At 62.4% G+C, this 56,262-nt stretch carries 51 protein-coding genes, 2 tRNA genes and 1 pseudogene (1 of these 54 only partly in view); 30 read left to right on the top strand and 24 right to left on the bottom strand.

Annotated features, from left to right (window positions below; genetic code table 11):
• The 3 genes in view from Q0T48_RS09985 to apaG are tightly spaced (at most 43 nt apart) and all read right to left on the bottom strand, a layout consistent with a single transcriptional unit that may run on beyond the window.
• On the bottom strand, nt 1-271 hold the 5' portion of the coding sequence (locus Q0T48_RS09985; protein WP_295955805.1) for a CoA-binding protein. It extends 152 nt beyond the left edge of the window; only the first 271 of its 423 coding nucleotides appear in the window; the start codon lies at nt 269-271; its stop codon lies off the left edge, out of view.
• Between the two features lie 43 nt (nt 272-314).
• On the bottom strand, nt 315-1,298 hold the full coding sequence (gene thiL / locus Q0T48_RS09980; RefSeq protein WP_295955802.1) for a thiamine-phosphate kinase: 984 nt from the start codon (nt 1,296-1,298) through the stop codon (nt 315-317).
• Between the two features lies 1 nt (nt 1,299).
• Nucleotides 1,300-1,698 (bottom strand): Co2+/Mg2+ efflux protein ApaG, encoded by a 399-nt coding sequence (gene apaG / locus Q0T48_RS09975; RefSeq protein ID WP_295955799.1) that lies wholly within the window; start codon nt 1,696-1,698, stop codon nt 1,300-1,302.
• 49 nt (nt 1,699-1,747) lie between these two features.
• Between apaG and rpe the strand changes: the two genes are divergently transcribed.
• Both rpe and Q0T48_RS09965 read left to right on the top strand, forming a co-directional pair.
• A complete protein-coding gene (gene rpe / locus Q0T48_RS09970) occupies nt 1,748-2,431 on the top strand; it encodes a ribulose-phosphate 3-epimerase (protein ID WP_295955797.1) in 684 nt (227 codons plus the stop codon).
• Nucleotides 2,432-2,465: 34 nt separating this feature from the next.
• Nucleotides 2,466-2,732, top strand: a complete 267-nt coding sequence (locus tag Q0T48_RS09965; RefSeq protein WP_295955795.1) for a YfhL family 4Fe-4S dicluster ferredoxin — start codon at nt 2,466-2,468, stop codon at nt 2,730-2,732.
• On the opposite strand, the gene pth is transcribed toward Q0T48_RS09965, so the two are convergent.
• The 7 genes from pth to Q0T48_RS09930 form a co-directional block, all read right to left on the bottom strand.
• Nucleotides 2,729-3,340, bottom strand: coding sequence for an aminoacyl-tRNA hydrolase (gene pth / locus Q0T48_RS09960; RefSeq protein WP_295955792.1), 612 nt, complete (start codon nt 3,338-3,340; stop codon nt 2,729-2,731). The two genes, Q0T48_RS09965 and pth, sit on opposite strands and share 4 nt — an antisense overlap.
• 73 nt (nt 3,341-3,413) lie before the next feature.
• The gene (locus Q0T48_RS09955) at nt 3,414-4,067 is read right to left on the bottom strand and encodes a 50S ribosomal protein L25/general stress protein Ctc (RefSeq protein ID WP_295955789.1); all 654 of its coding nucleotides are present in this window, start codon (nt 4,065-4,067) and stop codon (nt 3,414-3,416) included.
• Nucleotides 4,068-4,164: 97 nt separating this feature from the next.
• Nucleotides 4,165-5,139, bottom strand: coding sequence for a ribose-phosphate pyrophosphokinase (locus tag Q0T48_RS09950; protein ID WP_295955882.1), 975 nt, complete (start codon nt 5,137-5,139; stop codon nt 4,165-4,167).
• Between the two features lie 78 nt (nt 5,140-5,217).
• Nucleotides 5,218-5,294 (bottom strand) — tRNA-Gln (locus Q0T48_RS09945).
• Between the two features lie 32 nt (nt 5,295-5,326).
• Entirely contained in the window at nt 5,327-6,181 is an 855-nt protein-coding gene (gene ispE / locus Q0T48_RS09940; protein ID WP_295955786.1) for a 4-(cytidine 5'-diphospho)-2-C-methyl-D-erythritol kinase, read from the bottom strand.
• Between the two features lie 2 nt (nt 6,182-6,183).
• Entirely contained in the window at nt 6,184-6,675 is a 492-nt protein-coding gene (locus Q0T48_RS09935; protein WP_295955784.1) for an outer membrane lipoprotein LolB, read from the bottom strand.
• Nucleotides 6,672-8,399 (bottom strand): tetratricopeptide repeat protein, encoded by a 1,728-nt coding sequence (locus tag Q0T48_RS09930; protein WP_366887947.1) that lies wholly within the window; start codon nt 8,397-8,399, stop codon nt 6,672-6,674. Before Q0T48_RS09930 ends, Q0T48_RS09935 begins: the two co-directional genes overlap by 4 nt.
• A 127-nt stretch (nt 8,400-8,526) precedes the next feature.
• Here Q0T48_RS09930 and mutM point away from each other — a divergent pair, with 127 nt between their 5' ends.
• The 3 genes from mutM to mutY are packed head-to-tail and all read left to right on the top strand — an operon-like array spanning nt 8,527 to nt 12,403.
• Nucleotides 8,527-9,342, top strand: coding sequence for a bifunctional DNA-formamidopyrimidine glycosylase/DNA-(apurinic or apyrimidinic site) lyase (mutM, locus tag Q0T48_RS09925; RefSeq protein WP_295955781.1), 816 nt, complete (start codon nt 8,527-8,529; stop codon nt 9,340-9,342).
• 45 nt (nt 9,343-9,387) lie between these two features.
• On the top strand, nt 9,388-11,328 hold the full coding sequence (locus Q0T48_RS09920) for a dynamin family protein (protein ID WP_295955779.1): 1,941 nt from the start codon (nt 9,388-9,390) through the stop codon (nt 11,326-11,328).
• 7 nt (nt 11,329-11,335) lie between these two features.
• The gene (mutY, locus tag Q0T48_RS09915) at nt 11,336-12,403 is read left to right on the top strand and encodes an A/G-specific adenine glycosylase (protein WP_295955776.1); all 1,068 of its coding nucleotides are present in this window, start codon (nt 11,336-11,338) and stop codon (nt 12,401-12,403) included.
• A 48-nt stretch (nt 12,404-12,451) separates the two neighbouring features.
• Here the strand turns inward: mutY and rapZ are convergent, their stop codons facing one another.
• From rapZ to Q0T48_RS09900, 3 genes are read right to left on the bottom strand one after another with little or no spacing between them, the layout of a single operon-like run.
• Nucleotides 12,452-13,354, bottom strand: coding sequence for an RNase adapter RapZ (gene rapZ, locus Q0T48_RS09910; RefSeq protein ID WP_295955774.1), 903 nt, complete (start codon nt 13,352-13,354; stop codon nt 12,452-12,454).
• Complete coding sequence (recN, locus tag Q0T48_RS09905; protein ID WP_295955771.1) at nt 13,351-14,997, bottom strand: DNA repair protein RecN; 1,647 nt, start codon at nt 14,995-14,997, stop codon at nt 13,351-13,353. Before recN ends, rapZ begins: the two co-directional genes overlap by 4 nt.
• An 18-nt stretch (nt 14,998-15,015) precedes the next feature.
• Nucleotides 15,016-15,909, bottom strand: coding sequence for an NAD kinase (locus Q0T48_RS09900; RefSeq protein ID WP_295955768.1), 894 nt, complete (start codon nt 15,907-15,909; stop codon nt 15,016-15,018).
• Nucleotides 15,910-15,937: 28 nt separating this feature from the next.
• Here Q0T48_RS09900 and hrcA point away from each other — a divergent pair, with 28 nt between their 5' ends.
• Both hrcA and Q0T48_RS09890 read left to right on the top strand, forming a co-directional pair.
• Nucleotides 15,938-16,942 carry a heat-inducible transcriptional repressor HrcA gene (gene hrcA / locus Q0T48_RS09895; RefSeq protein WP_295955764.1) on the top strand — a complete coding sequence of 335 codons (1,005 nt, stop codon included), beginning with the start codon at nt 15,938-15,940 and terminating at the stop codon, nt 16,940-16,942.
• Nucleotides 16,943-16,976: 34 nt separating this feature from the next.
• Nucleotides 16,977-17,053, top strand: a tRNA-Ile gene (locus Q0T48_RS09890).
• Nucleotides 17,054-17,163: 110 nt separating this feature from the next.
• On the opposite strand, the pseudogene Q0T48_RS09885 reads toward Q0T48_RS09890, so the two are convergent.
• Nucleotides 17,164-18,341, bottom strand: a pseudogene (locus Q0T48_RS09885) (metallophosphoesterase).
• 228 nt (nt 18,342-18,569) lie between these two features.
• On the opposite strand from Q0T48_RS09885, the gene Q0T48_RS09880 reads away from it, so the two are divergent.
• The 3 genes from Q0T48_RS09880 (at nt 18,570) to galE (ending at nt 22,656) form a co-directional block, all read left to right on the top strand.
• Nucleotides 18,570-21,314 carry a transglycosylase domain-containing protein gene (locus Q0T48_RS09880; RefSeq protein WP_366887946.1) on the top strand — a complete coding sequence of 915 codons (2,745 nt, stop codon included), beginning with the start codon at nt 18,570-18,572 and terminating at the stop codon, nt 21,312-21,314.
• Nucleotides 21,247-21,561, top strand: a complete 315-nt coding sequence (locus Q0T48_RS22050) for a hypothetical protein (RefSeq protein WP_366887945.1) — start codon at nt 21,247-21,249, stop codon at nt 21,559-21,561. The genes Q0T48_RS09880 and Q0T48_RS22050 overlap by 68 nt, the downstream gene beginning before the upstream one ends.
• 78 nt (nt 21,562-21,639) lie before the next feature.
• Entirely contained in the window at nt 21,640-22,656 is a 1,017-nt protein-coding gene (gene galE / locus Q0T48_RS09875) for a UDP-glucose 4-epimerase GalE (RefSeq protein WP_295955761.1), read from the top strand.
• A 139-nt stretch (nt 22,657-22,795) separates the two neighbouring features.
• On the opposite strand, the gene Q0T48_RS09870 is transcribed toward galE, so the two are convergent.
• Nucleotides 22,796-24,019 (bottom strand): multidrug effflux MFS transporter, encoded by a 1,224-nt coding sequence (locus tag Q0T48_RS09870; protein WP_295955758.1) that lies wholly within the window; start codon nt 24,017-24,019, stop codon nt 22,796-22,798.
• A 147-nt stretch (nt 24,020-24,166) separates the two neighbouring features.
• Complete coding sequence (gene metK, locus Q0T48_RS09865; RefSeq protein WP_295955755.1) at nt 24,167-25,354, bottom strand: methionine adenosyltransferase; 1,188 nt, start codon at nt 25,352-25,354, stop codon at nt 24,167-24,169.
• A gap of 136 nt (nt 25,355-25,490) precedes the next feature.
• Between metK and Q0T48_RS09860 the strand changes: the two genes are divergently transcribed.
• Complete coding sequence (locus Q0T48_RS09860; RefSeq protein WP_295955753.1) at nt 25,491-26,339, top strand: lysophospholipid acyltransferase family protein; 849 nt, start codon at nt 25,491-25,493, stop codon at nt 26,337-26,339.
• Nucleotides 26,340-26,382: 43 nt separating this feature from the next.
• On the top strand, nt 26,383-27,249 hold the full coding sequence (locus Q0T48_RS09855) for a lipid A biosynthesis acyltransferase (RefSeq protein ID WP_295955750.1): 867 nt from the start codon (nt 26,383-26,385) through the stop codon (nt 27,247-27,249).
• Between the two features lie 64 nt (nt 27,250-27,313).
• Here Q0T48_RS09855 and yihA read toward each other — a convergent pair whose 3' ends face one another.
• Nucleotides 27,314-27,997, bottom strand: a complete 684-nt coding sequence (yihA, locus tag Q0T48_RS09850) for a ribosome biogenesis GTP-binding protein YihA/YsxC (protein ID WP_295955878.1) — start codon at nt 27,995-27,997, stop codon at nt 27,314-27,316.
• Between the two features lie 248 nt (nt 27,998-28,245).
• On the opposite strand from yihA, the gene Q0T48_RS09845 reads away from it, so the two are divergent.
• The 5 genes from Q0T48_RS09845 (at nt 28,246) to Q0T48_RS09825 (ending at nt 34,155) form a co-directional block, all read left to right on the top strand.
• Nucleotides 28,246-28,884, top strand: coding sequence for a c-type cytochrome (locus tag Q0T48_RS09845; RefSeq protein ID WP_295955747.1), 639 nt, complete (start codon nt 28,246-28,248; stop codon nt 28,882-28,884).
• A gap of 117 nt (nt 28,885-29,001) precedes the next feature.
• Nucleotides 29,002-31,110: a cytochrome c biogenesis protein ResB gene (locus Q0T48_RS09840; RefSeq protein ID WP_295955744.1), complete on the top strand. Its 2,109-nt coding sequence runs from the start codon at nt 29,002-29,004 to the stop codon at nt 31,108-31,110.
• A gap of 1 nt (nt 31,111) precedes the next feature.
• Nucleotides 31,112-32,455, top strand: a complete 1,344-nt coding sequence (ccsB, locus tag Q0T48_RS09835; RefSeq protein ID WP_295955742.1) for a c-type cytochrome biogenesis protein CcsB — start codon at nt 31,112-31,114, stop codon at nt 32,453-32,455.
• Nucleotides 32,456-32,504: 49 nt separating this feature from the next.
• Nucleotides 32,505-33,494, top strand: coding sequence for a protein-methionine-sulfoxide reductase catalytic subunit MsrP (msrP, locus tag Q0T48_RS09830; protein ID WP_295955740.1), 990 nt, complete (start codon nt 32,505-32,507; stop codon nt 33,492-33,494).
• 7 nt (nt 33,495-33,501) lie between these two features.
• Nucleotides 33,502-34,155, top strand: a complete 654-nt coding sequence (locus Q0T48_RS09825) for a protein-methionine-sulfoxide reductase heme-binding subunit MsrQ (protein WP_295955738.1) — start codon at nt 33,502-33,504, stop codon at nt 34,153-34,155.
• A gap of 3 nt (nt 34,156-34,158) precedes the next feature.
• Here Q0T48_RS09825 and Q0T48_RS09820 read toward each other — a convergent pair whose 3' ends face one another.
• On the bottom strand, nt 34,159-35,421 hold the full coding sequence (locus Q0T48_RS09820; protein WP_295955735.1) for an alanine racemase: 1,263 nt from the start codon (nt 35,419-35,421) through the stop codon (nt 34,159-34,161).
• Between the two features lie 155 nt (nt 35,422-35,576).
• Between Q0T48_RS09820 and Q0T48_RS09815 the strand changes: the two genes are divergently transcribed.
• Both Q0T48_RS09815 and Q0T48_RS09810 read left to right on the top strand, forming a co-directional pair.
• The gene (locus Q0T48_RS09815; RefSeq protein ID WP_295955732.1) at nt 35,577-37,685 is read left to right on the top strand and encodes a TonB-dependent receptor; all 2,109 of its coding nucleotides are present in this window, start codon (nt 35,577-35,579) and stop codon (nt 37,683-37,685) included.
• A complete protein-coding gene (locus Q0T48_RS09810; RefSeq protein WP_295955730.1) occupies nt 37,685-39,982 on the top strand; it encodes a CHAT domain-containing protein in 2,298 nt (765 codons plus the stop codon). Before Q0T48_RS09815 ends, Q0T48_RS09810 begins: the two co-directional genes overlap by 1 nt.
• Nucleotides 39,983-40,051: 69 nt before the next feature.
• On the opposite strand, the gene Q0T48_RS09805 is transcribed toward Q0T48_RS09810, so the two are convergent.
• From Q0T48_RS09805 to Q0T48_RS09795, 3 genes are read right to left on the bottom strand one after another with little or no spacing between them, the layout of a single operon-like run.
• Complete coding sequence (locus Q0T48_RS09805) at nt 40,052-41,452, bottom strand: caspase family protein (protein WP_295955727.1); 1,401 nt, start codon at nt 41,450-41,452, stop codon at nt 40,052-40,054.
• Complete coding sequence (locus Q0T48_RS09800) at nt 41,449-41,982, bottom strand: hypothetical protein (protein ID WP_295955725.1); 534 nt, start codon at nt 41,980-41,982, stop codon at nt 41,449-41,451. Before Q0T48_RS09800 ends, Q0T48_RS09805 begins: the two co-directional genes overlap by 4 nt.
• The gene (locus Q0T48_RS09795; protein WP_295955722.1) at nt 41,972-42,568 is read right to left on the bottom strand and encodes an RNA polymerase sigma factor; all 597 of its coding nucleotides are present in this window, start codon (nt 42,566-42,568) and stop codon (nt 41,972-41,974) included. The genes Q0T48_RS09800 and Q0T48_RS09795 overlap by 11 nt, the downstream gene beginning before the upstream one ends.
• A 116-nt stretch (nt 42,569-42,684) precedes the next feature.
• Between Q0T48_RS09795 and Q0T48_RS09790 the strand changes: the two genes are divergently transcribed.
• From Q0T48_RS09790 to Q0T48_RS09780, 3 genes are all read left to right on the top strand, one after another.
• Entirely contained in the window at nt 42,685-42,849 is a 165-nt protein-coding gene (locus Q0T48_RS09790; protein ID WP_295955719.1) for a hypothetical protein, read from the top strand.
• Nucleotides 42,850-42,881: 32 nt separating this feature from the next.
• The gene (locus Q0T48_RS09785) at nt 42,882-44,054 is read left to right on the top strand and encodes a hypothetical protein (RefSeq protein WP_295955717.1); all 1,173 of its coding nucleotides are present in this window, start codon (nt 42,882-42,884) and stop codon (nt 44,052-44,054) included.
• 105 nt (nt 44,055-44,159) lie between these two features.
• Entirely contained in the window at nt 44,160-44,360 is a 201-nt protein-coding gene (locus Q0T48_RS09780; RefSeq protein ID WP_295955714.1) for a hypothetical protein, read from the top strand.
• Between the two features lie 12 nt (nt 44,361-44,372).
• Here the strand turns inward: Q0T48_RS09780 and lysA are convergent, their stop codons facing one another.
• A complete protein-coding gene (lysA, locus tag Q0T48_RS09775; protein WP_295955712.1) occupies nt 44,373-45,659 on the bottom strand; it encodes a diaminopimelate decarboxylase in 1,287 nt (428 codons plus the stop codon).
• A gap of 135 nt (nt 45,660-45,794) precedes the next feature.
• A complete protein-coding gene (locus tag Q0T48_RS09770) occupies nt 45,795-45,995 on the bottom strand; it encodes a lipoprotein (protein ID WP_295955710.1) in 201 nt (66 codons plus the stop codon).
• A gap of 11 nt (nt 45,996-46,006) precedes the next feature.
• Here Q0T48_RS09770 and cyaY point away from each other — a divergent pair, with 11 nt between their 5' ends.
• Complete coding sequence (gene cyaY / locus Q0T48_RS09765; protein WP_295955706.1) at nt 46,007-46,336, top strand: iron donor protein CyaY; 330 nt, start codon at nt 46,007-46,009, stop codon at nt 46,334-46,336.
• An 11-nt stretch (nt 46,337-46,347) separates the two neighbouring features.
• On the opposite strand, the gene Q0T48_RS09760 is transcribed toward cyaY, so the two are convergent.
• Nucleotides 46,348-48,741, bottom strand: coding sequence for a penicillin-binding protein 1A (locus Q0T48_RS09760; RefSeq protein WP_295955703.1), 2,394 nt, complete (start codon nt 48,739-48,741; stop codon nt 46,348-46,350).
• Between the two features lie 222 nt (nt 48,742-48,963).
• Here Q0T48_RS09760 and Q0T48_RS09755 point away from each other — a divergent pair, with 222 nt between their 5' ends.
• From Q0T48_RS09755 to Q0T48_RS09725, 7 genes are all read left to right on the top strand, one after another.
• Nucleotides 48,964-50,043, top strand: a complete 1,080-nt coding sequence (locus tag Q0T48_RS09755; RefSeq protein ID WP_295955700.1) for a pilus assembly protein PilM — start codon at nt 48,964-48,966, stop codon at nt 50,041-50,043.
• Entirely contained in the window at nt 50,040-50,654 is a 615-nt protein-coding gene (locus Q0T48_RS09750) for a PilN domain-containing protein (protein ID WP_295955697.1), read from the top strand. Before Q0T48_RS09755 ends, Q0T48_RS09750 begins: the two co-directional genes overlap by 4 nt.
• A gap of 10 nt (nt 50,655-50,664) precedes the next feature.
• The gene (locus Q0T48_RS09745) at nt 50,665-51,339 is read left to right on the top strand and encodes a type 4a pilus biogenesis protein PilO (RefSeq protein ID WP_295955694.1); all 675 of its coding nucleotides are present in this window, start codon (nt 50,665-50,667) and stop codon (nt 51,337-51,339) included.
• Nucleotides 51,336-51,881 carry a pilus assembly protein PilP gene (locus Q0T48_RS09740; protein WP_295955691.1) on the top strand — a complete coding sequence of 182 codons (546 nt, stop codon included), beginning with the start codon at nt 51,336-51,338 and terminating at the stop codon, nt 51,879-51,881. Before Q0T48_RS09745 ends, Q0T48_RS09740 begins: the two co-directional genes overlap by 4 nt.
• 26 nt (nt 51,882-51,907) lie before the next feature.
• The gene (locus Q0T48_RS09735) at nt 51,908-54,019 is read left to right on the top strand and encodes a type IV pilus secretin PilQ (RefSeq protein ID WP_295955876.1); all 2,112 of its coding nucleotides are present in this window, start codon (nt 51,908-51,910) and stop codon (nt 54,017-54,019) included.
• A gap of 27 nt (nt 54,020-54,046) precedes the next feature.
• Entirely contained in the window at nt 54,047-55,993 is a 1,947-nt protein-coding gene (locus Q0T48_RS09730) for a hypothetical protein (protein ID WP_295955688.1), read from the top strand.
• Nucleotides 55,990-56,262 (top strand): shikimate kinase (locus Q0T48_RS09725; protein ID WP_295955686.1); only part of this gene is annotated, 273 nt, incomplete at its 3' end. The genes Q0T48_RS09730 and Q0T48_RS09725, both read left to right, overlap by 4 nt.

Genomic DNA, 56,262 nt, shown 5'->3' with positions numbered 1-56,262 from the left:
CTTCATCAACGATGGGCGGAATGTCCTTGCTGCGCCGGAAGCAGTTGACCACTTCGATCACGTGGTGCTGGGCCGCTTCGGTGAGGCTGGGATAGGCCGTTTCGCCCAGGATCTCGGTGGCGTTCGGGTTGATGGGGATGATGCGGTAGCCATGCAACTGCAGGCTGCGTGCCACCTGGTAGCTGGGGCGGCTGGGGTCGGGGGACAGGCCCACCACCGCGATGGTGCGGGCGTGCGTCAGGATTTGGCGGATGGCGTCGACTTCACTCATGGTTAGCTAGTTTACGCAAGCATTGGGGCAATGCATATTTCAATCAAGCAAAGTGGTCGAACCCGGCAAAGGTGCGCAAGATGGGGCTGCCTTGGGCATCGACCAAGCGGATGGGGACCTGGGCTACGCGGTCCTCGATCTGGCCGATGCGCGCCACCGGGGTGCTCGCCTGGGCGGCGGCCGCCGCCACAGCTTCGCGGGCCGAGGGCGGGGCGGTGAACACCAGTTCGTAGTCGTCGCCACCGGCCAGCACGTAGGCCAGGCGGTTTTCAGCATCAAATAAGCCGTTAGCGTATGTAATGTCTACACAAGTAGCTATTAAAGTAATAGCGATAGAGGTGTCTATGACCGCCCCCACCCCCGAGGCCCGCAGAATGTGCCCCAGGTCGCCCAGCAGCCCATCGCTGATGTCGGCTGCCGCCGTAGCCACGCCGCGCAGCGCCATCCCTAGCGCGACGCGGGGCATGGGCCGTTCCAGCCGGTCGCGGGCCTGGGCAAAGGCGGCTTCGGGCACCGATACCGTGCCGCGAAACACCTCCAGCGCCAGCCGCGCATCGCCTAGCGTGCCGCTCACATACAGGTCGTCGCCCACTTGCGCGCCCGAGCGCAGCAGCGCCTGGCCGGGCGGCACTTCGCCGAAGACGGTGATGCAGATGTTCAACGGGCCCTGGGTGGTGTCGCCGCCCACCAACTCACAGCCGTGGGCATCGGCCAGGGCCAGCAGGCCTTGGGAAAACGGCTCCAGCCAGGCGGCATCGGCACGCGGCAGGGCCAGCGCCAGGGTGAAGGCCAGCGGCTGCGCACCACAGGCGGCCAGGTCGCTCAGGTTGACCGCCAGCGCCTTGTGGCCCAGCGCGGCGGGGGACACGGTGCTGAGAAAGTGGCGGCCTTCGACCAGCATGTCGCTGGAGATGGCCAGTTGCATGCCGGGGCGGGGCTGCAGCAGAGCGCAGTCGTCGCCCACGCCTAGCACGGCGCGCGGCGTGGGGCGGGTGAAGTAGCGGCGGATCAGGTCGAACTCGCCCATGTCAATGCAGGGTGTGGTTGGCCGGGGGCAGGTGGTTGCCGGTGGCATCCAGTACAAAGGTGGGGATGGGGGCTTCAAAGCGCTCGCCGTCTTCGGCCACGCAAAAATAGCTGCCGCGCATGGCACCGGTGCCGGTACGCAGGCGGCAGCCGCTGCTGTACTGGAACGAGTCGCCCGGCTTCAGCAAGGGCTGGTGGCCGACCACACCCAGGCCTTTGACTTCTTCGATGTGGCCATTGGCATCGCTGATGGTCCAGTGGCGGGCAATCAGCTGGGCGGTGGTGTCGCCGGTGTTCTGGACGGTGACCGTGTAGGCAAAGCTGTACACGGCTTGGGTGGGGTCGGATTGCTCGGGCAGGTACTGCGGCAAGACTTCGACGGTGAACTGGTATTTGGGCATGGGCAGGATCGTACCGTGCTTGCATACAGCGTCTGCGAAAATACGGCCCATGAAAAATTACCGCATTGCTCCCTCGATCCTCGCTGCCGACTTTGCCCGCCTGGGCGACGAAGTCAAAAACGTCATTGCCGCCGGTGCCGACTGGATCCACTTTGATGTGATGGACAACCACTACGTGCCCAACCTGACTTTCGGCCCCATGGTGTGCAGCGCCTTGAAGCCGTATGCCAAAAAGCCCGACGGCACGCCCGTACCCATCGACGTGCACCTGATGGTGCAGCCGGTGGACGCGCTGGCGGCCTCGTTTGCCGATGCAGGCGCGTCGCTGATCAGCTTCCACCCCGAGGGCACGGGCCATGTGCACCGCAGCGTGCAGGCCATCAAGTCCAAGGGCTGCCAAGCCGGGCTGGTGTTCAACCCGGCCACGCCGCTGGACGTGCTGGACTGGGTGATTGACGACATTGACCTGATTTTGATCATGAGCGTCAACCCCGGCTTTGGTGGCCAGAGCTTCATCGACTCGGCCCTGCGCAAGGTGGAGCAGGCGCGCAAGCGCATTGAGGCTTCGGGCAAAGATATCCGCCTGGAAGTGGACGGCGGCATCAAGACCGACAACATTGCCCGCGTGGCATCGGCCGGGGCGGACACCTTTGTGGCGGGCAGCGCGATTTTCGGCAACCCTGATTACAAGGCGGTGATCGACGCGATGCGCAGCGCCCTGGCTGCAGTGTGACCTACCATCAGGCTATGACTTCCCGGAGCGCGCCATGGCATTGATCATCACCGACGAGTGCATCAACTGCGATGTGTGCGAGCCCGAGTGCCCGAACGATGCGATTTACCTGGGCGTGCAGATCTACGAGATCGACCCGCACAAGTGCACCGAGTGCGTCGGCCATTTCGATGAGCCGCAGTGCGTGCAGGTCTGCCCGGTGTCGTGCATTCCGGTGAACCCGGAGCATGTAGAAGATAACGAAAGCCTATGGGCCAAGTACCGTCGCCTGCAGGCAGAGATCGTGAAACCGGCGGTTTAAACCGGCTCGGACGGCCGTACCGGCTTGGGCCTGGGCGGCTTGGTGGTGTGGATGGCCATGGTGGCCTTGTCCATATCGCCGGCCATCAGCGCGGGCACAGCCAGAATCGCCCGGGTCATGCTGTCGTCGATGGCCGTGCGGTGGTCGGCAGACGGCTTTTTCAGCACCCAGTTCAGCACCTCATCGCGCGCACCCGGATGGCCGATGCCGATGCGCAGCCGCCAATAGTCGGGGCTGCCCAGTTGTGCATGGATGTCACGCAGGCCGTTGTGCCCCGCGTGGCTGCCACCCAGCTTGAGCTTGGCTTGGCTGGGGATGATGTCGAGCTCGTCGTGCACCACCAGAATTTCGCTGGGCTGGATTTTGAAGAACCGGGCCAGCGCGCCCACCGATTTGCCCGACAGGTTCATGAAGGTTTGCGGTTTGAGCAGCCAGCGCGGCTCGCCATCCACCGCCACGCGGGCCACCAGGCCGTAGTAGCTTTTGTCGGGCTGCAGGCTGGTTTTGAGCTCGTGCGCCAGCGCGTCTATCCACCAGAACCCGGCGTTGTGGCGGGTGGCTTCGTACTCGGGGCCGGGGTTGCCCAGGCCAACAAACAGTTTGATCATGGCTGTGATTATCTAAAAACAAAAAAGGCCCACCGAAGTGGGCCTTTTCAGGGCTGAACCGGACTGAAAAGAATTACTTCTTGGCAGCAGGCTTGGCAGCGGCGGGGGCCTTGGCACCGGCTTTGCCCTTGGCGGGTGCAGCAGCCGCTGGATCAACAGCAACTTCTTCGGCCAAAGCAATCACGGAGACCAGTGCGGGGTTTTCTTTACCCTTGGTGACAACCGACACGCCCTTTGGCAAAACCAGGTCTTTGGCGTGCAAAGACGAGCCTTTGGTCAGCCCGCTCAGGTCCACCGCGATGAATTCGGGCAGGTCTGCAGGCAGGCAGGAAATTTGCACTTCGGTCGCCACAGGGGTAACCATGCAGTTTTCCGTCTTGACGGCGGGGCACACGTCCTGGCCGCTGTAGTGCAGAGGCACCTTCATGGTCAGCTTGGTGTTGGCTTCAACGCGCTGGAAGTCAGCGTGCAAAATCAGTTGGCGAAAGGGGTGCATTTGCACATTGCGCAACAGCACTTTGCTTTCCTTGCCAGCCAGTTCCATGTCCAGAATGGTGGAGTGGAAGGTTTCTTTTTTCAGAGCGTGCCACAGAGCGTTGTGGTCAATTTCGATCTGGGTTGCAGGTGTTTCACCACCGTAAACGATGCCGGGGGTACGGCCAGTAATGCGGAGACGGCGGCTCGCACCCGTGCCCTGCTTTGCGCGCTCAAAAGCGACGAATTTCATAATCAACTCCTGTAAGAGTGCACCGCGACCAGTGTCACTCCGATTTAAAAAGGCCCGCGCGCAGTATGCGCACGGGCCTGCTTTTTTGTTCTCTGCCCTAGAAAAGGTTTTCTTGGTCCGAGAACAAACTCATGACCGACTCACCGTTGGCAATCCGCTGTATCGTTTCGGCGATCAGAGGGGCCACGGTGAGTTGGCGAATTTTGGGGCATGCCAGCGCCGCAGCGCTGAGCGGAATGGTGTTGGTCACTACGACTTCGTCCAGGGCCGAACCGTTCGCAATGCGTTCGATGGCCGGGCCGGAGAAGATGGGGTGGGTGCAATACGCATACACTTTTTTCGCACCGCGCTCTTTCAAAACTTCGGCAGCTTTGACCAGCGTGCCTGCGGTGTCGATCATGTCGTCCATGACCACGCAGTTGCGGCCATCGATTTCACCGATCACGTGCATTACTTCGCTGACATTGGCCTTGGGGCGGCGCTTGTCGATGATGGCCATGTCGCAACCGAGTTGCTTGGCCAGCGCACGGGCACGCACCACGCCACCCACATCGGGCGACACCACGATAAGGTCTTCGTAGTTCTTTTGGCGCAAATCACCGAGCAGCACGGGCGAAGCGTAAATATTGTCCACCGGGATATCAAAGAACCCCTGGATCTGGTCGGCATGCAGGTCCATGGTCAGCACGCGGTCCACGCCCACGGCTTGCAGCATGTTGGCCACCACCTTGGCGGTGATAGGCACACGGGCAGAGCGGGGACGGCGGTCTTGGCGGGCATAGCCAAAGTAGGGGATCACGGCGCTGATGCGTTCAGCGGAAGCGCGCTTGAGCGCATCCACCATGATCAGCAGTTCCATCAGGTTTTCGTTGGTGGGTGCGCAAGTGCTTTGCACCACAAACACGTCGCGGGCGCGCACGTTCTGGTTGATTTCGACGGTGACTTCGCCATCGGAGAAGCGGCCCACGCGGGCGGAGCCCAATGAAATGCCAAGGTGTTTGGCAATGTCAGCGGCCATGCCCGGATTGGCATTGCCCGTGAAAATCATGAAATCAGTGTGGTGGGGCTGCATGAGCATCTCGGCGATGTAGTAACTGGCGATGAAATAACTGTGTGTGAATATTCTGAATATCAGCGTATTCAGAATATTTGGCAGGGGAAGAAGGACTCGAACCTTCGCATGCTGGAATCAAAATCCAGTGCCTTAACCAACTTGGCGACTCCCCTACACGGGTCCACAGCATGAAGCTGCAAACCGATTAACCATCGCTGGAGGCCCAACCTTTGAGAGGATGAACGTCCATATTGTTGCATTTGCGAACCTGCCACGCCCCATGTTGACTGGGTACATCTGACAAATCTACATCGCTCAGCATTTGCGCAAACACCGCGCTACCTGAGCCAGTCATTCTAGCATTTAAACCTTTGCCTCCAAGCCACTCAAGGACTTGGTTTACAGCAGGGCAGAGGTTTTTTGCAACTGGCTGCAAGTCATTAGTACCGAAGTAATAAGGCTGTACAGCAAAGCCTGCGAGTATAGCACTACCTGAATCGCGTTTTAAATCTGGCGATGAAAAAATCAACTTGGTGTCCAGCCCCTCGGGCGGTTTGATCACCACAAAGCGGGCCGGAGGCAGCGAAATCGGGGTGATTTTTTCGCCAATGCCTTCGACCCAGGCGTTGCTGCCACGCAGGAAAAACGGCACATCGGCCCCCAGCTGCAGGCCAATGGTTAGCAGTTGCTCCAGCGACAGATTTAATTTCCATAGGCGGTTCAGCGCCAGCAGGGTGGATGCCGCATCGGACGAGCCACCGCCCATGCCGGCCTGTGCCGGAATGCTTTTGAGTACGCCGATGTGCGCACCCAGAGCGGTGCCGGTGGCAGTTTGCAGCGCACGGGCGGCGCGCAGCACCAGGTCGTCGGGCGGCAGCGGGGTGCTGAGGTCTTCGCGACTGAGCTGGCCGTCGGAGCGCAATTCAAAGTGCAAGGTGTCACACCAGTCAATCAGCATGAAAACCGATTGCAGCAGGTGGTAGCCGTCGGCGCGGCGACCGGTGATGTGCAAAAAAAGATTCAGCTTGGCCGGGGCGGCCACGTTGTACAAGGCTTGCATGTCTATTTATCGAGGACGAGGCGCAGGGTGGCCGTGGGTTCTGGCTGGCTGCGTACTGCTGTAATCCGGCCATCCTCCAGGCGTGCTAAATCGGCTTGCCAGCCCGGCACCTGGGTGTTGCTACCGTGCAACCAGTCGAACAGCGCCGCCAACGGCAGCGGGGCTCCAGTGGCTTGTGCCACCAGGGCTTCCAGTGAATCGAAGGGCTGGACGTCGCCATTGGCGTGCAGCGTCGCGGATCCGGGTTGCCACACCAAGCGTGCAAGCGTGCCACCCAGCGGGTTGAAGAGAATGAGCTCGCCCGTTTCTGCCGAGCCCTTGAGCTCAAAGCTGGCTGCGAAAGACTGCAATGCCGATCCATCGACCTGCAAGGCCAGCCGACCGCTCCAGAAGGCGGACGGGTCGGCGTTCTGGCGACCACTGTTCAGGTACGCGCACCCGGCCAGCAACAATGCGCACACCATCAGCGCCCACCCGCGGGCCAGGGCGGTCACAGCTTGACTTGCAGGCGTTTCAGCGTGGCCAGCAGGGTTTCGTTGTCGCTATTGATCTGCAGGCCTTCTTTCCAGATGCTGGTGGCGCGGTCGCGCTGGCCCAGGGTCCACAGCACCTCGCCCAGATGGGCGGCGATTTCGGCATCGGGCTTGGCCTTGAAGGCCCCGTCGAGCACGCGCAGGGCTTCGTCGTTGTTGCCCATGCGGAACTCGACCCAACCCAGGCTGTCGGCGATGAAGGGGTCGTTGGGCACAAATTCCAGGGCTTTGCGGATCAGGTCGCGGGCTTCGGGCAGGCGCACATTGCGCTCGGCCAGCGAATAGCCCAGGGCGTTGTAGGCGTGGTGGTAGTCGGGTTTGATGGCGATCAGCTTGCGCAGCAGGCGCTCCATGTCGTCCATTTTGTCGAGCTTTTCAGCCAACATGGCCTGGTCATACAGCAGGTCGGCATCTTCGGGGTGTTCGGCCACAGCTTTGGCCATCAGGTCATAGGCGGTTTGGTATTGCTTGTTGTCGCGCAGCAACTGCACTTCGGCGGTCAACTTCATGCGGACTTCTGCCGGGTTGCGTTCAGGCAGGGCTTGCAGCAGGGCGCGGCCTTCTGCCAGTTTGCCTTGTTTGGCCAGCAGCGAGGCCCGGCGGGTTTGCACGTTCAGCAGTTCCTCGGCGTTATCGATTTTTTGCAACCAAACCGCTGCCGCAGGGAAGTCTTTGCGGTTTTCGGCCACTTGCGACAAGGCCATGTACGCTGCCGACAAGCCCCGTGTGCGCCCTTCGCCAGGAGGCAGCGGCTCGGCCAGAGTGATGAAACGTTTGAGCGAGCTCTCGGCCGCGTTGAGCTGGTTTTCCTGCACTTGCAGACTGCCTTGCACCAGCCAGGCATCGGGGAAATCAGGGGTTTGGCTGGTCAGCAGGCTGAGTTGCTGCATGGCTTCGCCGTAGCGCTGGATTTCTAGCAGCACCCGGACATAGCCCATGCGCAGCTCGGGCAGTGGCTGACCGCCCAGGTAATGCAGTACCAGGGGTTCGGCCAGCGGGACTTTGGGGCCCATCATTTCCAGGGCCAACTGCACCGGGCCGGGCGCGGCGATAGACAGGGCTTGGCCGCTGCGGGCCGCTTCCAGCGCACCAGACGTGTCACCCGCGGCCAGTCGCATACGGCCCACCGTGGTCCAGGCTGCCGGGCCATTCAATGGATCCGCCAGGTAGCTGCCCAGCACCTGCTCGACCACCATGGCGGCCAGTTTCTTGTCGGAAATTTGCCCATAGGCGGGCGGAATCGCGTTGATGGCTGCTGAGCGGTCGGTCTCCGGGGCCATCCCCAGCTCGGTCTTGAGCGGCTCGGCGGTGTCGGCCACGCGGTTCAGCGCCAGCAAAATTTGCAGCACGTAGCGGTTGGCATCACGCGATGTGGGCTCGGCCTTGCTCCAGGCGCGGGCGGCTTGCAGCGCGGCCTCGCCGGAGCGTGATTGCAAGGCGATCTCTACGGCACGCCGGTACAGGCCGGGGTCGTTGGCCTTGCGGGCACCTTCCAGGTACAGCTGGTAGGCAATGCCGGGCTCACCACCGGCAGCGTTTAATTCACCCAGCAGCACGATGTAGAACAGCTCGCCATTCATGGCGGACTGCTCGGGCGCGGCTTCTAACGCGCTGGGGGCCGCGGTCTCGGGTGCCGTCTGCGCAAATGCGTGCAGGCCGCCCATGGCCAAAGCCAAAGTTGCCAATCCGTGGGTAGCCAGTCTGATATATCGCTTCATCGGCTCATAATAATCCAAGCCTATTCACATGCCGTGTTCGGGGGGTAAAGCTCCCTGGCAAGGCTCTATTTTTCTCCCTAACTAGCCACGTGCCATGCCCGAGTTACCCGAGGTTGAAGTCACCCGCCTGAGTTTTGCCGACCGGATCCAGGGCGCGCGCATCAGCAGCGTGCGCATGGGCAAGCCGCTGCGCTGGCCGCTGGGCTACGACCCCGCCCTGCTGGCGGGCCGCACCGTGCTGCAGGTGCGTCGCCGGGGCAAGTATTTGCTGTTGGACCTGGATGCCGGCTTGCTGCTGCTGCACCTGGGCATGTCGGGCAGCCTGCATTTCGCGCCCCAGCAGCCAGAGCCGGGCGCGCACGACCATTGCGATGTGGTCACCCATCTGGGCATCTTGCGCCTGCACGACCCGCGCCGGTTTGGGGCGGTGGTGTATGCCGACAGCCAGGACGCGCCCGAGGCCGCCAAGCTGCTGGGCCATCTGGGCATGGAGCCGCTGGACGACGGGTTTTCTTTACCGGCTTTTTACGCGGGGCTACAAGCACGCAAAACCGCCATCAAGCAGGTGCTATTGGCGGGCGAGGTGGTGGTGGGGGTGGGCAATATTTATGCGTCTGAGGCGTTGTTCATCGCCGGTATCCGCCCTACGGTGCGTGCCAACAGCATCAGCAAGCCGCGCGCCGCCAAGCTGCATGCGGCCGTGCGTAGCGTGCTGGCCCGGGCGGTATTGAAGGGCGGCAGCACCCTGCGGGACTTTTCCAACGCCCACGGCGAGAGCGGCTACTTCCAGCTCGAAGCCATGGTCTACGACCGCCAGGGCCTGCCGTGCCGGGTCTGCGGCACGCCCATCCAGCAAATACGCCAGGGCCAGCGCTCAACCTACTTCTGCCCCGTCTGCCAAAAGCGCTGAGTGCTATATTGATTTTTTGTATTCTTATTACCTCACTATCCCTCTGTGGCGACCTCCTTCAATGACCAACTAGGCCAGCATGGCGCGTGGCGGCGTGAGCTGGCGCTGCGTCTAAAGCTGCTGTCTGCGTGGATGAAAGAGCACGCGCTGATGGATGCCGGGGTCGAGGCCCGGCTGCGTCGGCTGGAAGACCAGATGCGCAGCGACAAGGTGATGGTCGCCTTTGTGGCTGAGTTCTCGCGCGGCAAGTCGGAGCTGATCAACGCCGTATTCTTTGCTGGCTACGGCCGCCGCATCATGCCCGCCAGCGCCGGCCGCACCACCATGTGCCCGACCGAGCTGGGCTATGACGCGGGGGTGCCGCCCAGCCTGCGGCTGCTGCCCATCGAGTCACGCCTGCACCCCCAGTCGCTGGCCGAATGGCGGCAAGCCCCGGAGCAATGGACCCATATCGGCCTGGACGTGAACGACGCGGCCCAGTTGGCCCAGACCATGGAGAAGGTCACCGAAGTCCGCCGCGTCACCCAGGACGAAGCCCGTGCGCTGGGTTTCTGGCACGACCAGGAGCCCGACGACAACCCGCCGCTGGATGCCGAAGGCCGGGTCGAGGTGCCCCGCTGGCGGCATGCGCTGGTCAACATGGCGCACCCGCTGCTGCTGCAGGGCCTGGTGATTCTTGACACGCCGGGGCTGAACGCCATTGGCGCCGAACCCGAGCTGACCGTCAACCTGATCCCCCAGGCGCACGCGGTGCTCTTCATATTAGGTGCCGACACCGGGGTCACCAAGTCCGACTTGGCCGTTTGGCGCGACCACCTCAGCCCCGCTGCCGACGGTATGGACGCGCGCCTGGTAGTGCTCAACAAAGTCGACACCCTGTGGGACGCGCTGAGCACGCCCGCGCAGGTGCAGGCGCAAGTTGACCGCCAGCGGGTCGCCTCGGCGGCGCTGCTGGGGGTGCCTGCGCAGCAGGTGCTGGCGGTATCGGCACAAAAAGGCCTGGTGGCCAAGATCACCGGCGACGCAGCGCTGCTGCAAGCCAGCGGCCTGCCAGAGCTGGAGGCAGCGCTGGGCCAGGGCATTCTGGGCCAGCGGCAAGAAATTTTGCGCTCTGCCGTGGCCCGTGGCATCACCGACTTGCGCACCGAGACCAGCCGCGTGCTGCACGTGCGCCGCCGCGACCTGGCCGAGCAAAAAATGGAGCTACAGGGCCTGGGCGGCAAGAACTTGACCGTGGTGAAGAACATGCGCCAGCGCATCGAGCAGGAAAAGCACGAGTTCGACATGGGCAATGCCAAGATCCATGCGGTGCGCGCCATCCAGCTCAAACTGCTGGGCGAGGTCTACACGCTGCTCGGCAGCCGCACCCTGAAAGCCGAAATGACCCTGCTGGCCGAGGCTTTGCGCCAACCCGGCTGGAAGCGCGGTGTCAAAGGCGTGTACGCCGACACTTTCGCCCGGCTGCGCGACAACCTGGCCAAGGCCCAGGCCGTGAGTGCGGAAATTCACAGCATGCTGGCCGCCACCTTTGACCAGCTCAATGCCGAGTTCGGCTTCTCGCTGCTGCTGGCGGGCACGCCGGATGTGCAGCGCTACCAGGCCGAGCTGGCCGAAATCGAGGCCAGCCATGTGCAGTACCTGAGCCTGCGCAACGCCCTCAAATTGGCCCAGCCCGAGTTTGCCGAACGCCTGGTGCGGGCGCTGCGCTCGCGGCTGCGCGGGGTCAACCAGTCGGCCTTTGACGACGTGGAGCTGTGGAGCAAATCTGCCGCTGCCCAGTTGGAAGACCAGCTCAAAGAGCGGCGTAAAAGCTTCACCCGGCGCATCGAGGGCATTGACCGCATGCAAACTGCGGCCGGGGGGCTGGACGCGCAGGTGGCCGAGATCGAAGGCCAAGAGGCCGTGCTGGGCCAGTTTGAAACCCGTTTACAGCTGCTGACCTCGTATTTTTTGACCACCGCCGGACCCCGGCCTACTTTGGAATGACTTCGGCATGACGGCAGTTTTAGAAGCGGTGTTTACCGCTCCGCAAGCGGTGGCCACCGCCTTCGCATCCCAGGTGATCCAGTGGCAAAAGACCCATGGCCGCAACAGCCTGCCCTGGCAAAACACCCACGACCCCTACCGCGTCTGGCTGTCGGAAATCATGCTGCAGCAGACCCAGGTCAGCTCGGTGCTGAAATATTTTCCGCGCTTTCTGGCCCGCTTTCCCGATGTCAAAAGCCTGGCCGCCGCCAGCCTGGATGACGTGCTGGGCCTGTGGAGCGGCCTGGGCTATTACAGCCGCGCCCGCAACCTGTACCGCTGTGCCCAGCAGGTCATGGAGGTGCACGGCGGGCGTTTTCCGCCCACGGCAGAGCTGCTGCAAACCCTACCGGGTATCGGCCGCTCCACTGCCGCCGCCATTGCCTCGTTCTGCTACGGCGAACGGGCTGCCATTTTGGATGCCAACGTCAAGCGCGTGCTGACCCGGGTGCTGGGTTTTGGGGCCGATCTGGCCGTAGCTGCCAACGAGCGCGCGCTGTGGGACCAGGCCACTGCCTTGCTGCCCGCCCAGGCCGGGCTGGACACCATGCCGCGCTACACCCAGGGCCTGATGGACCTGGGGGCCACGGTGTGTGCGCCGCGCCAGCCCACCTGCCTGCTGTGCCCGGTGCAGCCGGTGTGCAAGGCCCAGCGCGAGGGCGCGCCCGAAAAATACCCCGTCAAAACCCGCAAGCTCAAGCGCAGCACCGAGTCCTGGTGGTTGCTGTGGGCGCAGGATGCCGCCGGGCGTGTGTGGCTGCAGCGGCGGCCGGATGCGGGCGTGTGGGCGGGGTTGTACTGCCTGCCGGTGTTCGACAGCCGCGAGGCCCTGGCTGCATCGGTGGGGGCTGCGGTGTTGGATGACTTGCCCGTGTTTCTGCACGTGCTGACGCACAAGGATTTGTATCTGCACCCGGTACAGACCCAGTGGCCGCAGGATGCCCGCCCCGGCCCGAACGGCGACTGGGTCGAGGCCCAGCGCTGGGTTGACATGGGTTTGCCCGCACCCATCCGTAAACTCTTGTCTGCTATTTAATTTGTAGCTACTGGCGTAGATGCTACCTACGCTAGAGGCCTAAAAGGCTTAAAAAACGGTAGCGCCACCTGACAGGGGCGGAAGGTCGCCCCGCGCATCCAGTTCGCGGTGCCGCTTCAGTGTGACCCAGCGCTTGCTGAAAGCCGCTGCCAGTTGCTCCACCAGATACACCGAGCGGTGCTGCCCGCCGGTGCAGCCAATGCCCACCGTGACGTAGCTGCGGTGGTCGCGGGCCAGGGGCTCCAGCCAGTGGGTCAAAAACTTTTCAATGTGGTTGAACATCTGCGCCACGTCAGGGCTTTGGCGCAAAAACGCCGCCACCGCGTCATCGCGCCCGGTCAGGGGGCGCAAGTCCACCTCGTAGTGCGGGTTGGGCAGCATGCGCACGTCGAACACAAAGTCGGCATCCACTGGAATGCCGCGCTTGAAGGCGAAGGACTCGAATACCAGCGTCAGCTGCGCCTCGGGCGCGGCGATCAGCGACTTGATGTAGCCCTGCAACTGCGAGGCGCGGATGAAGCTGGTGTCTATCATATGGGCTTCTTCGCGCAGGTCGGCCAGCAGCTCGCGTTCCAGCTCGATGGCTTCGACCAGGGCGTGTTGCTGGTCGGTGCGCTCGGAGCGCGACAGCGGGTGCTTGCGCCGCGTTTCGGAGTAGCGGCGCACCAGGGTGTCGGTAGCCGAGTCCAGAAACAGCGATTTGATGTGTACCCCCTGTTTGCGCAATGTCTCCAGGTGCTGTGGCACCAAGGGGAGGGCGGTGGCGCTGCGCACGTCCATGGCGATGGCCACCTTCTGCGCACCCTGGGTTTGCTCCAGTTTTACAAAGCTCAGCAGCAGCTCGGGCGGCAGGTTGTCCACGCAGTAGTAGCCCGCGTCTTCCAGTGCGTGCAGGGCGACGGACTTGCCCGAGCCCGACATGCCGGTGATCAACACAATTTCAAGCTTCATAGCGCAATCCCTAGCATCTCTTTGGCGTGGGCCAGCGTGGTGCCGGATAGTTTTTCACCCCCGAGCATGCGCGCAACTTCGGCCACGCGCTGTTCACCCAGTACCAAGGCCACGCTGCTGACCGTGCTTTTGCCGTCGCGCTGCTTGGCCACCACCAAGTGATGGTCGGCGCAGGCCGCTACTTGGGGCAGGTGGGTGACGGCCAGTACCTGGCGGTCGCGGCCCAGCTGCTTCATCAGGCGGCCCACGGTTTCGGCCACGGCACCGCCCACGCCGGAATCCACCTCGTCAAAAATCAGGGTTTGCGCCGTGCCCAGCTCGCTGGTGGTGACCGCAATCGCCAGCGCGATGCGCGACAGCTCGCCGCCAGAGGCCACCTTGCCCACCGCGCGCGGGGTACTGCCCGCGTGCCCGGCCACCAAAAATTGCACTTCTTCCAGCCCGCTGGCGCTGGGCTCGATTTTTTGCAGCGCCACCTGGAACTGGCCGCCCTGCATGCCCAGTCCCTGCATCGCCAGGGTGATGGCCTTGGCCAGCTTGGGGGCGGCCTGGTTGCGGGCTTTGGTCAGCGCCGTGGTCTCGGCGCGGTAGGCGGTCTGGGCTTTGCGCTCGGCGGTCTCCAAAGCTTGGCTGTCGGCGGCAGCGTCCAGCCGGGCCAGTTCGGTTTTCCAACTGGCCAGCAGCACGGGCAGCTCGGCGGGCGTACGCTTGTAGCGCCGGGCCAGCGACACCCATTGCGACAGACGGTCGTCCAGTGCACCCAGCCGGGCCGGGTCCAGCTCGGTTTTGCGCAGGGTGGTGTGCAGCGAATGGGCGGCATCTTCGGCCTGTGCCAGGCTAGATGCCAAAACCTCGGCCAGCGCAGCGTACTCGGGCGCTATGTGCTCTTGATTGTGTAGCGCAGTGTGGGCGCGGGACAAACCGGCTAATGCACCAGAGTCTTCTCCTTCCAGCGCGTCGATGGCGGTTTGCACCGCATCCAGCAGGGCTTGGGTATGGGAGAGGCGGGTGTGCTCGGCGTTCAGCTCGGCCCACTCGTCGGCACCGGGGTTGAGTTTGCCCACTTCGCCAATCTGCCAGGCCAGGCGCTCCTGCTCTTGCTGCCGCGAGTCGCGCGCGGCCTGGGCATCGGCCAGGGCTTTCTGGGTGCTGCGCCATTGGGTCCACAGCGCCTCTAGTGCGCGGGTGCTGGTGCCCGCGTAGGCATCGAGCAGGCTGCGCACGGTGTCGGGGCGGGTCAGGCTTTGCCAGGCGTGCTGGCCGTGGATGTCGAGCAGCTGGTCGCCGATCTCGCGCAACTGGGTGGCGGTGGCCGGGCTGCCGTTGATCCACGACCGGCTTTTGCCCTGCGCGTCCACGGTGCGGCGCAGCAGCAGGCTGTCGGCCTGGTCAAACCCGGCCGCGTCCAGCCAGCTGCTGATGGCGGGCAGGCTGTCGAATTCGGCGCTGATGTCGGCCCGGGCCGCGCCTTCGCGCACTGTGCCCGCATCGGCGCGGCTGCCCAGGGCCAGTTGCAGCGCGTCGATCAGGATGGATTTGCCCGCGCCGGTTTCGCCGGTGAGCACGCTGAAACCGGTGTCCAGCTCCAGATCGAGCTCGCGCACGATCACAAAGTCGCGCAGGGTGATACGTTTCAACGCCATGTGTTCAGTGCCATAACTTTAGGTGCCTTCATTCCAGTGGAGTTTTTTGCGCAGGGTGTCAAAGTAGCTCCAGCCCTGGGGGTGCAAGAAGCGTACGCGGTGCTCGGAGCGGCGTACGATGATGCGGTCGCCGTGCTGAAGCGTGGCCAGAGACTGCATGTCGAAATTGGCGCTGGCATCGCGTCCTGCTATAAGTTCAATAGCTACTTCCGCCGCATCAGCCAGCACAATCGGCCTGTTTGTCAATGTATGCGGGGCGATGGGCACCATCACCCAGCCGGGGATGGACGGGTGCATCAGCGGCCCCCCAGCCGACAGCGAATAGGCGGTGGAGCCGGTGGGCGTGGCGATGATCAGGCCGTCGGCCCGCTGGTTGGACACCAGGTGGCCGTCCACCTCGACCCGCAACTCCACCATGCCCGAGGTGGCACCGCGGTTCACCACCACGTCGTTCATCGCCAGGGTGTCGAACACGCAGGCCCCGTTGCGCATCACCCGGGCGTGCATCAGGCTGCGGTGGTCTTCCTCGAAGGTGCCGTTCAGTATGGGCGTGAGGGTGGCCTGGTAGGCGTTGATCGGGATGTCGGTGATAAAGCCTAGCCGCCCCTGGTTGATACCGATCAGCGGCACCCCAAAGCGGGCCAGCTGGCGGCCAATGCCCAGCATGGTGCCGTCGCCCCCCACTACCAGCCCTAAATCGCACTGGCGGCCAATGGCCTCCACGTCCAGTACTGGGTAGCCGGTCAGTCCGGTGTTGGCCACCGTGTCGGTTTCGACCACCACCTCGCAGCCCTGACCGGTTAAAAATTGCGCAATCTCCGCCAGCACATGGCACGAAGAGGCGTTCGCAACGTGGGTGCCCGGCGCGGCGTATTTGCCGAATAGCGCAACGTGGCGGAATTGTGATTTCATTCACAAATTACATCATTAAAATGAAGCCATGCTCGATGACCGTGCCAAGTTGTTAATGAAAGCGCTGGTCGAGCGCTATATCGCCGATGGACAGCCCATAGGCTCCCGCACGCTCTCTAAAGCCTCGGGCCTGGACCTGTCGCCCGCCACCATCCGCAACGTGATGTCCGACCTGGAGGAACTGGGTCTGATCGTCAGCCCGCACACCTCGTCGGGCCGCATTCCCACGGCGCGCGGCTACCGCCTGTTTGTGGACACCATGCTCACCGTGCAATCCGGCCCGCTGGCTCCCCCCAAGCTGGTGGCGGAGCAGCCGCAGAAGGTCATCGTCAACGCGGCTAACCTGCTGTCTAGCCTGTCGCAGTTTGTGGGCGTGGTGATGGCACCGCGGCGCACCTCGGTGTTTCGCCACATTGAGTTTTTGCGCCTGTCGGACAAACGCTTCCTGGTCATCATCGTTTCGCCCGAAGGCGATGTGCAAAACCGCGTGATCTTCACCGAGGTGGATTACACGTCTTCCCAACTGGTCGAAGCCGCCAACTACCTCAACGGCCACTACGCCGGCCTGTCCATCGAGCAAGTGCGCGAACGCCTTAAGAACGAGGTGGAAACCCTGCGCGGCGAGATCGCCAGCCTGATGCAGGCAGCGGTCAACGCCAGCTCCGAAGCACTGACCCGCGAACAGGGCGACGTGGTGATCTCGGGCGAACGCAACCTGCTGGCCGTGAGCGACTTTTCGGGCGATATGGGCCATTTGCGCCGGGCGTTTGACCTCTTCGAGCAAAAAACCCAGATCATGCGGCTGCTGGACATCTCCAGCCAGGCCGAGGGCGTGCGTATCTACATCGGTGGTGAAAGCCAGGTGGTGCCGTTTGAAGAACTGTCCATTGTTAGCGCCCCTTACGAGGTGGACGGCCAGGTCGTCGGCACCCTGGGCGTGATCGGCCCCACCCGCATGGCCTACGACCGCATGATCCAGATCGTGGACATCACCTCCAAGCTGGTTAGCAACGCGTTGAGCCACCAGAAGTAAGCCGTTTTTCGCACAGTATAATGTCGGGTTGTGTGGGGCGTTAGCTCAGTTGGTTAGAGCAGAGGACTCATAATCCTTTGGTCGAGTGTTCAAGTCACTCACGCCCTACCATTCAAATCCATGCGCCTCAGCACCTATTTGGGTTTTGGGGCGTTTCTACATTGCGGCTTCACCAGGCAATCCGCAAAGCACTTCGTGCGCATCCACCCCCGGTAAGCCCCTCAAACGCTAGACCGTACGAGTCGAAGATGCGTAATTTCGGAGGGTACGCCAAGACGTTTGGGCGGACCCCAGTAGCCCGTGCCCCGATTGGTGTACACATGTTTTTCAGCTTGTGCAACTCTTGTGTGTAAGGTTGCTGCAGTTTGACGAAGTAGGCCCATGGCCAGAACTGGCCGCCATGGGTGTGTCCACTGAGCTGCAAGTCGAAGCCGGCCTGTTCGGCTGCGGGGGCCGTGCGTGGCTGGTGCGCCAGCAGCAACTTGAACAGGTTTAGATCCGGTGCGTTGGCGATGGCGGCCAGCGGGTCACTGCGGTGATTTTCATCAAAATGGTGCGCATTGAAGTCGGCAACCCCCGCCACGAGCAATTGAGCGGGGGCTGCACCCGGATCGCGGTGGTGGGCAATTACTACGTGTTCATTGACCAGGACCTTGATTCCGAGGGAGCGCAGTTTGGCGATCCAGGCATCTGCACCCGAGTAGTACTCGTGGTTGCCTGTAACGAAAAATGTGCCGTGCAAAGATTGCAGACCAGACAGCGGCTGGACGTGCTCTCCCAGCGATTTCACCGAGCCATCCACCAGGTCTCCGGTAATGGCCACCAGATCGGCTTGTAAGCCATTCACCCGGTTGACGATGCGTTCCAGGTAGCGTTTGCGGATCGTGGGGCCGACATGGATGTCGCTGATCTGCGCGATGCTGAAGCCTTCCAGCGCCAGAGGTAAATTGGCGATGGGTACATTGACCCGCACCACGCTGGCCGTGCGACGCGCATTCCAGAAGCCCACCATGCTCATCAGCAAGGCGGCCGGCGGAATGGCCATCGCGGATAGCGACCGAAACTTGCCCAGCCCCATAAGCGGCAGTTGGGCCCAATCCGTGATGAGCAGTAGGGCGCTCAACAGCTCCCGCAGCACCATCAGCGTGAACAGGCTGGAGAACAGGCCCATGCACAGCAGGCCCAGCCATGTCAGCACGGTGTGCAGTGGGGGGCGTGCAAAGCGTAGCGACACCATGCCCATGGGCATCAACACGGCCGATGCCGCCATCCAGACCCAAAATAGCGCGCCGAAAAGCGGCAGTCGCAGCGCTAGGTCGGGGGCCATGCGCCAGCCCAATAGGGCGTGTACCAGCACAGAGAACAGGAAGACGGGGAGCAATGCCATGGACAGTCGCATCGCATGCCTATGCGACGAATAGATCGGGTTAAATAGGTGACGCCATGCGGGCCGAGTTCAAGCGCGCACCGTGAATTCTTCTGGCCGTGGTGGATTGCTGGGTGATTTATCGGTTTCGTTGGCCTCTTTGTGGGTGGCGGTATGGCCTGATCCGCCTGGCGGGCCAATAATGGAGTTCAGGTGGTGCATATGCGGGAAAAGCGATTTTCGTGGTCGTTCCGCAGCCGGATGCTATGGGCTGCCGTGGTCTTGGTCTTGCTGGTCTTGGCCGGGTTGTGCATTGCCCGGGAAATGCAGACTTCGGCCTACCAGGCCCGGTTTTTTGCTGCACTGGCGCGCAAGGCCAGTTTTGAAGTGGCGGCCGGTCCCAGCCCGTTGATCCGCTTTCCCCAGCGCGCGCCGTATGACGACCGGCTGGGCTACTCGCAGTTACCGGTGTTTTTGCAGAGGCTGCAGGCCCGTGATTTCAAGGTGGTTGAGCAGGCGCGAATTTCCCCCACCATGGCCCAGATCGTCGACGCTGGCTATTTCGCCCCCTATGCGGAAAAGACCCAGGCCGGCCTGTGCATCTTTGACCGTGACCGCCAGCGCCTGTTCCAGGAGCGCTATCCGCAGCGGGTGTTTGCGCGATTGGACGACATTCCGCCGCTGTTGGTGTCCAGTCTGCTGTACATCGAAAACCGGGAGCTGCTGGACCCGCAACAGCCTCTGCGCAACCCTGCGGTGGAGTGGGACCGGCTGGCCAATGCAGTGCTGAGCAAGGCCAAGGCCAGCCTAGCGGGTGACAGCCGTTCGCCCGGTGGCAGCACGCTGGCGACGCAGATCGAAAAATACCGCCATTCGGCCGAGGGCCGGACCTCGTCGGTGTACGAAAAATTGCAGCAAATGGTGTCGGCAGCCTTGCGCGCCTACCAGCCGGGCGAGGACACCAGTGCGGCGCGGCGCCAGATCGTGCTTGCCTATATCAATACCATGCCGCTGTCGGCCAAGGCCGGTTTTGGCGAAGTGCATGGCCTGGGTGACGGGCTGTGGGTTTGGTATGGGCGTGATTTCCAGGACGTGGGCGGCATCTTGGGTCCACTTGGCAAAGCTGGGGCCTCGCCGCAGGGGGATTGGGATGCCCAGGCGCAGCTGTACAAGCAGGCGCTGAGTCTGCTGATCGCGCAGCGCCGACCGTCCTATTACTTCGATGCCGATGAGGCCGAACTGGAGCAGTTGACTAACAGCCACCTGAACCTGTTGGGCCATGCCGGCGTGATCCCGCTGGCCTTGCGCGATGCGGCGCTGCGGGTGAAGCTGCAGCGGCGGTCCGGCAAGCTGCCTGTCGCCACCGTCTCATTTGTGGCGCAGAAGGCGGCCAATACCGTACGCACGCATTTGGCCGGATTGCTCGGCGGCCAGCGGCTGTACGACCTGGATCGGCTGGACCTCAGCGTAGTGAGCACGCTGGATGCGCCGGTGCAGACTGCGGTCACCAGTCTGCTGCGCGACCTGCGTGATCCGGCCCATGTCAAGGCGGCCGGGCTGTCGGCCAAGCAGTTGCTGGCGCGTGGCGATCCGGCCAAGGTGGTGTACAGCTTCACGCTGTATGAGCGCGGCAGCGATGTCAATGTCATGCGGGTACAAACCGATAATTTCGACCAGCCGTTGAATATCAACGAAGGCATCAAGCTTGACCTGGGGTCCACCGCCAAGCTGCGCACGCTGGTGACCTATCTGGACATCATGGACAAGCTGCACCAGCAGTTGTCGCCGCTGGCTGCCGCGCAATTGCGCGCGCTGGCCATCGATCGGCAGGATGTGTTGACGCGCTGGGCCGCCGACTACTTCGCGACGGCCAGCGACAAAAGTCTGGGCGCGATGCTGGAGGCGGCACTGCAGCGGCGGTACTCTGCCAGCCCCGGCGAAGGCTTCATGACGGGGGACGGACTGTACCACTTTGTCAACTTCAATGCGGAAGACAACGGCCGGGTGCTGTCGGTGCGCGATGGCCTGCGCAAATCGGTGAATCTGGTGTTCATCCGGCTGATGCGCGATGTCGTACGCCACTACATGTTCCTGACTCCAGGTTCCTCGGCCAAGCTGCTGCAGGATGCCGATGACCCGCGCCGTGCGGCCTATCTGGCGCGCTTTGCCGACCACGAAGGCCAGGTTTTCATGCGCCGCTTCTTGGTCAAATACCATGGCAAAACCGCCCAGGAGGCGCAGGAGCTGCTATTGGGTAATGTGCGGCCCACCGCCTCGCGGCTGGCGGCCATCCACCGCACACTGTTTCCGGCGGCACCACGCGACCAGTTCATCGCCTGGGTGCAGGGCAATTTGCCGGACGGTATCGACCCGGCCGAGCCCACGCTGGCCAGGCTGTATGCGCAGTACGCCCCGGACCGCATGTCGCTGGCCGACCGTGGTTACCTGGCGGGCGTGCATCCGCTGGAGCTGTGGCTGGTCGGCTACCTGCAAGCCCATCCGGGCGCGGGCCAGACGCAGGTGATGCAGGCCAGTGTGGCCGAGCTCCAGGCGGTCTATGCATTGCTGTTTTCTACCCACCGCAAGCAGGCGCAGGATAAGCGGATTCTGGGCTTGCTCGAAGGCGAGGGGTTTCTGGAAATCCAGCGGCAATGGGCGCAGATGGGCTATCCCTTCGACACGCTGGTGCCCTCGTATGCGACCGCGCTGGGGGCCTCGGCGGACCGCCCGGCGGCGCTGGCCGAATTGATGGGCATCCTGGTCAACGACGGTCTGCGCAAACCCAATACGCGCATCCAGTCGCTGCATTTCGCGGCCGCCACGCCGTATGACACGCTGCTGCAGTACCGGCCGGGCCGAGCGCGTGCTGGCGCCGGAGGTCGCCCAGGCCGTGCGCGGCGCTATCCGGCAGGTGGTAGGGGACGGTACCGCCAAGCGCGTGAACAAGGCCTTTGTGCGCGCCGATGGCCGCGTTCTGCCGGTCGGCGGCAAGACCGGCACCGGTGACCAGCGCTATGACACCTATGGGGCGGGTGGACGGTTGATCCAGTCGCGGGTGGTGAATCGTTCGGCGACCTTTGTCTTCAATATCGACGAGCGCTTCTTTGGCACTCTCATTGCCTACGTACCGGGCGCACAGGCGGCCGACTACGACTTCACCAGCGCCTTGCCGGTGCAATTGCTGAAGCTGCTGGCACCGCAGTTGATGCCCATGCTGGCCCGCGCCGATGCACCAATGACCCCGCCGCCCTAACGCGCATCGCCGCGTTAAATGGCACCCCTACAATGCCAGTTCGCCCGGAATTCGGCGCGTTTGCATGGAAAGATTCTTATGATTTTTGTGACCGGTGGTGCTGGCTATATTGGTTCCCATACCTGCGTCGAGTTGCTCAACGCGGGCCTGGATGTCACGGTGTTTGACAACTTCTGCAACAGCCAGCCCGAGTCGCTGGCGCGGGTGGAGCGCATCACGGGCAAGAAGCCCCGTGTGATCGAGGGCGACATCCGCGATGTGGCGGCGCTGACGGCGGCGCTGCAGTCCAGCGGGGCCACGGCGGTGATCCACTGCGCGGGGCTGAAGGCGGTGGGCGAGTCGGTGGCGCAGCCGCTGCGCTATTACGACAACAACGTGGTGGGCACGCTGCGCCTGATCGAAGCCATGGGCGCGTGCGGCGTGAAGACGCTGGTGTTCAGCTCGTCGGCCACGGTGTACGGCGACCCGCAGCGCCTGCCGCTCACTGAGGATCATCCGCTCTCGGCCACTAACCCCTATGGCCGCAGCAAGCTGATGGTGGAAGACCTGCTGCGCGACCTGCACCACAGCGACGCGTCGTGGCGCATCGGCATCCTGCGCTACTTCAACCCGGTGGGCGCGCACGAAAGCGGGCTGATTGGTGAAGACCCGCGTGGCACACCCAACAACCTGCTGCCCTTTGTGGCCCAGGTGGCTGTGGGCCAGCGGGCCTTTTTGAATGTGTGGGGCGACGACTATGCCACCGCCGACGGCACCGGCGTGCGCGACTACATCCACGTGGTCGATCTGGCCGTGGGCCACCTCAAGGCGCTGGAGCGTCTGCAGGCCGTGCCCGACTTTTTGACGGTGAACCTGGGCACCGGCATTGGCTACAGCGTGCTGGACATGGTGCGTGCGTTTGAAAAAGCCAGCGGCAAACCCGTGCCCTACCAGGTCGCCCCCCGGCGGCCTGGTGACATTGCCGCCTGCTATGCCGAACCCGCTGCGGCCCTGGCGCTGCTGGGCTGGCGCGCCGAGCGCGGGCTGGATGCCATGTGTGCCGATGCCTGGCGCTGGCAGAGCGCCAACCCGACCGGGTTCAGCGCGGCCGGTTAATCGAGATATGCGTATTTGAGGTATCTGGGTGGTATCTCTAGGAACATATTTTTGGCTTCTTGCGTATGTTTAATATGCGCTAGTTGCTATTTATTTGATATTGCTATTTGATATAAGGCATGTATTTTTCGCATATTGGCTAAACCACCCGCCCGATGTCTGGCCAGCGGCGGTGCAGCCACATCCAGGCCAGCAAACCCACGGCGAGCATGCCCATAGAGGCGGTGGCCAGCCCCATCGCCGAATGCATCACCAGCGGGGCCAGCACCCCGGCCACCAGCCCGTTGGCCGTCGATCCCAGGCAGGCCTGCAGGCTGGACGCCATGCCGCGCCGCTCGGGGTACAGGTCCAGCACCAGCAGGGTCACGGCGGGCACCATCATGGCCCAGCCAAACGCGAAGATGGCCACCGGAAACAGCGCCCAGCTGACGTGCGCCTGGAACAGCAGGTTGGCCAGCACGTTCACCACCGACACCACCACCATGATCACAAATCCGTGGCGGATTTGTGTCTTGGCCGGCACCTTGCCCGCCATGCGGCCACTGCACCAGGCCCCGGACATGATGCCGCTGATGGTCAGCAAAAAGAACCAGAAAAACTGCGTCGGCCCCAGCCCCAGCAGGTGGCCCAGAAACTCGGGGGCCGACAGCACGTACAAAAACATGCCGTTGAAGGGCACGCCGCTGGCCAGCGCCAGCAGCACAAAGCGCGGGTTCGAGCACAACTGCCAGTAACCGCGCAGCAGGTGCCGGGCGTTCAAAGGTTGGCGTTGGTCCAGGTGCAGGGTTTCGGGCAGAAACCGGAAGTTGGCCCCCCACAGCAGCACGCCCACGCCGGTCAAAAACCAGAAGATGCTGTGCCAGCCGAGGTGCACAAACAGCCAGCCGCCGATGATGGGCGCAATCGCCGGGGCCACGCCGAAGTAGATGGTGATCTGGCTCATCACTTTTTGCGCATCGGCCGGGGGGAACATATCGCGCACCACCGCCCGCGACACCACGATGCCCGCGCCGGTAGACAGGCCCTGCAGCGCCCTGAAGAACACCAGTTGCCCGATGCTCTGCGACAGTGCGCAGCCTGCGCTGGCCAGGGTGAATACTGCCAAGCCCGTCAACACCACCGGGCGGCGGCCAAAGCTGTCCGACAGCGCCCCGTGGAACAGGTTCATGAACGCAAAGCCAAACAGGTAGGCCGACAACGTTTGCTGCATCTGCGCCGGGGTTGCGCCCAGCGATGCCGCTATCCCTGCGAAGGCCGGGATGAAGGTGTCGATGGAAAACGGCCCGAGCATGCCGAGCAGGGCCAACAAAATTGCCAGTGCCCAACGTGGCGCGGGCCACAACTGGGCGGCATTAGGGTTCATAGGCACACCCCCAGGCTGCAGTGCTGCGCATCTTTCGCCCACCCCCTTGCAGGGGGCGATGCCAGTGGCCCGGCAAAGCCGGTTCCACGGCATCCTTGGACGGCGTGCGTTATGTCTATAACCATGGTGTGCTTCGTTACATTTGGCTTAGCCCTTCCGGCCCGCAGCAGCGCGCAGGATCTGCGCCTTGTCCGTCCGTTCCCACGTAAATTCAGGCTCTTCGCGCCCAAAGTGGCCGTAGGCGGCGGTCTTTTCGTAGATCGGGCGCAGCAGGTCCAGCATCTGGATGATGCCCTTGGGGCGCAGGTCGAAGTGGGCTTTGACCAGCTCGGCGATCTGCTCGTCGGGGATCACGCCCGTGCCTTCGGTATAGATGGTCACGTTCATGGGCTGCGCCACGCCAATCGCGTAGGCCACCTGTATCTGGCACTGGCGCGCCAAACCAGCGGCCACGATGTTCTTGGCCACGTAGCGGGCGGCATAGGCGGCCGAGCGGTCCACCTTGGTTGGGTCTTTGCCGCTGAACGCGCCGCCGCCGTGCGGGCAGGCACCGCCGTAGGTGTCCACAATGATCTTGCGGCCGGTCAAGCCGCAGTCGCCTTGCGGGCCGCCGATGACGAAGCGGCCGGTGGGGTTGATCAAATACTTGGTGTTTTGCAGCCACTCTTTGGGCAGCACCGGCTTGATGATTTCTTCGATCACGGCCTCGATGAACGAGTCCTTCATCTTGTGTGCGGTTTCCGACTGGTCGGGGTGGTGCTGGGTGGACAAGACCACGGTGTCGATGCTGTGCGGCTTGCCGTCCACGTAGCGCATGGTCACCTGGCTCTTGGCATCGGGGCGCAAGAAAGGCAGGCGGCCATCTTTGCGCAGCTGGGCCTGGCGCTCGACTAGGCGGTGGGCGTAGTAGATCGGCGCGGGCATCAGCTCGGGCGTCTCATTACAGGCGTAGCCGAACATCAGGCCCTGGTCGCCCGCGCCGGTGTTCAGGTGGTCGTCACTGGCGTGGTCCACGCCCTGGGCGATGTCGTTGCTCTGCTTGTCGTAGCAGACCATGACCGCGCAACCCTTGTGGTCGATGCCGTATTCGGTGTTGTCGTAGCCGATGCGCTTGATGGTGTCGCGCGCCACCTGGATGTAGTCCACATGCGCGTTGGTGGTGATTTCACCGGCCAGCACGACCAGGCCGGTGTTGGTCAGCGTTTCGGCGGCCACGCGGCTCAGCGGGTCTTGCTTGAAGATTGCGTCCAGAATCGCGTCCGAGATCTGGTCGGCGACCTTGTCGGGGTGGCCTTCGGAAACGGATTCGGAGGTGAAAAGAAAGTCGTTCGCCATTTTGTAAACTCCTGTGTTGGTGATGGCGCGTTGCCAGCCTGGGGAGCTTTGGCGAACGCTTTAGCAGATGTGTTTAACGTCGCCCTGCAAGTAGTTCAGTTAACTCAGCGACCCTATCATTTTACCGCCACAAACTATGTCCTTGTTGTTCCGATGGTCCGCCCACCTGCCGCTGGCGGTGCTGCACATGCTGGGTGCGCTGCTGGGCTGGCTGGCGTATCTGGCATCGCCCACCTACCGCAAGCGCTTCAATGAGAACGTGGCCCAGGCCGGGATTGCCCCGCGCCAGGCCCGCCGCGCCATTGCCGAAGCGGGCAAGCTGGCCACCGAGCTGCCCTGGCTGTGGCTGCGCCCCCGTGCCCAGAAGCTGCCCAAAATCCAGTGGCAGGGCGTGGAGCACCTGGAGGCCGCGCTGGCCCTGGGCAAGGGCGTGGTGTTCATGACCCCGCACGTGGGCAGCTTCGAGGTGGTGCCGCAGGCGCACGCCGCCCGTTTCAGCGAACAGTACGGCGCCATGACCATCCTGTACAAACCATCCAAATTCGCATGGCTGGATGCATTGCTCAAGGCCGCCCGCTCCGCGCCGGGGCTGGAGGCCGCGCCCACCACCACCGGCGGCGTGCGCATGATCCTCAAGTCGCTCAAGCAGGGCCGGGTGGTGGGCATGCTGCCCGACCAGGTGCCGGGCGAGGGGCAGGGCGTGTGGGCGCCGTTTTTTGGCCGCCCGGCCTACACCATGACCCTGGCTTTACGTTTGGCCCGGCAAAGCGGTGCGCCGATGCTGGTAGCCTTGGGCGACCGTTTGCCCTGGGGGCGCGGCTATGTCATCCATGTGCACCCCCTGCATTTGCCGCTGGACCAGGGCGATACGGTGGCTGCCGTGGCGCTGAACGCGGCCATGGAAGACCTGATCCGCCAACGCCCCGGCATGTACCTCTGGAGCTACGCGCGCTACAAACAGCCGCGGCCAGAATCCCGCCCCTGATTTCCCGGTTTCCTCCCGTTTTTGTTTCTGATTTGGATTTTTGATGCTGTCCCAAGGATTGATTGTGTTCATGCGCCTGCTGGCGCGCCTGCCGCTGGTCTGGGTGCGCGGCGTGGGCTGGGTCCTGGGGCTGCTGCTGTACGGTCTGCTGGGCGGTCGGCGGGCCATTGCCACCACCAATCTCACACTATGTTTTCCAGAGCAGTCTGCGCAGGAGCGGCGGGCGCTGGTGCGGCAAATCTTTGTATACTTCACCCGGGCCTGGCTGGACCGGGGCTGGCTGTGGCACGGCGCACCCGAGCGCACCTTGCAGCGGCTCAAAATCGTGGGCGACGTGGCGCAATTGAACGGCGACACCCCCACCGTGCTGTTCGTGCCGCACTTTGTGGGGCTGGACGCGGGGGCTACCGCCTTGTCGCAGCAGATTCCGCGCGACTTCAACACCATCTTCACCCCCCAAAGCAACCAGGTGATGGACGCATGGATCGCCCAGGGCCGCCAGCGCTTTGGCAACGCCCGCCTGTTTGACCGCCGCCAGGGCGTGAAGGAAATCGTCGCTTCGCTGCGCCAGGGCCAGCCGCTGTACCTGCTGCCCGACATGGACTTTGGGTCCAAGGACGCGTTTTTTGTGCTGTTTTACGGCGTGGCCGCGGCCACCGTGCCGTCCTTGTCGCGTTTCGCCCGGCTGGGCCGCGCCAAGGTGGTGCCGGTGCTGACCCGCATGACCGACTGGGGCTACGAGGTGGAAGTGCTGCCCGCCTGGGAAAACTTCCCCAGCAATGACGCAGAAGCCGACACCGCCCTGATGAACCGCCGCCTGCAAGACTACATCGCCACCATGCCCGCGCAGTACTTCTGGGTGCATAAACGCTTCAAAACCCGGCCCCCAGGCGCGCCCGAGGTGTATTGAGTTTTACTATGTTTTTAGGAGCTTCTAGCGCACGTGGAATATGCGCTGGGGACCTAAAAGACCATTAATTTTCGTCGAGGTTCTCGGGCTCATCCAGATTCTCGGGTTCGTCGATCACCGGCGCGGCTGGCTTGGGCGCGGGTGCATCGGCACCTTCGGGGTGGGCCCACTGCCACAGCAATTGGCTGGCTTCGTCGATACCTTGCTTTTTGAGGGCCGAGAATAGCTTGACCTCGCCGCCACCGGCTTGCAGGCGCGCGATCGACAAGGCCTTGGTGGCTTCTTCGCGGTTCAGCTTGTCGGACTTGGTCAGCAAAATCAGAAACTTCAGGCCTTCGGCGACGCGGGGGCGCACGATGTCCAGCAAGATTTCGTCCAGCTCGGTCAGGCCGTGGCGCGGGTCGCACATCATCACGATGCCGATCAGGTTCTCGCGGGTGATCAAATAATTGGCCATCACGCGCTGCCAGCGGATCTTGTCGGCCTTGGGCACGGCCGCGTAGCCGTAGCCGGGCAAATCGGCCAGCACCGCGTCGGTCACGCCCTGTTTGCCCAGGCTGAACAGGTTGATGTTCTGCGTGCGGCCGGGTTTTTTGGAGGCGTAAGCCAGCTGCTTTTGCTGCGTCAGGGTGTTGATGCAGGTGGATTTGCCTGCGTTGGAGCGGCCCACGAAGGCGATTTCCGGCACCGTCAGCGGGGGCAGATGGTGTAGTTGCGGCGCGGTGGTCAGGAACTTGGCCGTGTGCATCCAGCCCGAGGCGATGACCGCTGGGCTTTTGGCGGGCGGCAATTTGGGCAAGGGCGCGCCGTCGGCTGCCGGGGGAGAGGTAGGAATCATGGAGTCTTCGGAGGACAGGGTGCAGGTGCTGCGCCCGTCGTGTTCAGGGGGTTCTCGTAAAGAGAACCGGGCCTGCATTGTAGAATCATTGGCTTGTGCGCCCCAAAATAGCCCCAGAAGCGCCCCCGAAAAAGACAAATCGATAGGCCCCCTCGAATATGAAGCTACTTGTCTCCCTGTTGACCGCCGCCGCGCTGGCGAGCCCCTTTGTGTCGACTTTTGCCGCCGAGGAAAAGCCCGCCGCGCCTATGGCCGCCAAGCCAGATCTGGTCAAAGGCGAGGCCAGCTTTACCGCGGTGTGCGCCGCCTGCCACGGTGCCGACGGCAATTCAGGCATTGCCGCCAACCCCAAGTTGTCGCAGCAGCACCCCCAGTATTTGGTGAAGCAGTTGCAGGAATTCAAGTCCGGCAAGCGCAACAACGCCATCATGAAGGGCTTCGCCACCACCCTGAGCGATGACGACATGCGCAACATCGCCTACTGGGTCACGTCCAAGCCCATCAAACCCGGTTTTGCCAAAGACAAAGAGCTGGTGGCCCTGGGTGAGCGTATTTACCGCGGTGGTATTGCCGATCGCCAGATTGCCGCCTGCGCAGGCTGCCACAGCCCCAACGGTGCAGGCATTCCAGCCCAGTACCCACGCCTGGGTGGCCAGCACGCCGACTATGTGGCGACGCAGCTGACCACCTTCCGTGACGGTGGCCGCAAGAACAGCGTGCAAATGACCATGGTGGCCGCCAAGCTGAACGACCGCGAAATCAAGGCCGTGGCCGATTACATCGCTGGCCTGCATTGATAGCGGCCTGGCGCAGCGGTTTCTAGGGAACCAAGCGCCCTCTTTACACCCTAAAAGGGCGGGCTATCCAGGATGGCCCGCCCTTTTTGATTCCTGTTATTGAAGTAGTGACTCCCCATGTCTGTTAGCACCCACGGCGTTCGCGTCAAAACCCGCTCCCATGCCCTGCGCGCCGCGGTGGAGCTGTTTTCGTCGATGCGGTTCTCGATCTCGCTGCTGACCGTCATCTGCATTGCCTCGGTCATCGGCACGGTGCTCAAGCAGCAGGAGCCGCTGGTCAACTACGTCAACCAGTTCGGGCCGTTCTGGGCCCAGGTGTTTGCGGCGGCCAGCCTGACCACGGTGTACAGCGCCTGGTGGTTCATGTTGATTCTGGCGTTTTTGGTGCTCAGCACCTCGCTCTGCATTGCGCGCAGCACGCCCAAGATCTGGGCCGACTTCAAAATTTACAAAGAAAACATTCGCGCCCAAAGCCTGAAAGCCTTTGCCCACCACGCCCAGGCTAGCCTGGCGGAATCGCCCGAGGTGGCGGCCCGGCGCATCGGCCAGACCCTGGTCAGCGGCGGCTGGAAGGTCAAGCTGCAGCAGCGCGACAACGGTTGGATGGTGGCCGCCAAGGCCGGTGCCGCCAACAAGCTGGGTTACATCGCCGCCCATAGCGCCATTGTGTTGATCTGTCTGGGTGGCCTGTTCGATGGCGACCTGGTGGTCAAGGCGCAGATGCTGCTCAACGGCAAGTCGGTCTACAAGGGCGGTGGGCTGATTGCCGATGTGCCTGCCGAATACCGCCTAGGCCCTAATAACCCGACCTTTCGCGGCAATATTTTGGTGGCCGAGGGTTCTCAAAGCAGCACCGCCATCCTGAACCAGACCGGAGGCGTGGTGCTGCAAGACCTGCCGTTTTCGATCGAGCTGAAGAAATTCATCGTCGAGTACTACTCCACCGGCATGCCCAAGCTGTTTGCCAGCGAAATCGTGCTGCACGACAAGGAAACCGGGGCCGCCATTCCGGCCCGTGTCGAGGTCAACCACCCGGCCAACTACAAGGGCGTGGAGATTTACCAGTCCAGCTTTGACGACGGTGGCTCCAAGGTGTCGTTGCGGGCCGTGTCCATGGGGGCGGCCACCAAGCCATTCGAGATTGACGGCATCATCGGTGGCACGTCCCAGCTCACCCAGGGTGCCGGTGGCGAAAAGCTCGCGCTGGAATACACCGCCCTGCGCGTCATCAACGTGGAGAATTTCGGCTCCGACCCCACCGCCTCTGGCGCGGACGTGCGCAAGGTTGATCTGCGCCATTCCATCGACTCGCGCCTAGGCGCAGCCAACAAGACCCAGACCCAGAAAGTGCTGCGTAACGTCGGCCCCAGCATCACCTACAAGTTGCGCGATGCTGCAGGCCAGGCCCGCGAGTTCCACAACTACATGCTGCCGGTGGATACCGGCGACGGCGTGCCGGTCTACCTGCTGGGCATGCGCGAGAACCCGGCTGACACCTTCCGCTATTTGCGCATCCCGGTGGACAGCGAGGGCAGCATGGATAGCTTTGCCCGCTTGCGCGCCGGGCTGCTGGACCCGGCCCTGCGCGCCCAGGCGGTGCAGCGCTACACCGCCAAGGCGGTTGATCCATCGCGGCCCGAGCTGGCGCAGCAACTCAGCCTGTCGGCCAACCGCGCCCTGACCCTGTTTGCCGGGGACGGATCTGGCGGCAAAAGCGCTAAAGGCGGCCTGCAGGCGATTGCCGACTTCATCGAAGCCAATGTGCCCGAGGCCGAGCGTGAAAAAGCCGGTTCGGTGCTGGTGCGCATCTTGAACGGCGTGCTGTTTGAGCTGCTGCAAACCACCCAGACCCAGGCCGGATTGCCGCCCCTGGAGCCTTCAGAAAAAACCCAGGGCTACATGACCCAGGCCGTGCTGGCCCTGAGCGACGTGCAGTTCTACCCCGCGCCCATGGCGTTCGAGTTGACCAACTTCACCCAGGTGCAGGCCAGCGTATTCCAGGTGGCCCGCGCACCCGGTAAGAAGGTGGTGTATCTTGGCTGTGCGTTCCTGATCCTGGGCGTGTTTGCGATGCTGTACATCCGCGAACGCCGCGTCTGGGTCTGGCTCAGCCAGGGGGAGGGCGGTACCGAAGCCAGCATGGCCTTGTCCACCAACCGCAAGACGATGGACGGCGACCGCGAATTTGACCACCTCAAAGACAAATTGATTGGGGCGAAAGACTGATATGACCACCACTACATCCCCCACCACCATCCAGCTCAACGAGGCCTATTGGGGCCGCCGCAGCCTCTTCGACTGGCTGTTTGCCGCCCTGGTGGTGGCCGGTGGCCTGTTTGTGTTCAGCCACTACATGGCCTACATGGACGTGTACGAAAAAGGCATTTTGGTGGCAGCCATGCCTGCTGCCATCTGGATCGGCTGGTTCTGGCGGCCTTTGCGGGTACTGATGCTCACCGTGGCGGCGTTGTCGCTGCTGGCAATCTGGTCTTACCAGGTCGATGGGCAGGGCAGCCTGCCACGCTCGGAAACCGTGTTCTGGCTGAAGTACTTCTTGTCCAGCCAGTCGGCCATTTTGTGGATGAGCGTGCTGTTCTTCATGGCCACCATTTTTTACTGGCTGGGCATGGCCGCATCCGGCAGCAATAGCGCCAGCATGGAGTCGATTGGCTCGCGCATTACCTGGGCGGCAGTCACCATGGCTTTGGTCGGCACCATGGTGCGCTGGTACGAGAGCTACCTGATCGGGGCCGACGTGGGCCACATCCCGGTGAGCAACCTGTACGAGGTGTTTGTGCTGTTCTGCTGGCTCACCGCCACGTTTTATTTGTACTTTGAAGCCCAGTACAACACCCGTTCCATGGGCGCGATGGTGATGCTGGTGGTGAGCGCCGCGGTGGGCTTTCTACTCTGGTACACCGTGGTACGCGAGGCGCATGAAATCCAGCCTTTGGTACCCGCGCTGAAAAGCTGGTGGATGAAGCTGCACGTGCCCGCCAACTTCATCGGCTACGGCACCTTCTCGCTGGCCGCCATGCTGGCCTTTGCCTACCTGATCAAGCAGCAGGCCGCCGAGACGCGCTGGCACAAGCTCACGCCGCTGTGGCTGCTGGGCGTGGTGCTGTGCTTTATTCCGCTGGTGTTCCGCAAAACCACCTCGGACGCGGGCGGCGGCTACTGGGCCGGATACCTGCTGGTATCGGCCATCATCATGGGCAGCATCCTGTGGGGCCGCAAGCGCATCGCCTCGCGCCTGCCCAGCCTGGAGGTGCTGGACGACGTGATGTACAAGTCCATCGCTGTGGGCTTTGCCTTCTTCACCATTGCCACCGTACTGGGTGCCCTGTGGGCGGCCGAGGCCTGGGGCGGCTACTGGAGCTGGGACCCGAAGGAAACCTGGGCGCTGATCGTCTGGCTGAATTACGCCGCCTGGCTGCACATGCGCCTGATGAAGGGCCTGCGCGGCACCGTGGCGGCTTGGTGGGCGCTGGCAGGTCTGGGCGTGACCAGTTTTGCCTTTTTGGGCGTAAATATGTTCCTGAGCGGCCTGCACAGCTACGGAACCTTGTAAGACTTTCGCTTCTCGGACGACTGATAGCTAAACCACAAGGATTTGCCCCATGTTGATCAAGACCCACTCCGACGGATTTCTCCACCCAGCCTCCAGCGAGATCACGCCGCAGCGCGTCTACGCCGGGCGGCGCGACATGGTCAAGCTGATGGCCAGCGGCGTGGCCGGGGTGGCGCTGGCCACCTGGGCCGGGCGTGAAGCCATGGCACAAGGCTCGGGCAAGCTAGCCCCGTTGGTCGGTGCCAAGTCGGCTGTGGCGGGGGCTACGGTGACGGAAAAGCTCACACCGTACAAAGATGCCACCACCTACAACAATTTCTACGAGTTCGGCACCGACAAGGCCGACCCGGCGCAAAACGCGGGTACGTTGAAAACCACGCCTTGGACGGTGGAGATCGAGGGCCTGGTCAAAAAGCCCGCTAAGTACACGCTGGAAGACCTGCTCAAGCTCGCACCCATGGAAGAGCGCATCTACCGCCTGCGCTGCGTGGAGGGCTGGTCCATGGTGATTCCGTGGGTGGGCTATTCGCTCAGCGCGCTGATCAAGGCGGTGGAACCCACCAGTGGTGCCAAGTTTGTCGAATTCGTCACCCTGGCCGACTCCAAGACTATGCCCTTTGTAGGCTCCCGCGTGCTGCAGTGGCCCTACGTGGAAGGCCTGCGCATGGATGAAGCCATGCACCCGCTGGCGCTGCTGACCTTCGGCATGTACGGCGAAGTGCTGCCCAACCAGAGCGGCGCGCCGGTGCGCATGGTGTTGCCGTGGAAGTACGGCTTCAAAAGCGGCAAGAGCATCGTCAAGATCCGCTTCACCGACAAGCAGCCCGCCACCGCCTGGAATAAGGCCGCCGCCAACGAATACGGCTTTTATTCCAATGTGAACCCGAATGTGGACCACCCGCGCTGGAGCCAGGCCACCGAGCGCCGCATTGGCGAAGACGGCCTGTTCGCCAAGAAGCGCAAAACCCTGATGTTCAACGGCTACGAGGCCCAGGTGGGCCAGCTGTATGCCGGGCTGGATCTGCAGAAAAACTTCTGAGCAGTCCATGAAAAAGCTCTTGCTCCACCCCGCCGCCAAGCCGGTGGTGTTTCTGCTGTGCCTGCTGCCTTTTCTGTGGCTGGCATGGAACGTCTTCCAGGCGCAGTTGGGCCATGCCAACACACTGGGGGCCAACCCTGCCGAGCACCTGATCCGCGCCACCGGCGACTGGACACTGCGCTTCATCTGCATCGTGCTGGCCGTCACGCCCCTGCGCACCATCACCAACACCCCCGGCCTGGCGCGCTTTCGGCGCATGCTGGGGCTGTACGTGTACTTTTACGTGGTGGTCCACCTGCTGAGCTACAGCGGCTTTGACATGGGTTTTGACGTGGGTGACATTGCCCACGACATCGCCAAGCGGCCCTTCATCCTGGTGGGTTTCCTGGCCTTTGTGCTGCTGACCCCGCTGGCTGCCACCTCGTTCAACCGCGCCATCAAGGCCATGGGTGCCAAGCGCTGGCAGACGTTGCACAAGCTGGTCTACGGCATTGCCGGGCTGGGCCTGCTGCACTTCTTTTGGATGCGGGCGGGCAAGAACAACTTCGCCGAGGTGGCGGTGTACGCCGCCATCATCGCCGTGTTGCTAGGCTGGCGTGTCGCCCAGTATTTAAAGAAAAAAGGCCTCCAGCGCGCATCCGGCAAGCGTGTGGCGCTATAAAAATTAAAATTCGGTGTGGATGGCCCCGGTGACGCTGCCATCGTCTTCCACCACCGCCATCCAGCGCCATTTGTCAAAGGTGGTGCAGGGGTGGGAAATGCCCAGCACCACGCGGTCGCCCACCTGGGGCACCACCCCTGCGGGGTCAAAGCGCAGGTAGGCGTGCTGGTCGTTCAGCGCGCTGATGTGCCAGTCGGCTGGCGTTGCTACAGTTTGAGTAGCGCCCCGTGCAGCATAGCTTTGCGGTAGCGGCATTTCCAGGTCATAAGAAATATCGCGGCGACCACAGGTGAGCAGGGCCAGGCCGGGCTCGGGCACAGATTGCACCAGCGTCCACACCGACAAGGCGGCGCGCAAAGAGCTGTCCAGCCCTTCGCGCTGCTCCAACTTTTTCAAATACCGGGCGTAATTGCCGTGGTCGTGGGTGATGTAGCAGCCCGAGCGCAACACGCCGGTAAACGGGCGCGATAAATCTTGCGTGCGCAGCAGCGGCAGCACCAGGTCAAACACGGCCGAGCCCCCGGCGGTGACCAGCAGCTCTTCGCCTTGCCACAAGCCCTCGGCATCCACCGCCCGTACCACCTCGGTGACGCGGCGCAGCAGCGCCGTCACCTCCCGGGCATCGTGCGCACTGTCGCAGCGGGCCACACCGCCCTCGTAGCATTCGATACCGCCCAGGCGCACCGCCGGGGACGCTGCCAGCGCCCGGGCCAGGGCCATGGCCTGCTCGGCAGTGCGGCAGCCGGTGCGCTGGCCGGGAATACCCATTTCCAGCAGTACATCGAAAGGCACGCTGGCTTGGCGCTTCTGCGCCCAGTCTTCAATCAAGCCTAGTTGCGCCAGCGAGTCCACCAGAAACCAGACCTTGAGGCCGGGTTGCGCCGCCAGCAGCGCCGCCAGTGCATCAAAGTCGGCATCGCAGACCACCTGGTTACAGATGATGATGCGCTGCGCCCCGGCAGCCACGCCTACGCGGGCCTGGTACACCGTGGCAAAGCTCAGGCCCCAGGCACCGGCGACCAGTTGCTGGGCAAACAGCTCGGGCGACATGGTGGTCTTGCCGTGCGGGGCCAGCACCACGCCCTTGCGCTCGGCATAGGCCTGCATCCAGGCGATGTTGTGCGCAAGGGCGGGTCGGTTCAGGGCGGCCAGTGGAAACGCCAGGTCGTTGGCCAGCAGGTTCCAGCCCAGGCCCGCCAGGTCGCAGGCATGCACCGGGGTGGAGGCTGGGAAGCTTTTGCAATGCGCGTCGAGTGTGAAGGTCATAGGGTTCAATCCAGAGGGCGGTGGGTGTGCTGGCGGTGCCGGTCCAGCATGGAATGGTAAGGCCTGCAGCGCATGTTGTATCTACGCAATGAGCTATGAAAATAATAGCGTCTGAGTGGCGTACCTATCGTTACATTTTGAGATACTGGGACGCTATGCACCTTTTGAAACCCCTGTATCCCTTGTCCCTCCTGGCCCTGCTGCTCCCCACCGCTGGCATGGCCGCCACCCTGGCCCCCGTGACCGTTACCGACAGCCCGCTGCTCGACCAGGATGCCAACACCCGCAGGTTTGACCACGATGAACTGGCCCGCTTTGGCGACGGTGCGGACCTGCTGGACGCGCTGCGCCGCCTGCCCGGCGTACAAATTTTGTCCGAAGGCCGCATCCAGTTGCGCGGCATGGGCAATGGCTATACCCGTGTCGAAGTGAACGGCCAGGCCGTGGGCGGCTTGCGTGAAGGCCCGGTGTTGGACGGATTAACCGTCGACATGGTGGAGCAGGTTGAAATTGTGCGGGGTGCCACGGCCACCGGCAGCGGCGAGGCCGTGGCGGGCACGGTACGTATCACCACCCGCGCCGCCAGCGACCACGACCGGCTACGGCTCAAGGCCCAGGTGGGTTCCGACGCAGGTCGACCCAGCGAAAAGCTGGCGCTGGAATGGAGCGGTAGCACGGGCGCGGTGGACTACCAACTCACGGCCCGCGTCCAGCAGCGCCGCGCCTCTCCCGCCGACCGGGCCGATGGCACGGGCATTGATGCCAGCGGCGCACCGTACTACACCGACCACGCCGACACCCTGCGCCACAACCAGACCGGCGGCCTCACCATGGAGCCGCAAATCGTCTGGCGTGCCAGCCCCCGCGACACCCTGACCCTGACCAGCATGGCCGAGCAAAGTGGGGTGCGTCTGGACACCGACAAGTCGTACGCCCTGCAAGCCGCCTGGCCCGCCGACTACGCCATGGAGTCCACCCGCGAACGCAGCCAGTTCTGGAGCCTGCGTCCGCAACTGCAGTGGAGGCACCGCTGGGACAATGGCAACCGCTTCACTTTCGACATGGGCGGTAACCGCAGCGGGGAAGCGGGCAGCTGGGCCCAGCAGCAGTTGGATGTGGCGGGCAATGCGGTGTTTGCCGATGACCAGCAATGGCGCACCCGCAGCAGCGGCCACCACCTCGGCCTGCGCTGGGACCTGGCCAGCAGCGACGCGTTGCACTGGGCGCTGGGCACCCGGGTGGATGCCGAGGCCCAGCGTGAAACTGATGTCGAAGCGGGCGACACCAGCCACAGCCGCGTGCAGCGCCGCCAAACCGCCGTCTTCGCGCAGGCCAAGGCCCAGCTCGCGCCGGGCTGGCGGCTGGATGCCGGGCTGCGCCATGAACGCACCCAGCTCGGTGTGGGCGACGACGACACCGCGCGCTACACCACAAGTGGCATCTGGCTGCCCTCAGCCACCCTGGCCTGGGACATGGCGGAGCAGCGCACGCTGCGCCTGAACGCTGGCCGCACCTACCGGTCGCCGCGTCTGAAAGACCTGTCGCCCTCGACCCGCCAAACCGACTGGAACGTGCCCGGCAACCCCGACACCCGTGGTAACCCCCTGCTGTTGCCCGAGCGTGCCACGGGCATCGAGTTGGGGTTGGAGCAGGCCTTGGGGGAAGAGGGCCAGCAGGGCGAAATCAACGTCACCCTGCTGCAACGCCGTATCCAGCAGCGCATCCAGTACCAGCTGGATTTTGTGGACGACCGCTGGCTGTTGGCCCCGGTGAACGCCGGTAGTGCGCGGGTGCAGGGCCTGGAGCTGGATGGCCGCTGGGCATTGGCCTCGACCGCCGTGGCCCTGCCGCTTACCCTGCGTGGCAGCCTGGGCCTGTACCGCTCGCAACTGGACGGCGTGGACGCTCCCAATGGCCTGCCGGGCCAGCCCCGTGCCGTGCTGAACATCGGCTTTGACGTGCAAAACGCCACCGGGCCGCTCAGGCCACTCACCTGGGGCGGCAACTTCAATGCCTCGCCGGGCTACAGCGTACGCACCAGCTCCCGGCAAACGCTGGACATCCGCGCCACCCACGCCATCGACCTGTACGCCCAGTGGCAGTTCGACCCGCAAACCCGCCTGCGCCTGAACGCATCCCGCCTGGGCACCCGCTACGCCAGCGTGTCGCATCTGATGACCGACACCTACGGCAACGAACAGCGCGATGCCCTGCTGCAAACCCGGCTCTGGTCCGCCACCGTGGCCTTGGAGAAGGATTTTTAGTGCGCTGGCAGCACGCCTTTTACCTTGCCTTGGCGGTCTGCACGGGCCTGCAAGCCGCCCAGCCTTTGCCAGCCCTGGATGGGCACGCAGAGCAGCTGGCCCGCGCCGTGCGCCAACATCGCTGGGGCGATGCCCAGACCCAGATCGCCTGGCTGCAGCCCCGGCTGCCGTCGGATGCCGCCTGTGCCGACCTACGCTGCCGCTGGGTGCAAGGCAACCGCCTGCTGCTGTACAAAGCCCTGGGCGAGGTGGACACCGCCTACGCCCTGGCCCTGGCCATCGAACGCAACCCGGCGCCCGTGCCACCGGAGGCCACCACCTGGAACGCCATCAACCTGGCCGACCTGGCCCGCCAAAAGGAAGGCAAGGCCGAAGCCCTGCAATGGCTGGACACCGCCCTGGCGCGGGCGGCCACCCTGCCTGCCGACAGCCCGCCACTGCAAGCCGCCCGGCGTACCCGGCTCGACCTGCTGGCCCACTTTGAAGTCGAAGACCCCGCCGTGCTGGCCCCGGCCGTGGCCGACATTGCTGCATTGGCCGCGGTGGAGCAGCAGGTGCACGGTCGCACCAGCGTTGAGCGTGCCAGCTTGCTGCGCCTGCAGTCCACCCTGGTCAAACGCCTGGGTGACACGGCGCAGGCCGCCCGCCTGGCTGCCGAATCGCTGGCCATTGCCTGGGCCACCCAAGAGCCCGAACTGGCTTGGCACTCCGGGCTGCGGCTGTCCAATAGCGCGCAGTACTCGGGGCTGGCATCGGCCCAGATTTTTTATGCCAAATGGGCTGTCAACGCCGCCCAAACCGTGCGCAGCCGCACGCTGGACCTGCCCACCGTACGCCAGCAAAGCTTCATGCAAGACAAGCGCGAGGACTACGTAGACCTGGCCGATGCCCTGCTGGCGCAGCGCCGCCTGCCCGAGGCCGAACAGGTGTTGGCCATGGCCCGCGAGGAGGACTACCACCAGCTGGTGCGCAGCCAGGAGCCGCGCCGCCAGCGGCTGGCCTTCACCGGTCCCGAGCAGCCCTTGGCTCTGGCCCTGGCCCAACACCGCCAGCACCTGGTGCAGGCCTATGCCGACTGGTGCCGCCAGCACCAGCCGCTGGGCTTGGCCGAACAGCCCCTGCAGCAGGCGCTGGATGCCTCCGTGGCCGCGCTGCTGGCCGCGCAAACCTTGCCGCTGGCCGAATCTCCATCGGCCAGCGCGGCCCCGGTTGTATCCGCGATGCCTACGCTCCAGATTCCGCAGGTTTTCTACCTGCCCACCCCCGACCGCCTGCGCATCGCCGTGGCCCGTGGCGAGGCCCTGGACGTGGTGGACGTGCCGGTGACCGAGGCCGCGCTGCTGCGCCACATCGCCGCGCTGCGCCGGGTGCTGCAAAACCCCGCGGTGGATGCCCGCCCGCAGGCCCAGGCCCTGTACGCGCTGCTGTGGGCCCCCATCGTCCACCTGCTGCCCACCGGCCCCGGCAGTGTTGTGCTGCTGCACCCTGAGGGCGCACTGCGCTACCTGCCGTTTGCCACCCTGCATGACGGAACGCATTGGCTGGTGGAGCAGCACGCGCTGGCCCTGAATGCCGGGGGTGGGGTGCAAGCACGTGCCGCGCCGCAGGCCCCACCACGCACTGGCTGGACCTTGTTGGGCAGTAGCCGGGGCGTGGCGGGCCTGCCGCCCTTGGCGCAGGTGCCGGGCGAGCTGGCGGCCATCCGCCACGCCAGCTCCACCACCCGCACGACCACTACCGAATGGCTGGACGCGGCTTTCACCGCGCCCCGCCTGCAAGCCGCCTTGGCGCAGCGCAGCGTGGTGCATATCGCCAGCCACTTTGTACTGGCCCCCGGCGACAGCCGGGCCTCGTGGCTGCAACTGGGCAATGGTGAACGGGTGTCGCTGGCGGCGCTGGCTGGCGATGCGTACCGCTTTGACGGCCTGGACCTGCTGACCCTGAGCGCCTGCGACACCGCCGTACCGCCGGGCGTAGACGCGCAAGGCCGCAGCCTGGACAGCCTGGCCTGGTTGGCCCACGCACGCGGCGCAAAGAACGTGTTGGCCAGCCTCTGGCCCGTGCCCGACGCTTCCACGGCCGCGCTAATGGGGCGCTTCTACCAGCACCTGGCCGCTGGGCAGGGCAAGGCCGATGCACTGCGGTCTGCCCAATTGGACCAACTTGCCCTGCTGGATGCCGGCCGCCAAACGGCACGTGGCCTGCAGCCGGTCCCCACCGCTTTGCAAGCACCGCAGAACGCGGTACGCCACCCCTACTACTGGGGGGCTTTCGTGCTGCTGACCGAAGGCCGTTAAGTAAGTTATTTTGCTATTTAAAAAGTAGCTACTAGCGTAGGTGGATATTGCGCTAGAGGCCTATTTTATTTATTTTTTACCCGGTTCCACCTGCCAGCGTATGTGCGTCTGCCATGCGGTTGGTGCAGCGCTGTCGCCCGCGCCAAAACGCCGGGGTAGCGAGCGGGGCAGGGCGGGGGCCAAGGCCAGCAACAGTGTCTCGCCCACGGTGCCGTCGTCGGTCAGGGTGAAGCTTTGCTGCCAGTGGACCGGGGCGCTGGGCGTGCCCGCTTCCAGCCGGTTGCTGTCGCCCGCCAGCGCGGGGTACAGGCTGCGGGCGGGCTGCCCGGCGGCCTGGTAAAGCAGTGCCATGTCCAGCGACGCGCCGCTGGTGTTGTCTACGGCCAGGGTGAGTTGGGTGCCCGCGGGCAGGCGGCCCAGTTCGACATCGTTGACGGCCAAGGGCTGCGCGGCTTGGCCGGGGCGCTGCAGTGTGAGGCTGGGGCGCACGCCGCTGGGCAGGGGGCCGCTGTGGCTGGACACGGTGCTGTCTGCGGTGTGGGGCGGGCTGCGACCCCATAGCGGCGCGTCCAGGTCGCCCTCGAACAGCGGCGACGGCCAGGCGCTGCGGGCGATGGGCAGCGCCGCTGCCAGCCGCTGGTACTGCTGCAAGGTGGCCGTGGCCAGGGTGCGGTAGCTAGGCGTGTTGGTGGCGGCGAATGGGGCCCAGGCGGCCAGCAGGGCCTGGGTGAACAGCCCGGCCCCTTTCCATTCGGGCGTGCGCTGGTGGCTTTCGCTGGCGTAAAAAGCGGCGTAGGCAGGGCGTGCCTGGGGGGCGGGCAGGCGCTCGGCGGGTTCTGTGCGTGGGCTACCGCTGCGCAGTTGGCTTATTTCCAGCCCACGCCAACGCAAGCCGGTGGCTGCGGCATCGCGTGTGCTGGAGGCTGCGTGGCAGGTGTCGAACACCACAAAAACCTGGGCTCCCCGGGCCTGCCATGCGTCGATGCGGGCACCTAGCGCGGCATCGTGCACGGCACCTTGCAACCTGCCTGTGCGGCGGTCTCGCTGGGCATCGCGGGCCAGCAGGTATTCGTCCAGCCCGTCAGGTTCCTGGCTGGCTTTGGGTGGGGCTGGGCTGCGCACGCCGTGGCCCGACCAGTACAGTAGCACGCTGTCGCCTGCTTGCAGCCGGGGGGTAAGCCCGTCCAGCGCGGCTAGGATGGCGGCTTGCGTGGGCGGCGTGGCCCCCGGCACACCGTCGGCCAGCACGGTGGTGTGGGCCCGGCTAATGCCTTGTGCGGCCAGGCTGGTTTGCACCGCAGCCACGTCGTGGCGCGGGCCATCCAGCCACAGCGTGCGCGGCTGAACGGCCAGTTGCGACACCCCCACCAGTATGGCAAAGCGCTCGGCGTGGGCGGCGGTGCAGAGCAGCGCGGCACCCAGCGCAGTGGCGTGTAGCGGGGCGCGGCGCACAGCCCAGGCTACCTTCATGGTGCCGTCGCGGCCTGCACCAGCGGGCTGGCACGCAACTGGGCCAAGGCGGCATCGCGCTGGGTGGTGGGCACAGCCAGCGTCCAGAGGCCGTCTTCGTCGGGCCCAGCGATGGCTTCTGCCCGCAGGCTGTGCAGCAGGGTGGTGACGGCTTGCAGCGGGGCCTGCGGGGCAAAGTGCACCACCAGCAGGGCGTTGGGGGCACTGCCCAGGGCATCCACGCCGGTTCCGCGCCAGATTACGTCCTGCTGTGGGGGCTGCATTTGCCACGCCAGCAGCCCGGCTTGCAGCACGATGACCAGGCTGGCGAGGGCCGTGGGCCAGCGGGTAAACCAGCCGCGCAGGGCGTCGCGCCAGCCTGCCGATGCCCCAAGGGGTGACGGTATGTGTGCAGTGTCGGCCTTGAGCCGGGCGTGCAACTGGGCCAGTCCCGCTTCTGGGTCCATGTGCGCCAGTTCGGTGTGCAGGGCTGCACGCAAAGTGGCTTGCAGCGCGGCATCCGGGTCGGAGGTGGGGTTGTTATCGGTCATGGTTGTCTCCTTCGCGGGCCAGCCAGTGCTCCAGGCAGGCGCGCAGGTTCAGGCGGCCATGGTAGAGCCGGGTTTTGACGGTGTTTTCGGGGCTGTTTTGCAGCCGGGCGATGGCCGCCAAGGGCATGTCTTCTAGCGCCCAGAGCATCAGGCTTTCGCGCTGCAGGGGGTTGCGCAGCCGCCGCAGGCAGTCCATTACGCCGTGCTGGCGCTGTTGGGCGGCCAGTTGGGCGGGGGGCTCGTGCTGCGCGTCGGCGGGTGGGTCGATGCCGTCCAGCTCCTCGCTCGGTGGGTGGCGTTGCAAGTGGCGCAATCTGTCAATCGCCTTGTTGCGCGCCAGGGTGAAGAGCCAGGTGTTGAAGGCGACACGCCCGTCAAAGCGCTCGGGGTAGCGCCATAGGTCGTGGAACACGTCGATGGTCACCTCGTCGGCCAGCGCATCGGCATCCAGGCCGCTGGGTAGCACTTGCATGCGGGCAAACAGTCGCACCTTGGGCGACCAACTTCGGTACAGGCTGTCGAGGGCGCGGGTGTCGCCAGAGCGGACGGCGGCCAGAAGTTCGGCGGGGGTGGATTCGGGCTGCATGGAATGGCCGCAATCATAGCTGCGGCGGTTACAAATTTTTTTGAACCGCGGGCGAAGGGGCTGCGAATAACAGAGGCATTAATTTTTTTGCCTCCACCACCACAGCCTTATTCCCCATGCCCATGACCTTTGCCCGTATCGCCGCCCTTTTAGTTTTTCTGTCCACGCTGGGTGCCTGCACCAGCACCCCGTCGGCCCAGGTGGTCGGCTCCGCCGAATCTCCCAGGCCTATCTCCACCCCTACGCCCTGGTACGCCGGCACCCGCGGCATTGCCGACTGATTTCGTTCCACCCGCCACACCCAAGATCCAGCATGAAAAAAATTTCTATCTTCACCCTGACCCTGACCGCCGCCCTGGTACTGACCGCCTGCGGCGGTGGCGACTCCGGCACCGACACGGCCGCTCCTGCGGCTTCGCCCGTGACCACCGCCGCCAACGCCAACCTGGCGGCCCTGTCGGCCACGACCATTTCCAGCGATGGCGCGACCGAGGCCTTTGATGTGCTGGCCAGCCTGGGCGACACCTGGCGGCTGGTGGTTAACAAGAGCACCGGTGCCTACACCCTGACCCCCATCGATTCGCTGTACGGCCTGGCCGCCGAGTCCGGCACGCTGGTGCGCACTGTCTCGGGCGATTTCGTGGCTTACGTGCTGGCCAATAAGCTCAGCCTGACGCAGGACAGCCGCACCGGCGCCTTGGCTGGCAGCATGGTGGTGGGCGGTCTGAGCGCCCAGGTCACCGGCACGCCCTACCAGGTGGCCGATGCGGCCAAGCTGGCTGGTACGTACAACGTGATGGGGGCGGTGCGCAACAAGGTGGGCGGCGGCGACCGCGAGTTCATCGCCGGGCAGATCCAGATCGCCAGCAACGGGGCCAGCGCCACCTTCTGCGTGGGCGGGCTGGTCGACACCGCCGGTAACTGCACGGATGTGGATAGCACCGACGGCAAGACGCCGGAGAAGGCCGTGATCGCACTGACCAAGGTGACCGGCACGGGTGGGAATAGTGGCGGCTTCTACAAGATGCGCATCACCGGCAGCGACAACCAGAGCCACGACTTCGGCAACCTGCTGGTGCAAAACGGCAACCTGGGCACGGTGCTGCTGATCGACCGCTACGGCCAGAACCAAAGCGGCGTGGGCAGCACCTTGCGCGTGGGTAACTTCTTCGCGGTGAAGGCGCAGACGCTGGCTGGCAGCGAAATCGACGGCAGCTGGGCCTGCCAGGTGACCAGCGGCACGGCCAACCTCAGCATCAAAGGAACGGCCAACGCCGTCGCCAACAGCGCCGAAACCCCGGGTACGTGGACCGAAACCCTGGCCTATAACCGCGTCAACGCCGCCAGTGGCGCGCTGCTGGCGGCGCCGGGTTTCGTGGTCAGCACCTACCAGGGCGAGGGCGTGTTGGCGCTGCCGCTGTCGGCCAGCCTACTGGTCTTTGAGGCCGACAGCGTGCGCGGCATCGCGGTCTGCTCCAAGAAGTGAGTCGCCCTATTTTTTGGTATGAAATAGGCTGCAGGCCATGGTTAATACTGGGCCTATTGCTATCAAAATAATAAAATAAATCACGACCAGCAGGTCACGCTGTATGTGCATAGGCGCAGCATCGTGGGCGTGCAGTTGCCTGGCGGCAAGCTGTACTGCTGGTCGCGCAGCATCGCCACGCTGGTGTTCGTGGTCTTCATGGGGCCGGTGGGCGGCGCAATGCTGTTCGGCGGGGCCCGTGCGATCTCGCCGAGCGCGGGCCCGATCGCCTTGGGCCTTGAAGATAGCAGGCTATTCAGCTATTGAAGTAATAGCGAGTCAGCCGACCAGCGATTCGTTGCGCAGCTGGTCGGCAATGGTTTCGCGGGCGCGGATGACATACGCCTCGGCACCATCGACCAGCACTTCGGCGGGGCGGCCCCGGCTGTTGTAGTTGCTGGCCATGCTCATGCAGTAGGCTCCGGCCGACAGCACCGCCAGCAGGTCGCCGGGTTGCACTGCCAGGTCGCGGTCACGGCCAATCCAGTCGCCGCTTTCGCACACCGGGCCGACTACGTCCATGAGCGTGGTGGCATCTGCGCGGGGGGCCAGCGGCACGATGTGGTGGAAGGCCTGGTACATGGCGGGGCGGGGCAGGTCGTTCATGGCCGCGTCGATGATGGCGAAGTTCTTTTGCTCGCCGGGCTTGAGGTACAGCACCTCAGTAACGCACACGCCTGCGTTGCCCACCAGCGAGCGGCCGGGCTCGACCATCAACTGGCGCTGGCCGTAACCGCGTGCGTCCAGCTTGGCCAGCAGTTTGTGCCACAGCGCGTCGGCTGCGGGCGGGGTGTCGTCCTGGTAGTTGATGCCCAGGCCACCGCCAAAGTCGATGTGGTGCAGCGTGATGCCGGTGGCCTCGATGGCATCCACCAGGTCCAGCACCCGGTCCATGGCGTCCAGGTAGGGTGTTTCTTCGGTGATCTGCGAGCCGATGTGGCAGTCGATGCCTACCACGCGTAGACCGGGCAGGCTGGCGGCGCGCTGGTAGGTGGCCAGGGTTTCTTCGTGCGCAATGCCGAACTTGTTGCCCTTGAGCCCGGTGGAGATGTAGGGGTGGGTCTTGGGGTCGACGTTTGGGTTCACGCGGATGCTGATGGGCGCGCGTAGGCCCATGGAGCCAGCGACTTCGTTCAATACTTCCAGCTCAGCGGTGCTTTCCACGTTAAAGCAGCCAATGCCTACGCCCAGCGCATGGCGCATTTCGGCCCGGGTCTTGCCTACGCCGGAGAAGATCACTTTGGAGGCGACCGCACCGGCGGCCATTACCCGCGCCAGTTCGCCGCTGGAGACGATGTCAAAGCCGCAGCCCGCCTGGGCAAATACCTGCAGCACGCCGAGCGACGAGTTGGCCTTCATGGCGTAGCAGATTTGCGCCTTGCGGCCCGCAAAGCCGCGCTGGTAGGCGGCCAGGGCCTCGAGCATGGAGGCTTTGGAGTAGACAAATAGGGGTGTGCCGTGAGCCTGGGCCAGGGCGGCGAGTGGCTGGCCTTCGATGCACAGGGCGTTGCCCGATGCGTGATTTTGGTAGGCGATGTGGGGATGGCCGGGCAGGGGGGATGTCATGGGTGTGAGGGGCAAAAAAGTTTGCGCAATGGTAGTGCGGTGGCCCGCGCCTATCCATAGCAAATGCACGGTGCTTGCTGTGGATGGCCGGGGTTTTGCAGGGTTCTGGGGGGCAACACCTGCAAATTATCGAAATTAAGGTGCGGAGGCCGGGGATGCAGGCTTCATCACCTCCGGCGTGAGGGTTTCGGGCAGCGTGGCGCGGTGTGTGCCGGCCGGTTCCGTAGGGTGGTAGAGCACGCCTTTTTGGCCGCAGCCTCCCAAAATGGCAAGGCTTGCGACCATGGTGACGGCAAGGACGGGGCGGCTGACTAAAATTTGGCTTAACTTCAACATGGCGAAATTGTATGACCGACCCCGAATTCATGGACCGCGCGGAAATTTTGCTCAAAGCCGTGGAGGCCTGCTGCGATCGTATCAACGACAGCACCGATGCCGATATCGACAACCAACGCACCGGCGGCATGGTCACTTTGACCTTTCCCAACCGCAGCCAGATCATCATCAATCTGCAAAAGCCGTTGCAAGAAGTCTGGCTGGCCGCCAAGTCGGGCGGCTACCACTACAAGTTTGATAGCGCCCAGTGGATGGACACTAAGGGCCAGGGCGAGTTTTTTGCCAGTTTGACCCGCGATGCCAGCGCCCAGTCGGGGTTGACGCTGGAATTCAAGCCCTGACTAGTTTTTGATCAGTTCTTGAACAGGTCGATGATGCGGTTGCGTTCCTCGTTGGCCGGGGGCGGGGGCGTGGCTGCGCCATTGCCGGTACTGCCTGGGGCCGTCTGCGCATCGTCCACGCCCAGGCTGGTCACGCCGGTGCTGCGGCCATACTCGGTGTAGAACCAGTCGCCACCGGCGTTGGTCACCCCTTCGGGCGGCACGGGTACCACCACTGGCACACCGCTCAAGGCGGTTTCCATAAAGTTGATCCACACCGGCAGGGCCAGGCCGCCGCCGGTTTCGCGCGCGCCCAGGTTGCGTGGAGTGTCGTAGCCGATCCAAGTGATGGCTGTGAGCGTGGGCTGGTAGCCTGCAAACCAGGCATCGATGGAGTCGTTGGTGGTGCCAGTTTTGCCGTACACGTCGGGACGTTTGAGGACGCGCTGGGCGGCTGCCGCCGTGCCGCGCAGGGTCACTTCGCCCAGCAGGTTGGTCATCATGAAAGCGTTGCGCGGGCTGATGGTGCGCACCGATTCGTCGAGTACAGGGACTTTGGTTTCCACCAGCACTTTGCCCCTTTGGTCGGTGACCTTGGCCACCAGCCAGGGGTTGACGCGGTAGCCGCCATTGGCAAACACCGAATAGGCGGAGGCCATTTGCATGGGCGTGACTGAGCCTGCGCCGAGCGCCATGGTCAGGTAGGCGGGATGCTTTTCGGGGTCAAAGCCGAAGTGGGTGATCCATTCCTGCTCTTTCTTGGGGCCGATGGCCTGCAGCAGGCGGATGGAGACCATGTTTTTCGACTTGGCCAGTGCGGTGCGCAGCGTCATCTGGCCTTCAAATTTGCCGTCGTAGTTTTTGGGCTCCCAGGGCTGGCCACCGGTCACGCCGGCATCGAAGAACAGTGGTGCGTCGTTGACGATGGTGGCGGGGGTAAAGCCGTTTTCCAGGGCTGCTGAATAGATAAAGGGCTTGAAGCTGGAGCCTGGTTGGCGCCAGGCCTGGGTCACGTGGTTGAACTTGTTCTTCTGGAAGTCGAAGCCGCCTACCAGAGCCTTGATGGAGCCGTCGCGCGGGTCGATGGCTACAAAAGCACCTTCTACCTCGGGCAGTTGGGTGATTTCCCAGGTGCCTTTGAGTGTTTTCATCACGCGGATGATGGCGCCGCGGCGGATCTTGATGTTGGGCGGGGCTTTGTCGGCCAGGCCCGACTGCGCGGGCTTCAGGCCGTCGCCGGTGATGTCTACTGCATCGCCGTTCTGGCGCACGGCGCTGATCTTTTTGGGGTTGGCATCCAGCACCATGGCCGACATCACATCGCCGTTGTCGGGATGGTCCACCAGGGCTTCGTCGATCGCGTCGTCCAGGTCGGCCGGATCTGTGGGCAGGGTGACGAATTTTTCCGGCCCGCGGTAGATCTGGCGGCGTTCAAAATCCATCAGGCCCCGACGCAAGGCCTTGTAGGCGGCATCCTGGTCGTTGGCCTTGAGCGTTGTGTAGACGTTCAGGCCCCGGGTATAGGTTTCTTCGCCGTATTGGGCAAACATCAGCTGGCGCACGGTTTCGGTCACGTATTCGGCGTGGATGCGGTCACTGCCATTGCCGGAGCGCACGTGCAGTTCTTCCTTGCGGGCAGCAATGGCCTGGTCTTCGGTGATGAAGCCGTTTTCCTCCATGCGGGTGATGATGTGCTGCTGCCGGATCTTGGCGCGGGTGGGGTTGGCGATCGGGTTGTAGGCCGAGGGGGCTTTGGGCAGGCCGGCGAGCATGGCGGCTTCGGCGATGCTGAGGTTCTTCAGGGGTTTGCCAAAGTAGGTTTCCGCTGCCGAGGCAAAGCCATAGGCGTGGTTGCCCAGGAAGATCTGGTTCATATAGATTTCCAGAATCTGGTCCTTGGTCAGCGCGTGTTCGAGCTTGAAGGTCAGCAGAATTTCGTAAATCTTGCGGGTGTAGCTTTTTTCGGCCGATAAATATACGTTGCGTGCCACTTGCATGGTGATGGTGGAGGCGCCTTGGCTCTTCATGCGGCCCATATTGGCCACGGCTGCCCGCACCATGCCTTTGTAGTCCACGCCGCCATGCTGGTAGAAGCGCGCATCTTCAATCGCCAGCACGGCATCTTTCATGACCTGCGGGATGTCCTTGATGGGGGTCAGGCTGCGGCGCTCTTCGCCAAACTCGGCCAGCAGCATGCCTTCGGCCGAGAACACCCGCAAAGGCAGCTTCGGCCGGTAGTCCGAAAGTTCTGAAATATCGGGCAAATTGGGGTACGCCACCGCCAGCGCCACGCCGATAACCATGGCAAGTGCCACAACGCCAGCCAGTGCCAGGCCCAGCCCCCAACCCAGCAGGCGCAGTGACCAGACCAGAATCCGTGAGCGCGGAGCCGCGTGGGGGGTGTTAGACGGAGGTTTTGAAGGCATAGGTCACAGGGAGCAGAAAAGAAAAAAGGAAGGTCCGTACAGGCAAATCGCCCCTATTTTGCCCTTACCCTCAGGGCTGTCCGCCAAGAGCGTGCGTGTACTTTTGGCAACGCTCTGTAGATTTACGTTTGGAAATATGCTTTGCTGGGGGTTAGTCTTACTGATAGCATCCCCGTCAAATGTTAATTTTTGTAGCATTCTGCTCAGTACCGGGAGAAAGATTTGATCTCATTGGGATCGTTGTTCAGTCGCAAACCCCAGCCATTGTTGGGGCTTGACATCAGTTCGTCCAGTCTCAAGCTGGTCGAGCTGGACCATGATGCGCTCGGAAACCTGGTGCTTAAGCGTTGCGCAATTGAGCCTCTGGAACGCGGCTGGATCACGGACGGTAATATTGAAAAGTTTGACGAGGTCGCCGAGGCCATGCGTCGGCTGGTCAAAAAGAGTGGCACCCGCACCAAGAATGTGGCCATGGCCCTGCCGCCGTCTGCGGTGATCACCAAGCGCATTGTGCTGCCGGGCGGGCTGTCTGACATGGAGCTGGAAGTGCAGGTCGAGTCAGAGGCCAACCAGTACATCCCTTTTTCGCTCGACGAAGTGAGCCTGGACTTTTGTGTGGTGGGCCCCAGCGCCAGTTCGGCTGGTGATGTGGATGTGCTGATTGCCGCGTCGCGAAAGGAAAAAGTGCAAGACCGCCAGGGCCTGGCCGAGGCCGCCGGGCTGAACCCGGTGATTTTGGACATCGAGTCCTATTCGGCACGGTTGGCCACCTCGCGACTTATCGAGCGTATGGCGAATCGTGGCGAGGATGCCTTGGTGGCGCTGTTTGAAGTCGGTGCCTTGGCCACCAGCATGCAAGTTATTTGCAACGACGAAGTGCTGTACGAGCGCGACCAGGCTTTTGGCGGGGCCCAGCTGACCCAGTTGATCGTGCGCCAATACGGCTTTTCGCAAGAAGAGGCCGAGAGCAAAAAGCGTAGCGGCGACCTGCCTGAGGATTACGGCAGTGTGGTGTTGCAACCCTTTGTAGAAAGTCTGGCCCAAGAAATCGGCCGGGCCTTGCAGTTCTTTTTTACCAGCACGCCGCATAACAAGGTTGACCATGTACTGTTGGCTGGTGGCTCAGCGGCCTTGCCCGGCCTGACGGAGGCCGTCACCCAGCATGCGTCGTTTGCCTGCAGCCTGGTCAACCCGTTTGAAGGTATGGAAATGGGCAACGATGTCCGGCTGAAAAAAGTGCTGCGCGAAGCGCCCTCGTACCTCACCTCGTGTGGGTTGGCCATGCGGAGGTTTCTGCAGTGATCCTGATTAACTTATTGCCGCACCGAGAAGCGGCACGGGCGCGTAGGCGCGAAACCTTCCAGGTGATGCTGGTGGTGTCTGTATTGTTGGGTGCGCTGTTGATCGGCATCGGGTTCTTGTGGTGCGAGGCCCAGATATCGGGCCAGCAAGAGCGCAATGTGATCTTGACCCAGGCGGTTACGGTACTGGATGGCCAAATCAAGGAAATCGCCAATATCGAATCGGAAATCAAGGCCCTGACCGAGCGCCAAAAAGCCGTAGAAGACCTACAAGCCGACCGCAATCTCCCGGTTCATTTGCTCAATGAGCTGGTGAAACAACTGCCAGATGGAACCTATATCACCAGCCTGAAGCAGGAGAATCAGAGTGTGTCTATCCAGGGCGTGGCCCAGTCCAATGAGCGTGTTTCGGAGATGTTGCGCAATTTGGCAAACAACACGCCATGGCTGTCGAAACCTGACCTGGTGGAGATTGTGGCCAGCACCGTGACCTTGACTCCGCGGGACCAGCGGCGGGTGGCTAAATTTAATTTACGGGTTCGTTTAATGCGTTCCAGTGAAGTGCAAAAAACCGTTGAATCGGCGGCATCTGCTGCGGTCGTCAGCCCCTAGCAAAAGTGTCATGGCTACAAAAAAACCTTCATTGAATATTGACTTCAAGGCCGTGCAGGACAAGCTGCAAAAGCAGTTCCGCGACCTGAATCCCAACGACCCATCGGTATGGCCTGCAGTACCCCGCTACTTGCTGTACTTTGTGGTGGTTCTGGCGGTGGTTGTTGGTCTTTGGTACACGTGGCTCAGCAGCTACGAAGATGAATTGCTAGTCGAGCAAACCAAAGAAACCCAACTGCGTGAAACCTACACCGCTCGGCTGGCCAAGGCCGTCAACCTAGAGGCGCTGAAAAAGCAGCGCGAACAGGTTCAACAATATGTGACGCAGCTCGAAAAACAACTGCCCAGCAAAGCTGAAATGGCCGCCTTGCTGTCGGATGTGAACCAAGCCGGTTTGGGGCGCAGCTTGCAGTTTGAATTGTTCCGCCCGGGCCAAGTGGTGGTTAAAGACTATTACGCGGAGTTGCCCATTGCCGTCAGGGTGACCGGCAAGTACCACGACATGGGGGCTTTTGCCTCGGATGTGGCCAACTTATCCCGTATTGTGACGCTCAATAATTTGTCCATCAACCCCGTGAATGCGGCCAGCCAGGACGGTATGTTGTCCATGGAGGTTACCGCCCGAACCTTCCGTTATCTGGATGCCGAAGAAATCGCTGCGCAAAAGCCAGGAGCCAAAAAATGAAATGGGTTCCTTTGGTTGTTATGGGTGCTGTGGCCACCACCCTGCTGGCAGGGTGCAGCATTTCCGGCGAAGACGAACTCCGCCAATGGATGACCGACCAGCGCAGCCAGGTGCACCCGCGTGTCATTCCTTTGGTTGAGCCTAAGAAATTCATCCCCCAAGCCTATACCCAAGAAGGCGCGGTAGATCCGTTTAGCCTGCAAAAATTGACGCAGGCGCTCAAGCGCGATTCCACCCAAAGTGTTGCCAACACCGCGCTGATCGCGCCTGAGTTGGCGCGCCGCAAAGAGGCTTTGGAAGCCTACCCGGTGGACTCCATGGTGATGGTGGGCAGCTTGAAAAAAGCCGGGCAGCCCGTAGCCTTGGTCAAAATCGACAATCTGTTGTACCAGGTGCGCGTGGGCAACTATCTGGGCTTGAACTACGGGCGGGTCATGAAGATTGACGAATCGGAAATTACGTTACGGGAAATTGTGCAGGACTCGACCGGAGATTGGATCGAGCGGGCCGCTGGTTTGGTGCTACAAGAGGGAGCGAAATGAATAAGCAGAATCGAATGGGGTGGCACATGCTAGACCGATTGGCCGCAGCGCTGGTATTGGCGCTAAGTTCGGTGGCCGCGCATGCGCAAGCCACTATTGAGTCCGTCACCGGCTCCATCCAAGGAGGGGTCGAGGTCATTCGTATCGACCTCAGTGAGCCTTTGGCGGCCCTGCCGTCAGGGGTGTCCATCCAGTCACCTGCCCGCATTGCCCTTGACTTTCCGGGCGTGTCCAACGGTATTGGCCGGTCATCCATCGATGTCAACCAAGGCAATCTGCGTTCCGTCAATGTAGTGCAGGTAGGCGACCGCTCGCGTATTGTGCTCAACCTAAAGCAGGCCACTTCGTACAAGGCTGAACTCAAAGGAAAGTCAATCCTGGTCGTGCTCGATGCCGTTGCGGTCGCAGCACCCATGGCCAGTGCCATGCCAACTTTTTCCGACAGCGGCAGCCGCGACAAAGCACCCCTCAAAGACATCGACTTTCGCCGGGGTGACGACAACGCGGGCCGCATTATTGTGGCCTTGAGGAATAGCCAAGTGGGCGTGGATGTGCGCCAACAAGGGCAAAATTTGGTGGTGGAGTTTTTGAATTCCACCCTGCCTGAAGGCTTGCGCCGCCGCCTGGACGTAGCAGACTTTGGTACACCGGTACAAAACATCACCACTACCCAGTTAGGCGATCGTGTACGCATGGTGATCGAGCCCAAGGGGGCATGGGACCACAGTGCTTACCAAAGTGATGGCCAGTTTGTGGTCGAAATCCGGCAGCAAAAAACCGATCCGACCAAGTTGGTTCAAGGCCAAGGTTATGCCGGTGAAAAACTGTCGCTGAACTTCCAGAACATCGAAGTCCGTGCACTGCTGCAGGTGATTGCAGATTTCACCAACTTCAATGTGGTCACCTCCGACTCCGTCACGGGCTCCGTCACCCTGCGCCTGAAAGACGTGCCATGGGACCAAGCCTTGCAAATCATCATGGACTCCAAAGGCTTGGGCATGCGCAAGTCGGGCTCTGTGTTGTGGATTGCGCCAAAGGACGAGATCGACGCACGTACCAAAAAAGATATGGAGTCTGCTGCTTCCATGCAGGCTCTAGAGCCTTTGGTAACCCAATCGTTTCAGTTGAATTACGCCAAGGCAGCCGATATCGTGACCCAACTTGGCGGTTCTGTTTCAGGTGGCTCCAGCAATATGCCTCGCTTCCTCAGTCCTCGTGGCACCGCGATTTCGGAGCCGCGGACCAACCAGATTTTTGTGAATGACATCCCCAGTCGAATTGCGGCGGTGCAGGACCTGATCAAAAAGCTGGATATTGCCGTGCGACAGGTGCTGATTGAGGCCCGCATCGTGGAAGCCTCCGACACCTTCGGTAAGTCCCTGGGGGTCAAGCTAGGCAGCACTGCGGGCAGCTCGACCACAGCAGGCACGGCAGCTGGCAGCTACGGACTTTCTGGCAATACGCGCTTTACCGTGGGCACCAGCTACAGCAACGTCGCCGCTAGCAATGGCTCTAGTGGCTCGGCTGTGGATACCTCGGGTAATTTTGTGAATCTGCCCGCAGTGGGTCAGGGCGGATATGACGCAGCGGCATTTGCCCTGTCGATTTTTAGCAGTGCCGCCAACCGTTTCCTGAATCTGGAAATTTCCGCCCTAGAGAACGACGGCAAAGGCAAACTCGTGTCCAGTCCGCGGATCGTGACCGCCGACCAAACCAAAGCTCTGATCGAGCAAGGCACCGAGTTCCCGTATCAGCAAGCCACCTCCAGCGGAGCCACGTCGGTAGCCTTCCGCAAAGCGAACCTGAAGCTGGAAGTCACTCCCCAGATCACCCCCGAGGGCAACATCATTCTGGATCTGGACATCAACAAGGACAGCCGTGGCGAGACGACTTCTGCCGGTATCGCCATCGACACCAAACATATCAAGACACAGGTTTTGGTAGAAAACGGCGGTACAGTGGTGATAGGCGGTATCTTTACATTGGATGAAACAGACAGTATTACCAAGGTGCCTGTGCTGGGCGATATTCCTTATTTGGGTAATCTCTTCAAGTCCAAATCGCAAGCCAGTACCAAGAAGGAAATGCTGGTCTTTATCACGCCAAAAATGATTGTGGAACGCGCGGCCTCGCGCTAGTAAAAACTGACAACGGAGCAGGGAAAAATGATGCGTTATTTAAAGGTTTGGATGTTGTTGGTGTTGGCCGTATTGACGGCTTGCGGGGGGGGGGGGAATCCGGGGGGGACTACTTCAACGTCTACAACACCAACGACCAGCCAACCAACCATTGTGGTATCTCTTGTGGATGCCTCTGGTACTGTGTTAGTGACAAATGCAATTAGTAAAAGCGCTGTTTACTACGCGAAAGCAGTCGTTACGAATGCAAGTGGTGCAGTCGTGGCGAACCAGTTGGTAACTTTTTCGACGAACTATACGATAGCAACATTAGCAGGAGGTACAACAGATACCACTGCGTTGACTGACACTAGTGGCGTAGCAAAGGTGCTGATTAGTCCTTTGAGTTTGACTACTACAAGTGCTGGTGCATTAACTGTTGCAGCTACGGTTGGAAGTGCTGCGGTAACGGCCAGTTTGAATTTTGGAACGACTGCTGCCAATTTAACATTAGAAAGTATTACCACATCATCTACTAGTATCGGAGCGTTAGAGACTTCGTCTGTTACGGTAATTGGTTCGGTTAACGGAATTGCATCGTCAGGCATACTGGTGAATTTTTCCGCATCTTGTGGGACTTTTAGTCCTAGCAGTTTTACTACAGTCAGTGGTGGTATCGCTAGATCTACATATCAATCAACCTCGGCTTGTGCTTCGACTACGGTAACTCTGACGGCATCAGCGGTTGGTGCGACTACAAATGTTACTAAGACTATTTCTGTGGCTTCGGCACGGGCGACTAACATTTTATTTGCCTCTTTTGCACCCTCAGGTGGCTTAATGTACGCTTCTAGTGCTGCAAGTGGCAATAAGACATCCGTAGTTAAGTTCCAAGTGGTTGATAGCAACAGCAATGGATTGCCGAATGCTACCGTTAATTTTTCGTTGTCCACTGATGCCATTGCGGCTGGCGTGACATTTGCCAGTAGTAGCACTCAAGGCTTAACCACTGATAGCAATGGCTTTGTATCCGTAACAGTTGCTTCGGGAGCGTTGCCTATTCCTGTGACTGTTACTGCAAAGTTGGCCTCGGATAGCACCGTTACAGCTTCATCTTTAGGGTTGCGTGTTACGACCGGCGCTGCAACGCAGAGCTCTGTATATACGTCTATTAGTGCCACCAAATTAAGTATTGAGGCTTTTAATATTGATGGGGTTACTACTTCTATAGTTATGCGGACGGCTGATCGAATGGGTAATCCTGTTCCGGATGGCACGACAGTTAACTTTGTAGTCAGTGCAGGTTTGATCACTGGAAGCTGTATTTTGTCTAACTCTGCATGTACTGTTACATATACTAGTCAAGGTGCTAGGCCTGCAAATGGTCGAGTAGCTGTATTGGCCTATTTAAATGGTGAGGAGGCCTTTGTTGATTTGAATGGGGATAATGTTTGGCAGCCTAATGAAATTTTTTATCCAGTAGGCTTGCCTTATGTGGATGCCAACGAAAATTTAGGGTATGATATTGGCGAACAAAAGATTGGAAGTACTGCAAATTCAGATTCTTGTGCTTATGCGCAAACGGTAGAGGCATATCCGTCTGTAGTATCGAGCTGTGATAACTCAGCCTGGAATGGCAATGTATTGGTGCGAAAGCAGCTGGTTTTGGTGGCGGCAACTTCTCAAGCTGCTGCTGACTTTATTTCACGGACTGTCAATGCCCTTGTAGTAAATGTGCATGACAATAATCAAACCGCTTCCAGTAACAATGCAATGCCAACCGGAACCACTATATCGGCTGCGGTTACTACTACCGGCGTTGCATGCGCTGTTACTTCAACAAGCCCTAATGTTGTGTTCAACTCTACGGTTGGTACAAATGTTAGGTTAAATCTAAATGGAAGTCCCAGTTGTATTGCAACGGGTACAACGATTGTTGTAACTGTTACCAGCCCAAACGGCGTTATCACTGCGATTCCATTTGTTGCTCCTTGATTAGTCTTGTCGGCCTACCTGGCTCCGGTAAGTCCACCGTGGGCCGCCAACTTGCACGGCGTTTGCAAGTGCCTTTCATCGACTCAGACCACGTGATCGAGCAGCGCATAGGCTGCTCGATCCGCGAGTTCTTCGAGCGCGAGGGGGAGCCGCGTTTCCGCGATGTCGAGGCCGAAGTAATTGACGCCCTGACCCAAGACGGTCCGGGTGTGCTGGCTACCGGCGGCGGCACCGTGTTGCGGCCTGCCAACCGCGAAGCTTTGCATGCG

The sequence above is a fragment of the Rhodoferax sp. genome, assembly GCF_025354435.1.
Lineage (GTDB): Bacteria > Pseudomonadota > Gammaproteobacteria > Burkholderiales > Burkholderiaceae_C > Rhodoferax_B.
The sequence above is the reverse complement of the archived record's forward strand: the minus strand, read 5'-3'. Positions and strand labels throughout refer to the sequence as shown.

What these genes read in the sequence shown, in the direction of transcription:
- thiL (WP_295955802.1), bottom strand. Translation starts at nt 1,298, where the DNA reads ATGGGCGAGTTCGACCTGATCCGCCGCTACTTCACCCGCCCCACGCCG.
- apaG (WP_295955799.1), bottom strand. Translation starts at nt 1,698, where the DNA reads ATGCCCAAATACCAGTTCACCGTCGAAGTCTTGCCGCAGTACCTGCCC.
- rpe (WP_295955797.1), top strand. Translation starts at nt 1,748, where the DNA reads ATGAAAAATTACCGCATTGCTCCCTCGATCCTCGCTGCCGACTTTGCC.
- Q0T48_RS09965 (WP_295955795.1), top strand. Translation starts at nt 2,466, where the DNA reads ATGGCATTGATCATCACCGACGAGTGCATCAACTGCGATGTGTGCGAG.
- pth (WP_295955792.1), bottom strand. Translation starts at nt 3,340, where the DNA reads ATGATCAAACTGTTTGTTGGCCTGGGCAACCCCGGCCCCGAGTACGAA.
- Q0T48_RS09955 (WP_295955789.1), bottom strand. Translation starts at nt 4,067, where the DNA reads ATGAAATTCGTCGCTTTTGAGCGCGCAAAGCAGGGCACGGGTGCGAGC.
- Q0T48_RS09950 (WP_295955882.1), bottom strand. Translation starts at nt 5,139, where the DNA reads ATGCAGCCCCACCACACTGATTTCATGATTTTCACGGGCAATGCCAAT.
- ispE (WP_295955786.1), bottom strand. Translation starts at nt 6,181, where the DNA reads ATGCAAGCCTTGTACAACGTGGCCGCCCCGGCCAAGCTGAATCTTTTT.
- mutM (WP_295955781.1), top strand. Translation starts at nt 8,527, where the DNA reads ATGCCCGAGTTACCCGAGGTTGAAGTCACCCGCCTGAGTTTTGCCGAC.
- mutY (WP_295955776.1), top strand. Translation starts at nt 11,336, where the DNA reads ATGACGGCAGTTTTAGAAGCGGTGTTTACCGCTCCGCAAGCGGTGGCC.
- rapZ (WP_295955774.1), bottom strand. Translation starts at nt 13,354, where the DNA reads ATGAAGCTTGAAATTGTGTTGATCACCGGCATGTCGGGCTCGGGCAAG.
- recN (WP_295955771.1), bottom strand. Translation starts at nt 14,997, where the DNA reads ATGGCGTTGAAACGTATCACCCTGCGCGACTTTGTGATCGTGCGCGAG.
- Q0T48_RS09900 (WP_295955768.1), bottom strand. Translation starts at nt 15,909, where the DNA reads ATGAAATCACAATTCCGCCACGTTGCGCTATTCGGCAAATACGCCGCG.
- hrcA (WP_295955764.1), top strand. Translation starts at nt 15,938, where the DNA reads ATGCTCGATGACCGTGCCAAGTTGTTAATGAAAGCGCTGGTCGAGCGC.
- Q0T48_RS09880 (WP_366887946.1), top strand. Translation starts at nt 18,570, where the DNA reads ATGCTATGGGCTGCCGTGGTCTTGGTCTTGCTGGTCTTGGCCGGGTTG.
- galE (WP_295955761.1), top strand. Translation starts at nt 21,640, where the DNA reads ATGATTTTTGTGACCGGTGGTGCTGGCTATATTGGTTCCCATACCTGC.
- Q0T48_RS09870 (WP_295955758.1), bottom strand. Translation starts at nt 24,019, where the DNA reads ATGAACCCTAATGCCGCCCAGTTGTGGCCCGCGCCACGTTGGGCACTG.
- metK (WP_295955755.1), bottom strand. Translation starts at nt 25,354, where the DNA reads ATGGCGAACGACTTTCTTTTCACCTCCGAATCCGTTTCCGAAGGCCAC.
- Q0T48_RS09860 (WP_295955753.1), top strand. Translation starts at nt 25,491, where the DNA reads ATGTCCTTGTTGTTCCGATGGTCCGCCCACCTGCCGCTGGCGGTGCTG.
- Q0T48_RS09855 (WP_295955750.1), top strand. Translation starts at nt 26,383, where the DNA reads ATGCTGTCCCAAGGATTGATTGTGTTCATGCGCCTGCTGGCGCGCCTG.
- yihA (WP_295955878.1), bottom strand. Translation starts at nt 27,997, where the DNA reads ATGCACACGGCCAAGTTCCTGACCACCGCGCCGCAACTACACCATCTG.
- Q0T48_RS09845 (WP_295955747.1), top strand. Translation starts at nt 28,246, where the DNA reads ATGAAGCTACTTGTCTCCCTGTTGACCGCCGCCGCGCTGGCGAGCCCC.
- Q0T48_RS09840 (WP_295955744.1), top strand. Translation starts at nt 29,002, where the DNA reads ATGTCTGTTAGCACCCACGGCGTTCGCGTCAAAACCCGCTCCCATGCC.
- ccsB (WP_295955742.1), top strand. Translation starts at nt 31,112, where the DNA reads ATGACCACCACTACATCCCCCACCACCATCCAGCTCAACGAGGCCTAT.
- msrP (WP_295955740.1), top strand. Translation starts at nt 32,505, where the DNA reads ATGTTGATCAAGACCCACTCCGACGGATTTCTCCACCCAGCCTCCAGC.
- Q0T48_RS09825 (WP_295955738.1), top strand. Translation starts at nt 33,502, where the DNA reads ATGAAAAAGCTCTTGCTCCACCCCGCCGCCAAGCCGGTGGTGTTTCTG.
- Q0T48_RS09820 (WP_295955735.1), bottom strand. Translation starts at nt 35,421, where the DNA reads ATGACCTTCACACTCGACGCGCATTGCAAAAGCTTCCCAGCCTCCACC.
- Q0T48_RS09815 (WP_295955732.1), top strand. Translation starts at nt 35,577, where the DNA reads ATGCACCTTTTGAAACCCCTGTATCCCTTGTCCCTCCTGGCCCTGCTG.
- Q0T48_RS09805 (WP_295955727.1), bottom strand. Translation starts at nt 41,452, where the DNA reads ATGAAGGTAGCCTGGGCTGTGCGCCGCGCCCCGCTACACGCCACTGCG.
- Q0T48_RS09800 (WP_295955725.1), bottom strand. Translation starts at nt 41,982, where the DNA reads ATGACCGATAACAACCCCACCTCCGACCCGGATGCCGCGCTGCAAGCC.
- Q0T48_RS09795 (WP_295955722.1), bottom strand. Translation starts at nt 42,568, where the DNA reads ATGCAGCCCGAATCCACCCCCGCCGAACTTCTGGCCGCCGTCCGCTCT.
- Q0T48_RS09790 (WP_295955719.1), top strand. Translation starts at nt 42,685, where the DNA reads ATGCCCATGACCTTTGCCCGTATCGCCGCCCTTTTAGTTTTTCTGTCC.
- Q0T48_RS09785 (WP_295955717.1), top strand. Translation starts at nt 42,882, where the DNA reads ATGAAAAAAATTTCTATCTTCACCCTGACCCTGACCGCCGCCCTGGTA.
- lysA (WP_295955712.1), bottom strand. Translation starts at nt 45,659, where the DNA reads ATGACATCCCCCCTGCCCGGCCATCCCCACATCGCCTACCAAAATCAC.
- Q0T48_RS09770 (WP_295955710.1), bottom strand. Translation starts at nt 45,995, where the DNA reads ATGTTGAAGTTAAGCCAAATTTTAGTCAGCCGCCCCGTCCTTGCCGTC.
- cyaY (WP_295955706.1), top strand. Translation starts at nt 46,007, where the DNA reads ATGACCGACCCCGAATTCATGGACCGCGCGGAAATTTTGCTCAAAGCC.
- Q0T48_RS09760 (WP_295955703.1), bottom strand. Translation starts at nt 48,741, where the DNA reads ATGCCTTCAAAACCTCCGTCTAACACCCCCCACGCGGCTCCGCGCTCA.
- Q0T48_RS09745 (WP_295955694.1), top strand. Translation starts at nt 50,665, where the DNA reads ATGGCTACAAAAAAACCTTCATTGAATATTGACTTCAAGGCCGTGCAG.
- Q0T48_RS09740 (WP_295955691.1), top strand. Translation starts at nt 51,336, where the DNA reads ATGAAATGGGTTCCTTTGGTTGTTATGGGTGCTGTGGCCACCACCCTG.
- Q0T48_RS09735 (WP_295955876.1), top strand. Translation starts at nt 51,908, where the DNA reads ATGCTAGACCGATTGGCCGCAGCGCTGGTATTGGCGCTAAGTTCGGTG.
- Q0T48_RS09730 (WP_295955688.1), top strand. Translation starts at nt 54,047, where the DNA reads ATGATGCGTTATTTAAAGGTTTGGATGTTGTTGGTGTTGGCCGTATTG.